The sequence below is a fragment of the Terriglobales bacterium genome, assembly GCA_035764005.1.
In the GTDB taxonomy this organism is placed as follows: Bacteria; Acidobacteriota; Terriglobia; order Terriglobales; family Acidobacteriaceae; genus Gp1-AA112.
This window is the reverse complement of record DASTZZ010000027.1, coordinates 1-57671: the sequence shown is the minus strand read 5'-3', so window position 1 is coordinate 57671 and position 57671 is coordinate 1. Positions and strand designations below refer to the sequence as shown.

Sequence of the window (57671 nt, the reverse complement as noted above, 5' to 3'; positions counted from 1 at the left end):
TCAAGACTGGCCTCCGAATAATCGAGCGCAACGCCGAACTCATGCGCGAGGCGTACGGCATCGGCGGCGTATTGCTCCATCATGTCGGCAATGGTGTTGAGTGGGTGAGTGGACATCGTGAAGAGCGTCTAGTGTACAAGCTGGAAAGCGGAAGCAGAATTGGCGCCGGTGTGGGTGACGTGGAGCCGGCCGCCCTCGGCCGGGTGTCTGGCGGAACCTTCAGAGTGGGTGCTGTTGTGAGATCGTGCTTCTAAATTACGAAATCGCCAAATGACGCCGCCGTCGCTAGGTCGACGAAAACCCGGCCGAGGGCGGCCGGCTCCACGTAACCTACCGGCGCCGGTTCCGTCCAGACGGCCAATGCACTCCCATAGCTTCGGTAATTTGCCGCCGTGCGCAATCCCGGCCACTATGTCCCTATCCCCCCGAGATTTCTGCATTTTGTAGAGCTTTACGGCTCGAAACGGCCCTCCCCCCAAAAAATCTTTGGCCGGTCGTCTCCGCCGAGGTCGCAGAAACGCGTCCTCGCCGGATAACGGAAGTAACCGAGCCAGGTACCCAAAATTCCCAGAACAGTGTGTGAGTCTCTGGGTTTTCAGAAGTGCAGGCCAAAAGACCACGTCTTCTCAAATCGGTAGAAGACGGGTCTTGGAGAGGAGCTGGAGATATGAAAAACCTCCGGCAATTCGTCTTTGCAGCTTTTGTGGCGTTGTTCGCAGCGTCATCGACCGCAGCGTTGTTTGCCGAAGCCGATCCGCCGTCGCGCGTGGCGCGCTTGAAGTACATCAGCGGACAGGTCTCGATGCAGCCCGGCGGGGTAAACGACTGGGCGGAAGCAACGGTCAACCGCCCGATGACGACGGCCGACCGTCTGTGGACCGATAAGGACTCGCGCGCGGAATTGCGCCTTGGCAATGCCGCCATGCGCATGAACAGCGAGACCAGCCTCACGCTGACGAATCTCTCCGACAACGCAGTTCAGCTCGAGCTCGATCAGGGCACGCTGAACCTCGATGTCATGCGTCTGTACAACGGCGAAATCTACGAAGTCGACACGCCCAACATGGCGTTTACGTTGACCAAACCGGGCGCCTATCGCTTCGACGTCGATTCCCAATCTGACACAACGCTCGTCACCGTGTGGAAAGGCAAAGGCATTGCCACCGGCAACGGCGAGGCCGTGAGGATCGATTCACACAAGCAAGTTCGCTTCACCGATGGCATGTCGCTGATGCACGCGATGTATGGAGCGCCTCACCAGGATGGATTTGACCAATGGTGCCAGGTGCGCACCGATCGCGAAGCCAACATCGCCTCCGTACGTTACGTTTCGCCTGATGTCGTGGGTTATGAGGACCTCGACGGCTACGGCACATGGCGCGAATATCCAACGTACGGACGCGTCTGGGTTCCAGTTGTCGCCGCGGGTTGGGCGCCGTACAGCGTCGGTCATTGGGTTTGGATCGCGCCTTGGGGCTGGACCTGGGTAGACGACGCGCCCTGGGGATTTGCTCCGTTCCATTATGGGCGATGGGTACATATCGGCGTAGCATGGGCCTGGGCGCCCGGACCCGCTTATGTGCGTCCTGTTTACGCACCCGCTCTTGTCGCGTGGGTAGGCAGCAGCGGAGCCGGAATCGGATGGTTCCCGCTCGGCTACGGCGAGCCTTATATCCCGTCGTACCACGTGAGCCGCGGATACTTTGAAACCATCAACGTGCGTAATACGCGCATCACGAACATCACGTACGTCACCAACACGTACTACAACGTCACCAACGTTCACATCACGAACATCCATTACGTAAACCAGTCATTTGGCACGACCGTGGTGAATAACGAAGTAATCGTCAATTCGCGGCCGGTGAATCACACTGTGTTCATCGGTCACAACGACGATTGGCGCAATCACCATGATGGTTGGGTCACCGCTGGTCCCGCATGTGCTCCTTCGCACGAGAGCGTCCTTGGCGTGCATGCAGGCGAGCGCGCCAGGATTCCGGAGCGCATTAACCAGCGCCCGGTAGTCGTGAAAATGACGCCGCCTGCGAGGCGCGAGCCGTTTGAGCCTCGACGCGGCGACAACGGACGTCCGTGGAACAACGACGATCACCGAGCGGATGGCCACACGCCGAACCCGCAGCACGGCGATAACGATGCTTCGAATCACGGCTACGGACACGGCAATGATGCCGACCATGATCGCAATGGAAACGATGACGGGCGCCGCGATCCGGTCGCCGATCGTGGACGCGATTTCCCGCATCCTGGCCGTGGTCACGATGATGACCATGGACAGCAGAACGCGAACAACGGCCATGATCAGAATGGCCAGGACCAGAATGCCCATAACGGGAACAATGACAATGATGATCGCGGCCGTCGAGGCCGTCCGGACTGGGCCGGCGTTCCGCATGAAGGCTCTTCGGATTCGCCGCGTTATCCTCGTCCGCCGCGTTCATCGGATGGCGATCATTCGCAGCCGAGTTCCTCTGGCAACAATCAGCCTGGAAACTCCGGCCAGCAGAACGGCAATGGTGGACAGAACCAGAACGCCCAAAACGGCAATGGCAACGGCAATGGAAACGATAACGGCAACAACGGCCGCCGAGGCCGTCCGGATTGGGCCGGCGTGCCACATCAAGGCGCTTCAGGTTCGCCCAACTATCCGCGTCCATCAGGTCCATCGAGTCCAGCTGGTCCATCCAACAATGGCAACTCGCAGCCAAGCTCGGCGAGTAACAACCAGCCCAACCAAGGCCAGGGCTCACAGGCGAGCGACGATCGCGGCAACCGCGGCCATGGCAACGGCAACGGTCCGAATTGGAATAACGGACAGAACGCCAACAACAGCAACGCGAACGGCGGCAATGCCGGCAATGGTGGCCAGCAGGCGCAAAGCCCGGCCTGGAGCCGTCCAAACCAGGACGGAAACTCGGGTAATCGCCAGGTGCCGCGTCCGCCGGCTCAGCCTGCGAACAGTGGGCAGGGCAATGGCATGAATCCCGGAATGGAACGTTCGCCGCAGCCCGTCTACCAGGCTCCGGCAGCTTCGCAGCAGCAGGCCGAGCGCGATGTGCCCAGACCGCGCGAGGGAGTCACGAACCGTCCGCAGCCCATGATGCAGCAGCCGCAGGCGAACAACCAGCGCGATTATCCGATGCCACAGCGGCAGATGCGACAACCGTCGTATTCGTCGCAGAGCGCTCCGGTGCAGCAGCAGGCGCAACGTCCAGTGCAGGCGGATCGCGGAAATTCACGCCCCGCGCCGGTTGTACAACGAGCGTCACAGCCTCAGTCGCGTCCTATGCCCAGCAGAGGTTCAGGTGGAAACGGAAACTCGCACGCCACCTCGAGCTTTCAGGGTGGCGATCACGGAAAGGTGCAGGACCGATAAGCCGAGTGGTTTTTCGCTCGTGCATCGGGACTGTCAACCATCTGCCCGATTCCTACCCCGGTGGAGCCCTCGCCTTTAGGCGAGGGTGAGCGAATGCGTTAGCATTCGCGAATCCAGGAATTGCGAAACACTCGCGCTTTAGCGCAGGCACGCGAGGCCAGCGCTAAAGCGCAATTTCCTTGCGTGTCGTTTAGACGCGGCTTGCAGCCGCGCCTTCGCCTAAAGGCGAGGGCTGTCACCATAACTGCGAACCTCTTCCCAGATCGCCGCATTCACGGGAATACCGCGCTCCATGTTCTCGCGACGAATCTTCAACACCTGCTCTCCCGGATAACGCACCGGCGCGTCGCCAGAAGCGGTTGCCTTGTGCAGATCCTCAATGATCTTGTCTGCGATGTCCTGCGCTCCGCCGACTTTCGAGGGATCGATCGTGATGAACACCTGCGAGAGCGCAGTTTCCCGTTCTGAATCCGCCGGAATCTGATGCGTCGCACTGCCGCCGGCCAACATGGTCGCAATCATATCGAGCATCAACGCCATCCCCGATCCCTTCCAGTAGCCCACGGGCAGCGCGCGCTGCGATTGCTCGATTTCCGCGGGATCGCGTGTCAGCTCGCCTTCAGCATTGAACCCTCCCGGAACGGGGAGCAATTGCTTCTTCAGGCGGTAGGATTCGATGGCTCCATAAGAAAACTGCGACATCGCCATATCCAAAACAACATGCCCGGCTTTGCGTGGGACGGCGATAATGATCGGATTGTTGCCAAGGCGCGGATCGCTCGATCCCCATGGCGGCAGGTTGGGCATTGTGTTCGTCCAGCAGATACCGATCAGGCCGGCGTCTGCTGCCTGCCAGCCGTAGTTGCCGCCGCGCATCCAGTGATTGGTATTGCCCAAACCTACACAGCCGATTCCGTGTTCGCGGCCTAGTTCGATAGCCCGCTGCATGGCCGCATAAGCATTGAGGTTGCCGGGGCCGCGATGTCCGTCCCAGCGCTCCAGCGCCCCAAATCGGGAAGTGGGGGTCGGCATCGCTTTGGGATCGATCAGTCCGCTGCGAATGCCGCGTACGAAGCGCGGGAAACGATTCAGTCCGTGCGAGGCCACGCCGTCGCGGCTGGCATCAGCGAATAAACGTGCCGAGAGCCGCGCGCGATCGTCCGAGAAACCAAGCTCGCGGAGAATCCCGGCGAGCGTGCTCTGCAGCTCGTCATAAGACACTCGCGTTTCGGCAGCCACACTCATTGCGTGTCTCGCATTACGAAACTCTCCAATCGGATGAAGATTTTATTGCCGTGATTCCGTACACTCGTTGGGCACTCAGCTCCGACCTTGGGAGCACGAAAATTTCGGGAGTCGAAACAAATGCAGAATCTTCCCAAAACAGGCATGTTGCTGATAGTGTTCCTCAGCACCATGGCCATGACCCAGACCTCAACCCCGTCCAGCACCGCCCAGGCGAACCCGATGTCCGCTGACTCGGTGAAGTACTACTCCAAAGACGACCTCGCGGCATCGTTCGCCAAAGGCGCTACGTTGGTCACAGAACCGAATTACCGGGTGATGACTGCCCATCGTACCGAATCGGGAAATGTCGAGATCCACCGCAGCTACACCGACGTCTTCTATATCGTACAGGGCAGCACGAATATCGTGACCGGCGGCAAAGTGATCGGTGAGAAGGCAACGAACCCGGAAGAACCGCGCGGCGATTCCATCGAAGGTGGCCAGACGCGGCATCTCTCGGCCGGCGATGCTATGGTGATTCCCGCCGGCGTGCCGCACTGGATGAAGGATGTCGAAGGCACGCTGCTGTACTTCGTGATGAAGGTGAAGACGGCGGAGTAGCTGCCATCGAGTGCTCGACTGGCAAGTTCCAGCGCCACACGCGGCAAAGAGCGCTGTGATTTCAAAATCTACTTGGATGAAGACACCATGCGATCGAGAACCTATAAGCGAGTTTTTCTGTTTCTGTCCGTGCTTGTTGTCGGCGCAACTTTCGCCGCTGCTCAAGGTACAAAGCCGGCGCTGCAAATCTATTCGATTGACGTTGAGGGTGGTCAATCGACATTACTAGTGAGCCCTAGCGGACAATCCATGCTCATCGACACCGGCTGGGCAGGCTCCAACGGCCGCGACGCCGATCGCATCGTCGATGCGATGAAGCTTGCCGGCGTGCAGCGACTCGACTACGTGCTGATCACGCACTATCACGTTGACCACGTCGGCGGGGTGCCCCAGCTTGCCGATAAGGTGAAGATCGGCACCTTCGTAGACCACGGCGAGAATCTTGAAAGTGCGGATAACGTCAGGAAAGATTTCGCCAACTACGAAGCCACGCTCGCCAAGACGGGCGCGAAACGCCTGACGGTAAAGCCCGGCGATCGCATTCCTGTTTCGGGACTGAATATTGAGGTCCTCACCGCCGGACGCAAAGAGATTTCCAGCCCTCTTCTCGGGGCCGGCCAGCCCAACGACGATTGCAGCAGCGAGCCGGCACAAGCCGATGATCCGACCGAGAACTCGGCTTCACTCGGAGTGCTGGTTACTTACGGCAAATTTCGCTTTATTGATCTAGGTGATCTGACTAAGAAAAAAGAAATCGAGCTGGTCTGCCCCAACAACAAGGTCGGCAAAGTGGATTTGTATCTCGTGAGCCATCATGGCTGGGATCCGTCGAATAGCAAATCCCTGCTGAACGCACTGCATCCGCGTGTAGCGATTATGCCGAACGGCGCGCACAAGGGTGGCAGCCCAGGCGCGTGGCAGATCGTGCACGACTCGCCCGGGCTCGAAGGCTTCTGGCAGCTTCATTATGCCGCCGATTCCGACAAGGCACACAATACCCGCGACGACCTTATAGCGAACACCGGTGACGCTGACGGCAATTACATCAAGGTGGTGGCGCATCAGGACGGCTCGTTCGATGTCACCAACTCGCGCAATAAGTTTTCGCAGCACTACGCGCGATTGCGTCGTTGAGCAGGTTCTTTGCACGGACTTTCTACTTACTTTGATGGGCCCTGGATAATAACTGAAACCGCGTGCGTCTTACGTATTGAACTTAAGTAGCCTCTCGATTGTTCTAACCGGATAATGGAGGCTGCGAGATTCGTGATTAGTGATTGAGCGATTTCGCAAGCAAAATCAGCAAATCGCGAGATCGGGAATGGAAGAAAACACCCGGCCGAGGGCGGTCGGTTCCAGGTTTCTTAGGAGTACATCATGAGCACCTTATCCCCCGTCTTAAATGAACCGGTTACCCGCGAAGGAAATGTGTTTCGCAAGACTAACGCGCACAAAGGGCGCAAGGTTTTTATCACTCCATCGAACAGCACGATGAAGCACCTGTGCTATGCGCGAACCATTCTCGATTCGGGAACTCCGAACGTGAAGTTCGAAAATGGGAAGCAGGAAACAGCGCTGATCTGCCTTTCCGGAGAAGTAGAGGTGGCGGTTGGGAGTGAGCGCTTCAAGTTGGGAGAACGCGATTCCGTGTACATTCCGCGCGGCTTTTCAATTCAGCTCCAGACGCGCTCTCATGCCGATATCGCCGAATTTTCCTCCGACGTTGAAAATAAATATCCGCTCCAGCTCGTGCGCTATTCCGACATCAAAGATGATAAGACTCTTCATTTCACCGCCGGTGGCGCAGCGACTACGCGCGATCTGAATATCCTAATCGGCAAGAACGTGCAAGCCGGACGCCTGGTTGCAGGCCTGACCATTTCGGAACCGGGTAACTGGACGAGTTGGCCTCCGCACGAGCATGCCGAGATGCTCGAAGAGATGTACGTGTACACGCACATGCCCCCTCCAGGATTCGGAATTCAGTTTGTCTATACCGATACGAAGGAACCGGAACTCGCAACCATCGTGCGCGACGGCGACGCCGTGCTGATGCCGCGTGGCTACCATCCCAACGTTGCCGCTCCGGGGCATCGCATTGGCTTTCTTTGGGCGATGGCGGCGCATCGCGAAAAGGAAGATCGTCAGTTTGGAGTGGTAAACGTGCAGCCCGAATTCGCGCAGTCGGGATCGGGACTGGAAGCGAGCAGAAAGTAGCCGGGTGATCCTCGATCAGTTCAGGCTCGAGGGCAAGACCGCGCTGGTCACAGGCGCGTCGGCTGGTTTGGGCGCAGCGATGGCGATCGCCCTTGCTCAAGCTGGCGCGGACGTGATTTGCCACGGCAATTCGCGTTCGCCGGAGCAAACGTGCCGTCAGATTGAGAAGCTCGGGCGTAAGGCTGCGACCGTCACCTCTGATTTGTCGAAGCACGGAGCTGCTGAGGAGCTGTTCGCGAAGGCCCAGCAGTTTGCGCCCGTGGACATTCTCGTGAACAATGCGGGAACGATCCGTCGGGCAAAGGCAACTGAATACAGCGACGACGATTGGGGCGCGGTGCTGCAGGTAAATCTCAACTCTGTTTGGAAGCTGTGCCAGGCTGCGGGTCGCGCGTTTCTCTCGAGAAAGACAGGCGGAAAGATCATTAACATTGCCTCCCTGCTTACGTTTCAGGGAGGGATTACTGTTCCGGCGTATGCTGCGTCAAAAGGAGCTGTCGCGCAATTGACGAAGGCGCTGGCCAACGAATGGGCGGCACACGATGTCAACGTGAACGCGATTGCTCCTGGATATATGCGAACGGACAATACCGCCGCATTGCAGCGCGATGACGTTCGCAATCGCCAAATTCTCGATCGAATTCCAGCAGGCCGCTGGGGAGAACCCAACGACATGGCCGGAACGGTAGTTTTCCTCGCATCGCCAGCGAGCAGCTATATTCATGGGCACGTGTTAGTAGTCGATGGTGGTTGGATGGGAAGATAAGACGGGCTACTGGCCGCTGGCTTTTGGCTTCTGGCTAGCGCACTTGAGCATCGGCACTGTTTGGGCCAGCAGCTAGTGGCCAGAAGCCAGCAGCCATTTTAAGGATCCTCGTGCAGCAAACTTCAACTCGAACCGATCAGCCTGGATGCGCTCCCACCCCTGCCGCGATTGACGCCGCAGTCCACGCGCGAGCCGGCGGAAACTTGCGCTGGGTTATCTGCGCACTCCTGTTTTTCGCCACGACCATCAACTACATGGACCGCCAGGTCCTGGGGATACTCGCACCATTTCTGCAAAGGACGATCGGGTGGAACGAGATCCAGTACGGAGACATTGTTTTTGCATTCCAAGCGGCCTACGCCATAGGGCTTCTACTCGTCGGGGGATTAATTGATCGCCTCGGCACCCGCATCGGATATGCCCTCTCCATTGGCATATGGAGCCTTTCGGCAATGGGTCATGCGCTTGCAAATTCCGTACTAGGCTTCGGATTCGCACGCGCCATGTTAGGGCTCGGCGAATCCGGCAACTTTCCTGCAGCGATCAAGACGGTCGCGGAGTGGTTTCCTAAAAAGGAACGCGCTCTAGCTACGGGCATTTTCAATTCGGGAACAAACGTAGGCGCGGTCATCGCGCCGCTCACCGTTCCCTGGATCGCAACTCATTGGGGATGGCGCTGGGCATTCTTGTTCACCGGCTTTTTCAGCGCGACGTGGTTGATTTGTTGGCTGGTCTTATATCGCCGGCCGCAACAGCATCCGAAACTTTCGCCTGAGGAGCTGCGCTACATTCAAAGCGATCCGGTCGAACCGACAACGAAAATTCCGTGGCTTCACCTGCTTCCGCATCGCCAAACATGGGCCTTCGTACTCGGCAAGTTCCTGACGGATCCAATCTGGTGGTTTTATCTTTTCTGGCTTCCGAAATATCTGAACGCGAAGCACGGACTCAGTCTCACCCAGTTGGGGCCGCCACTGGTCGCGATCTATGTAGCTGCCGATATCGGCAGCATTGGCGGGGGCTGGTTGTCGGGGACCCTGATTAAACGCGGATGGAGCGTCAATCGGGCCCGCAAAACGGCAATGCTGGTTTGCGCCCTGTGCGTACTCCCGGTTTTGTTCGTTTCACGTATCGGCGGGTTATGGCCGGTGGTGGGCCTGATCAGTCTTGCGACTGCGGCGCATCAAGGGTGGTCCTGCAACATCTTCACCACGGCTTCAGATATGTTCCCGAAACAGGCCGTCGCGTCTATCGTGGGGCTGGGTGGATTTGGCGGCGCGCTTGGCGGAATGTTCCTTGCATGGTTTACGGGACATCGCCTCGAGGCCACTCACAGCTACCGCACGCTATTCTTCATCGCTGGATCGGCATATCTATTTGCGTTGCTCGTCATTCAACTACTGTCGCCGCGGCTGGAGCCGGCGCACATCGATCTCACTCGGAGTAATTCATGACCAGGGAACAAGTCCGCGCACGCGTGCTTGAAGTTGGAATCGTGCCGGTCGTGCGGGCCACATCGGCCAAACAAGCGATCTCCGCCGCTGTCGCGGTTGCCGCGGGGGGAATCACCATCGTCGAAGTTACCATGACGGTTCCCGGTGCACTCGATGCCATCTCGCAGCTCATTAAAACACTGGGCAGCGAAGTTATAGTGGGGGCCGGTACCGTGCTCGATGCGCAGGCGGCCCGCCAGTGCTTTGATGCAGGCGCGGAGTTCCTGGTGAGTCCTGGTCTCGATTTGGGGACGATCAAGGCAGCGCAGGATGCCGGAAAGCTGATCATGGCGGGCGCGCTCACGCCGACAGAAGTCATCACCGCCTGGAAGGCCGGAGCGGATTTCGTAAAAGTGTTTCCCGCCAGCGCCGTGGGTGGCGCGGCGTACCTGAAAGCGCTGCGTGGACCATTGCCGCAGGTTCCGCTTGTGCCCACCGGCGGAGTGAACCTGAACACGGCAGCCGATTTTCTTCGCGCTGGAGCCTCGGCGCTCGGCATCGGTGGAGAGCTCGTGCTCGCCGCAGCGCTCAAGAGCGGAGAGACGGCGCAGATCACCGCGCTTGCGCGCCAGTACCTCGAGATCGTGCAGCAGGTGCGCGAGGCAGAAGCCAAACCCGCGATGGCTGGGTGACACGAAATACCCGACAAGAGTCCATTTGAGCGAATCGCAAGTGCACCTTTGCGCGAATCATCTAAAGCTTACTGTCATCTCTCGCGCCGCAGCGACACCACTCGTGCTTCGAGAAGTCTGGCTCTTGCGGCGCGCGGGATCTGCTTTTCGGCGGAAATAGCAAAAGCAGGTCCCCCGGGCCGCTTTTGGGTTTCGACTTTAATAGCGGTTTCGTAGCGGCCCGAGGGATGACAGTCTTTATTAAGGTTCCGTCAACAAGCGACAGCGACAATGAAAACTAAATTCGCGGTTATTTGTATCGCGCTGTTCTTTTTTGTTCCACTCTCTTTCGCTCAACCCCATCTGAAATGCGTCAAGCTCGCGGTCACTAATCCTACTGGCCAAAACCGACCGGCCGAGAACATCGTCGTTTCTGTTGCGGAGCTTCGCAAGATTGCTCCGGATTTTTATCCCGGGTCACAGATCGTCACTGCCACAGACGCAAGCACCGTGGCAGAGGACGCTACCATCCTTCACGCGACAGAGCTTCCCTCGCAGGTCGATGATCTTGATGGCGACTTCAAAGCCGACGAACTCGCGTTCCAAATCGATCTCAAGCCGCATCAGACTCGAATCGTGACTATCACCTGGGGACCGCCGGATCGCATTTTTCGGTTGCGCGGCGATTACGAGCCGCAAACGAATGCGATCTTTACCAGGAAGATCGACGGCATGGGATGGGAGTCGAAGCGCAATGCATTTCGGCTCTACTTCGATCCGCGCAATGCGATCGATCTTTACGGCAAGCCGCGGCCGACATTGCAGCTCGATCGCTACGCGACGCCCGGCTACGTTTACCACAACTACTCGCCAGATGGCCGCGACATCTACCTCGTCGCCGACGCGTTGGGAATCGGCGCGCCTGCGGCGTGGGTGAACGGAACCGCGCAGCACATTTCCGACGTTACGAATCGCAGTTGGCGAATCATCTCCACGGGCCCGGTGCGCGCAATCGTCGAGTTCACATATGAAGGCTGGAAGGTTGCGGGCAAGAGCGTGAACGTGAAAGTCCGCGCAACGCAATGGGCGGGCGAACGCGGGTTCACGCAAACACTCACCTCAGAAGAGGCCGGCGATCTCGTCTTTGCCACCGGCCTGACCCAGCAACAGGGAATTCCTGAGCTGCGCTCTGGTAGCGGCGAAGATCCTGCCTGGCTGGCGATGTGGGGAGAGCAGGCGGTTGAAGGCGGGAACAAAGCTGTGTCGCCGATCATGCGCGGTACCAATTTGGGACTCGCGGTGATTATGGGTCCAGGAACTGCGGCGTCCAGCAACAAGGACGCCAAGGACTATCTCTATACCTTCCTGCTCAAGAACGGGACAGCGACCTGGTACTCGCTTGCAGCCTGGGATCACGAAGGAACAAACGATCCCATTCCCGTTCCCGGAGCAAAGGAACCGCGCGAATATGTTGCGCGAGTCGCGGGAATCGACAACATCACCAGCAAAGACAAGCTGATCTCCTATGTCAAAGACGTTGCCGCTCGCATGAAAGCTCCGGCAGGCGTAAAACTGCTCTCGACCGCCGCCGAGGTCCAGAGCGCGCCGCCCGATACGCTGCATCCGATCGGCACGCGCACTTACAAGCAAGCCATCGATCTACTGCAAAAAGAAATCGACCGCACGGCAACAAAATGGGAGCCAATCATCACCGCAGCACAGCCCGGCAGCGTGAATGCCCACGCCGGTGCAGGATTCTTCACCGACGGCGATAACCAAACCGGCGAATGGCAATCGCAAAAAGGCTTCTTCTGGACTGGCGGCTTCTGGACCGGCGAGCTGTGGAAGATGTACTCGCTTACGCGAGACGAGAAATATCGCCGCTGGGCGGAGCTCTGGACTTCGCGCATGACCGGAGCAGAAAACGATCAGAACCACGACACCGGCTTTCTCTACTTCTATTCCTCAGTAGCCGGATACGAGCAGACGCATGACGCCAAGCTGCGCGAGAGCGCGATTCGAGCTGCCGATCATCTGCTGAGCATGTACAACCCTGTCACTCAACTCATTCCCGCGTGGGAGAAGAATGGCGATGACAGCATCATCGACACGATGATGAACCTACAACTGCTGTGGTGGGCGAGCCGCGAGACCGGTGACTCAAAATATCGCGGTGCGGCGCTTAAACATGCGTTGCGCTCCGCCGATTGGTTTGTGCGCAATGACGGATCTGTTATTCAGTCGGTTCACTACAATCCCGGCGACAATCGCCAGGAGTTTCGTCTGCATGGCGGCGCTCCTCGCGGCGACCAGCCATTCCTGTTTCCGAACAATGCAAAACCAGGCGAGCGCGTCTTTTATCACACGCATCAGGGATTCTCCTGGGAAACAAGCTGGTCACGCGGCACGGCCTGGGCGCTGTACGGGCTCGCGACCGCATATCGCGAGACGCACGATTCACGGCTACTGCAGGCGGCACAAAAAGTCGCCGATTTCATTGCCGCCAATCTCCCCGACGACTACGTACCCTGGTATGACTTCAACGACGAAGGCGTGATCTATCGCAATCGCGACACTTCGGCAGCAGCGATTGCGGCTAACGGCTTCTTGCAGTTGTCTGCACTCGAACAGAACGCGCAGAAAGCTCAGTTGTACCGCGCAGAAGCAGAGCGGATCACGCATTCACTGATTGATCGCTATCTCACACCAACATTGCAGGGCGACAATTCGCCAGCTGGCGTCCTGCGCCACGGTAGCGGCACGCGCCCGTCCGACGGCATGCTGATTTACGGCCAGTATTACCTGTTGGAAACATTGATTGCGCTCGATCGAGCGCGATAGCAGAGGACGGTGGGTTGGCCAGTGGAGCCCTAGTACAAGAATCCAGTAGCCCCCCCGTCGTCGAACAGCAGTGCGCCATCCTGACTTCCCGAAGCCGGATTGAATTGCTCTTCGCTGCGGGAATCGGCTGCCAGCGACTTCTCGAGTTCAAGTGGACTGGAAATCAGCGTGGCGTCACGAGCCGGATTGAATCGGCCATTCGCTACATAGCCGACGGCAACACTGCTTGCGACAAATGGATGAAGCAAGAGCAAGGGCACAGCATATTTCTTTGAACGTACTACGGATTCGAGCACGCCGTGCACGGCTTCGCTGCGGGGCATGGCTCCCGGTACTTGAGGAATGATGAATTTTGATAGCTCGAGCTTTGCATGTCGCCGGCTGTAGCGCACCAATGTCTTCGCCATTTGCTTTGGCGTGCTGATGCCGACATCGGCGATCACGTTCCGATGCAGTGCCTTGGGGTAGTAGAAGTTAATAATGTTACGTGAGAAGTCCGCACAATTGTGAAACAGCAGGTTGAATTGGCTTCGATTCGGCCGCGAATTGAGTCGCTCGATGAGTTGAGCGTCCTTTCCGGCAGGAACTTCAATTTGTAAAACGTAGATGCGACGGATGAACGCCGCACCCACCAGTTCCTCCCAGTGCCCGCTCGGTACAGATCCATTGGGGGCGTCAGGGGCAAAGTCGCGCAGATGCGCCCGCCGGTACTCGTCACGCAGGCGCTCGACAGTTGCAGCATCGGCAGAAGCCGGTACCTGGTCCGGCTCCTCAACCGCATATAAATAAGGAATCAGCGGAATCGCAACCCAGTCATAGCCCGCGATGCCGTTATAACGGCTGATGACCACACCTGACTCCCCTGGCAGGCAGGCGCGAAGCTTCACAGGAGTTTCGGCGCAAATGTTCGAGAAATAAACGGCCGCATGGCCAGTGGGATTCATATGGCCGAAGGTGCCATATGGCTCCTCCACAAATAGCGCTACGCTGCCATACAGGCTGGATGTAAGCGCGAGAAACAGCAGAAATAGAAAAGGCTTTAGAAGTCGCATCTCAGGTGCCGGAATACACTTCTACTGCTAGTTCTAAATTGTTAGAACCCAAGCAGAATTCCAGAGTTGCTCGTTACATGGTGTGAATGCCTCCGGTGGACTTAGTGGACTGTGTGGACGCAGCAAATGGACGATTTGCGTGGATTTCAATCCACGAAGTCCACGCAGTCCACTTTGGCGGAGCTGTCGTTGGACGACGGTGTGCCCTCAATTGCAGTAGCATCGAGCGACTGCTAAGGAGAAGCAATGAAGAAACGCAAACTCGGCAAAAGCGGTTTGGAAGTATCGGAAATCGGGCTGGGCTGCATGGGATTGAGCTTTGGTCTCGGTCCGGCTGTGGACAAGCAGCAGGGAATTGCGCTCATTCGCGCAGCTGTAGAACGCGGTGTCACATTCTTTGACACGGCCGAAGTCTACGGCGCATACACGAATGAAGAGTTGGTTGGCGAGGCTCTCGCCCCATTTCGTAAGAACGTCGTCATTGCCACCAAATTTGGTTTCAAGATCGACGCCAATGGGAAGCAGGCTGGCCTGGATAGCCGCCCCGAACACATCAAAGAAGTCGCCGAGGCATCACTGAAGCGCTTGAAGACCGACGTGATCGACCTCCTTTATCAGCATCGGGTCGATCCGAATGTGCCAATTGAAGATGTCGCAGGCGCAGTGAAGGACTTGATCAAGCAAGGCAAGGTCCGGCATTTCGGGCTCTCCGAAGCAGGGGTGAAAACCATTCGTCGTGCACACGCGGTGCAACCGGTGGCTGCGCTGCAAAGCGAGTATTCGCTATGGTGGCGCGAGCCTGAAGCGGAGGTGATCCCGACCCTTGAAGAGCTCGGTATCGGCTTCGTTCCGTTCAGTCCGCTGGGTAAGGGATTCCTCACAGGCAAAATCAGCGAGGACACTAAATTCGACAAGAACGATTTTCGCAACATCGTGCCTCGCTTTACGACCGAGAACCGCAAGGCCAATCAGGCGCTCGTCGATGCAATCGACAGATTTGCTCGACAGAAGAAAGCGACGCCGGCTCAGATCGCACTGGCCTGGTTACTCGCTCAGAAGCCGTGGATGGTTCCCATTCCGGGCACGACCAAGCTGCACCGTCTCGAAGAGAATCTTGGAGCTGTGAACGTCGAGCTTTCACCCGACGATCTTCGCGAACTGGAGAGGGCCGCCGCCAAAATTCCGGTTCAAGGCGCTCGCTACCCAGAAGAGCTGCAGAAGATGGTCGGACGCTGACCAGCAGCTGGAAAGTAGAGCAGCATGAAAATCGGCATTCTCGGTTCAGGGCTAATGGGCGGCAAGTTGGGAACGATCTTCGCGCGAGCAGGGCACGAGGTTGTGTTCAGCTACGCGCGAACCGAAGGCAAACTCAAGAAACTGGCGCGCTCAGCCAAAGGCAATGCACGAGCAGGCACGCCAGAAGAGGCTGCGGAGAATGCTGACGCGCTGTTGCTTGCTGTGCACTGGTCACGCGTCGATGATGTGGCGAAGCAGGCAGGCGATCTTTCGAACAAGGTGATCGTCACCTGCTGCCTACCCATGGACGCCGACAACACGAAGCTAATCGTCGCAAATAATTCATCAGGGGCGGAGGAGCTTGCGAAAAAAGCTCCGAAGTCTCGCATTGTTTGCGCGTTCAACACTGTGCCGAGCGAGGTGCTGTTTGGCGTTTTCGAGTCCAAGCGCAAGAAAAATCGCCCCGGACTCGTGTACTGCGGCGACGACCAGCGTGCAAAAGAAGTCGCGGTGAAGTTGATCACTGATGTAGGTTTTGAGCCAGTGGATTGCGGGCAGCTCCGAATCGCGCGCTACACTGAGCCCTTTGCGCTGCTCGTGGCACAACTCGCATACGAAGGCGAGGGAGGACCAGAGTTAGCCTACCGGTTCGAGCGCTTCAAAAGCTGATCGGCTCTAACAGGCTGCGGAAAAATGCAAAACAGAACCGCCGGCGGTAGCCGGTGGGTCGGAGGTCGCCGAAAGGCGAACTCCGAATGCGACGATACTGCCAGCAATTGCGTAGATACGCAGCCGCAACGCACGCGGCTGCCCTCCGCCTACCGGCGCCGGTTCCGTTACCCTCGTCGCGCCCGCATTTTTCCGCAGCCTTGCTAAGTGGGCTTAAGCGTGAATCTGGGACTGACCTCGGAAACTCTTCTACGCCGCCTCCAGCTTTGACTCCACAGGAAGACCGGCATTGCGCCATGCATCGAAGCCGCCTTTAAGAGCCCAAACCTTCTGAAAGCCACGTTCGCGAAGCTTTTGCGCCAAACTGGCGCTTGAACCTTCGTTTGGTCAAGTGCAATACGCGACAATCGGTTTATTTTTGGGAATTTCGTAAAGGTGGCTTTCAAAATCATCGAGAGGAACGCGGCGCGCATTCGGAACCATTACGTCCGACTCTGCCCATGCCGTCGGGTTGCGAACGTCGAGGATTGTGGAGTCTTCTCCCGCTTTCATTCGTTTTCGCAGGTCATCGATGGAAATTCTTAGATCATCTGACATTCGCAAGACCCCCTGATTGGTTTGCCCGCAGGCTTCGCACGATCAGAGGGTGTGATGTGCGGCGTCATCTCCAAAGATGGCCCTGACCAACGTGACTGGCAGTTGCATTTTGGCGCGAAGCGGCGGTTCTGCGGCGACGTCCATTCATCGCGCTGCCAAGCTGCCTGCATACAACCGCGTCTCCTTGCGAGTTCTCTATATAGCTGGTGATGCTGTAACTAAGACTGTTCCACAATGACATTGTTGGTAAGCATAAGCGTGGTCACGTTCTATCTGTTCTGGATCGTTTTTTCCGGATCGTTTGCCACCCATGAACTCCTCATTGGCACCATCGGAGCCGTGCTCGCGACGGGTGGGATGGCGGTGATCAATCTCCAGTATCCCGCCAGATTTGGGCCCACCGCATCGAACTTGCTCGCGATCTGGCGGCTTCCGTGGTACGTGCTGAGCGGAACGTGGGAGATCGCTGTCGTTGCGGCGAAAGACTTGATCGGCATCAAACCGGCGAAGTCCCTTTTCCGAATTGCGCGTTTCGATGCCGGCGATAAAGACGATCCCCGGGCAAATGCGCGTCGAGTGCTTGCCGCTGGATACACGTGTGCGGCGCCGAATTTCATTGTCCTGGGCATAAACGCAAGCGATCAGACGCTCCTCTTTCATCAGATCGAGCGCAGCTCAGTTCCGAAGATGACGCAAGACTTAGGAGCTTTGCCATGAATGTCTGGGAGCTTGCAGCCCAAGTGATGATCTTCGTTCTGGTGCCTCTCACCTGGCTGGCGAGCAAAGGCGATCCGCGTCAGCGTCTGGTTTCGTTCTATATGGCGGGCGTTGTGATCACGCTACTGATGATGCTGCTGACACTGGCATTCAACCGCATGCCGATGATGGACCTCGCGATCACGCTGGCTTTGATGTCTTTCGGCGGCGGAATCGTCTTCGCGCGTTTCTTTGCGCGACATCTGCGATGAAGGCCATTCTGATCGACGTCTTTCTCGCTGCCGCAGTGCTGATCACGATCATCTCCGTTTTGGGAATGCTGCGGGTCCACGATCCCTATCAGCGCATGCACTACATCGCTCCCCCCGCTTCGCTGAGCTCATTGCTGATCTGCATTGCAATCTTTATTCAAAGAGGACTCAAGCCGGAATCGTTCAAAGCGCTCTTTGTCGTTCTGGTCCTGGTGAGCATGAACACCATTGTGACGCACGCGGCTGCACGCGCATTCCGCATTGCGGAAGTCCCAGATTGGGATCCTGCGGAGGGCGAAGAAGTCCCGATTCTCTCTTCTGACGAAAGAGTAGAAGAGGAGCAAGGCTGATGCGATTGCTGCAATGGGTCATCCTGTTGCTCGTAGCCGGAGTGGCTCCGGCAGTCGTGTTAAGCCGCGATCCGAAATCGCAGGTAGTGACCCTGAGCTTTTATGGCCTGATCTGCGCTCTGATGTTCTTCATATTTCAAGCTCCTGATGTGGCGCTGTCGCAGATCACGATTGGAGCTGTGATGTTGCCGCTGATGATTATGCTGGCGCTCACGAAGATGCGTCGTCAGAATCTCCGGCGTGAGCGCGAAGGGAAGAAATGAGTTCCCGAACGCGGACTGCTTTCTTTTTGTGTTCGGCTGCGGTGCTGGCGTTTGTCTTTGCCTGCGGAATTCGCGATCTTCCGCCTCTCGGCGATTATCGAGGACCCTACGGAAACGCTGTCACGCAGGTCGCGGTGTACGAGCGACATGCAACCGACGTAGTGAACGCCATCAACTATGACTATCGTGCATTCGACACCCTTGGAGAGGAATTCATCTTCTTCGCGTCAGTGCTGGGCGTACTGCTGCTCTTTCGTCCTGCGGGAGACGAGGACAAGAAGGGGAAGCGCGAGACAAAGTCGGAAGACACATTGCCAATCTCAGATACGCTGCGCGTGAGCATGCAGGCGATGGTCGGGATCATGATCGTCTTCGGCGTGTACATGGCGACTCACGGTCAGCTCACGCCAGGAGGCGGATTTCAGGGTGGAGTAATTTTGGCTTCTGCTCCGCTGGTTGTCTATTTGTCGGGCAATGTAAAAACCTTCGAAGCGATTGTTTCCAGTCCACTCGTGAAGCTCGCCGAGTGTGGCGGAGCCGCCGGCTATGCGGCTATCGGAACGGCCGCGCTTCTCTTCGGCGCTCATTTTCTAACCAACATTGTGCCTCTCGGAACTACAGGAGATTTGTTCTCGTCGGGCACGATTGCTGTGATTAGCGCCGTCGTCGGCTTAGAAATCGCCGGCGGTTTCGTGCTGTTGATGCAGAACTACTTGCGCGAAATCATCGAAGAACGCCTGCGGAAGGAGAAATGATGCTGGCTTACCTGCCGTATGCAGTTGCCGCATGGGTCTTCCTTTGGGGACTATATGGAATCGTCACGAGCAAGAACCTTGTGCACCAGGTCGTCTGCGTGGCAATTCTCCAGACCTCAACTTACGTTTTGCTGCTCGCGATTGGATACAAAGTGGGCGGCACCGCTCCCGTGTTTGCGGACATTCCCGTCGGCACGAGCGTAGTCGATCCGCTGGTACAAGCGTTGATGCTCACCGACATTGTGGTTGAAGCCGCAGTGATGGCGCTCCTGCTTTCAATGGTCGTCAAAGCCAATGAACTGGCGGGAACGGTTGATCCTGAGGAACTACGATTCCTGATGGGCTGATGACCACAGCACTGATCCCACTGCCGATTGCAATTCCGCTGATCGTAGCGGCGTTTCTGGCCTTCGCCGGCAAAGGCATTGGACGCCGCGCGTGTGACCTTCTCGCCATTGCGACCGCCGCAGCGAACTTGTGGATGACTGCGATCATTTTGCACGGCACCTGGTCGCAGCCACAGGTGTACTGGTTTGGGAATTGGTGGCCGCGCAGCGGAGGCGTCGCTCTCGGCATCAGCTTCGTGGTGGACACATTCGGCGCGGCGCTGGCTCTACTGGTCGCGGTGCTTACGCTTGCCGGCCTGATCTTCTCCTGGAAGATCTTTGAAGATACAGAAAATCATTTTCAACCGCTGATGTTGATCTTCATGGCCGCCATGTGCGGCTTCAGCTATACCGGCGACCTTTTCAATCTGTTTGTCTTCTTCGAGCTAATGAGCGTCTCCGCTTTCGCGCTCTGCGGACTCAAGACACTCGAACCGGCTCCGCTGCAAGGCGCATTCAATTTCGCCATCGTAAATACCGTCGGCGCATTCATGATCGTGATGGGCATCGGGATGCTTTATGCCCGTACCGGCGCGCTCAATTTTGCGCAGGTCGGACGATCGCTGGGCACGCATGCCGATGCGCTTGTGCTGCTCGCATTTCTGCTGATCGTTGTTGGGTATCTCGCCAAAGCGGCCATCGTTCCTTTTCATTTCTGGCTCGCCGACGCGCATGCTGTCGCGCCAAGTCCTGTGTGCGTGCTCTTCTCTGGAGTGATGGTGGAACTTGGAATCTACGCTGTGGCTCGGATTTACTGGACGATCTTCGCGGGAAGCCTCGCAGGACACGCGCATGAGCTGCGCATGATTTTCACAATCATGGCCTCGATCACCGCAGTTGTCGGTGCGGTGATGTGTTATGCCGAACACCACCTCAAACGGCTGCTAGCGTTTTCGACGATTGCCCATTCCGGACTCATGCTCGTCGGTGTCGGTTTGCTATCACCTGGCGCACTCGCGGGATTCGTTCTCTATGTGCTTTCCCATGGAGTGATCAAAGGTGGGCTGTTCCTATGCGCAGGGATCGTGCTGCATCGCTTTCAGAAGATCGGCGAAGACCATCTTCATGGATGTGGACGTGGCATGTGGTACACCGCCGCACTGTTCATCCTGGGAGCATGGGGCTTGGCAGGCGCGCCGCCATTTGCCACCTTGCTGGGGGAACATTTCGTTTCCCATTCTGCTGAAGCAGTGCATCTGCACTGGCTCGTCTACATCTTTATTTTTGCTGAGGTCCTCACCAGCGCTGCGGTCCTCCGAATGGCCTTCAGAATCTTTTTTGGATGGGGTCAGCCGGCGCCAAGCGACAAATCCTCTCAAATCGAAGAGAAGCCTGAAACGGAACAGAGTCATGAACGAACCCCTGCGGCAATGTTTTTGCCTGCCGCCGCGCTGATATTGCTTGGTATCGTCCTCACGTTTCTGCCGCAAATACAAAGCAGAGCCATCGACTCCGCGCACGGGTTCGCGAATCAGAACGCGTACGCGCAGAGCGTGCTCGAGAACGTGCAGATTACTTCAGCGCACAACGCTGAAACCGAGAATCTCTCATCGTCCATTGTTCATTCGGTGATTGCTTTGCTGCTTGCGGTCTTGCTAGCGCTGAGCACTGTCTTTCGGGATAAGCTCGGTCGCGCAGTGAACTTCACGCGCAGTCTTGAATTGGGAAGTTCATGGCTAAGACGAGCACATAGCGGGCATCCCGGAGACTACGTCGCGTGGATGTCCTTCGGGACAGCGATTGTCGGGCTTGCGTTCCTCTGGTGGCTGCACTAAGCAGTTCCGTACCTACTGCTTCTGAACCCTGATCTGGGCGCGCGCAGCTCCTAACGTCGAATGCGTCGCTTCTATTCGAATATCGCCGCGAGCGTTCGGAACGGTTCGAATCCAGACCGCTCCAACTCCGCCGCTGGCTTCGAGGGAGAATGGGTTATCACCAACAATGACTCCGGGACCAGTAATCTCAAACCTTACGCTTCCGCCGGCAAAGGCCCGCTCCGCTCCATATTTATCGACGACTCCGAAAGCCAGCCTGGTTGCATCGATGCCATCGCCAACCAGTTCAGGGTCGTCCGACTTTAGCCGAAAGCCATCCTGCGAGTGGTCAGAGGAGAATTTGCGCGAGAGCACCATCCGTCCCGCTACGAAGCCATCGATGCGCAGCTCAGGATTTCCAGCTCCGTCGATCTCGAGATCGGCGACAAACGGCGGGTATTTCAGATTGGGAAAGCCTTCCCGATCTGGATACAGAGTCGAGTGCGGTTTTCCGCCGATGGAAAGCTCCAGCCGATCACAATTAGAAAAGATTGCCGCGCGCTTTCCTGGCCCATGCGGAGTCTGCGGCCCAAAATCCCAGTAGAAGCTCGGTTGAATGACGGAACGGATCTTCGGATCGACCTGAGACAAATAAAACGAAGCTCCCAGTTTGGGAATGCGAAACACGTCTGCAACGCCGGGGCACTTCACCGTCTGGTAGGCATTCATAAGACTTCCATAGTCGAATGCACACCACGCAATCACTCCGCAGAAGCGACGGTTGGCCGCGGCTTTGTCGTGAGCTTGCGCGTGCCAGAGGGCTTGCTGCTGCTGCAAGTGCACGTCGCCGGCGCGGCGGTAACGATTGTCAAAACCCTTGCGACGCTCATAGTTGAATTGGCCCACAGCTTCCGCAAGGAAATAGGGAACTGCCTCTACCGGCTCTTCAATGCCGACAGTGCCGTCAGGAGCGGAATGGTAGTCGTCGAAGGCGAATACGTCCTCGTGCCAGCGTTCTTTCCAGTCTTTTCGCGACGAAGGCGTCATCGAGCCGGAAGCTGGCCGCGAATCGTCGAGGCTCTTTGCCGCACTGGTCGTGCGTCCATAGAGTTCGACGTCATTCGCCGACTCGTTCGCGCGCACTCCCCATATCACGATGGAAGGATGATTGCGATCGCGAACGATCATATCTTTCGTATCTCGGACCAACAGGTCCTTCCAAGTATCGTCGCCTATGTACTGCCAGCCGGGAACTTCTTCCCACACCATCAAGCCGAGTTCGTCGCAGCGATCGAGAAATGCTTCTGACTGGGGATAGTGCGAGCAGCGAACGATGTTGCAATTGAAATCTTTGCGCAGGATCTCCGCATCACGGCGCATAACTCGAGCCGGCATGGCAGCGCCGACGTATGGAAACAACTCATGCCGGTTTAAACCGAAGAGTTGCAGACGCCGTCCATTTAGGAAGAATCCATCGAGTTCGAAACGAGCATCGCGGAATCCAATCCGTACTCGATAATCGTGCGCTGGTTTGCCATCGATCCACAACGTGCAAACCACGTCATATAGCTGAGGAGAATCTATGTCCCACAGCGAGATGTTCCCAATGCGGGATAGAACCAGTTTTACCTCAGTTTGCCCAACCTTCTCTATGCTTACCTGCTTTCGCGTCCGCGAGAGCACCTGACCAGCACTGTTCCTCAATTCGATTTGTAGCTCAGCAGAAGCGAGGGCAGCTGCGTCGATCGAGCATGTGACGTCGATGGCTCGAGTCTCGTCGAGCACATGAACAGGCCTTGCAAACACATCGCGGATGAAAATTGCGGGAACCGCGTTTAAGCGCACCGAACCGTGAATGCCGCCCGGCTCCAGATAATCTATTGTCGATGGCCCGCCTGGCGATCCTTCGGGAGGCACATTGCTCCAACGGGAATCCACAACTACGTCGAGCACGTTGTCGGTCGGCGCCAGGAAATCTGTAATTTCATACTGGAACGGCAGGTAGCCTCCGAGGTGCGGCGGGAGTTTGTGATGATTGATCGAGGGCTCAGCGCCGGTCATCACTCGATCGAAATGCAGGAAGACGCGAAGCCCCGACAACTCCGCAGGGAGCTGGAAGCGTTTGCGATAAATCCAGAGATCTTCCCACTGTGCAGGATCCCAGTTTTGCCAAGACAGCGCGCTGACACAATGTGGAAGGCTGATGATTGAAGCAGAGTCATCGAGTTGCTTTGCGGAAGAATTGCCGCGCACCCTTCCACCGAAGATCCAGTCCCGATCTAATAAAAGCGTTCGCTGAGCCGCTCCGGCGATTGGCGGCTTTGTCGCTGCGCCGAAACCCTGCCAGTGCAAGATCGGATTGGCAGCGAGCGCTAAGCTGCCTAGCCCGCAGCTTCGAAGAAATTCCCTCCGCGAAGACCTTGAAATGTTCAATGGCTTTTATCCATAGCTGAAGGAGAGGCGCTCTTCTACACTGGCTTCAACGCTGCGCGACTGCGCTCCTTCAGCAACAGCACTGAAATGACTGAGACCATGCACGCGCCGGCGAGGTACACGGCCGGAGCCATGCTGCTTCCGGTCGCGCGAATGAGGGCGACCGCAATCATCGGCGCGGTGCCGCCGGCGATTCCGATACCAACGTTTAGCACGACAGCATGACCGCTCACGCGATATCCGCGAGGGAATTGCTCGGCGAGCATCGCCGGTGCTGTGCCCATGACGATTGCCAGCAGACAGGCGAGAAGGAGTTGCGCCGTCCACAAGCCTGCCGTGTTCCGATGTAAAACCAGATTGAATAACTCCCAGGCGACAAGTGCCTGCAGGAGGAACGCTCCCCATAACATGGTGCGCCGTCGAATCCAGAGATCTGAAACCCAGCCTGCCAGCGGTACCACAATGAGCGCGACGAATTGTCCTGCCGTGTTGATCCGCAGCGCACTTGCTTCCGGAATGTCGGCAAACTCACGGCCGAAAGTCGGCAGGAAAACCATGATCACATAATTGGAAACTCCGTAACCGCAGGTGAAGAGCGTGGCAACCAGCATGGTGCGCGGCACTTCCCGAAAAGCGCGTAGGGCTGGCCATTGTTGAGTGAGCTTCCCAAACTGGGAAGCCCGTGCAACCACTACGCCAATCGCATCAGCGCCTACTGTTCTAGCCTCGGTTGGCGCGGATGAAGACGCAGACCCAACTTCAGGCTGCTCTGGCGGCAAATGACGTCGCAGCCAATAGCCCGCAAACGCTAACGCGCCGCCGAAGAGAAACGGAATCCTCCATACCTGCGGAAACGAGGATGCATGCGTTTCCGCCAGCGCCGCTGCTGCAGCCGCGACCAGCATGCCGATTGTGGCGCCGATATTCGCCACACTGCCCGCGAGGCCCCGCCGCTGCGCGGGCGCAGTCTCGACCAGATACGTGACAGATCCTACGAACTCTCCGCCAACGGAGAATCCTTGAAATAGACGAATGCCGATCAACAGAACCGGCGCCCAAATGCCGATTGCGTGATATGAGGGCAGGACTCCTATCGCGACGGTTGCCACTCCCATTAAAGCCACGGAGAGGACCAGGACGAACTGACGTCCTTTGCGGTCGCCGACTCGCCCCAGTATCACCGCACCGATCGGTCGAATTGCAAAGCCAACGGCGAAGCCGCCATACACTCCGAGCAGCGCAGCAACCCGATCGTGGGAAGGGAAGAACAATGAGGCGAGCACCGGAGCCAGGAGTCCATACAAGCCGAAGTCGTACCACTCGACGATGTTGCCGATCGCGCCTGCAAGCATCACCCGGGTTCTCGGTGACATGGTCATTCCGGAAAATATGTGCGCGTCATTCTGGTCGGGAATGGTCGACTTCGATTACCTCGTATCGACAGCCAGCCAGTCCTCACTCAACTGGACTTTTCATAACCTGCATGGCAGCGTGCGCGTTAACGTCTTAGTGCCGCCGGTTCGGAGCCTAATTCGTTCTTTCCTGCCGGCGCGACCTGGTCCGCCGTTACAAAGATTGGCTCGATATCAGTGGGAATGTGCGTGAGGCCATCGAGCGCTCGCTTCACCTGCGGACGGATCACGCCGAGCGAATCCAGCATTTGCTTTGCACCGGAATAGTCGCCCACAGCTTCTATCGTTAGTAAATCGTGATCGAGATCACTCACTGACTGCTTGATCTTGCTGAAATCCACAGAAAACGTCCCGTCCGGATTGGCTTTGAATCCACCTTTATCCAACAGGTAATTGAATTGCACGGCCATTCCACGCGCGTGAGCTTCTTTGAGTCCGAAGCGCAGAGTGCGAAACGATGATGCCAAAAACGTCGTGTAGAGTTTGCGTTCTGCATCTTCGCCGTGCGGAACTGTGGGACTGCCGTGGTCCATGAGGAACTGCAACGCAAACAGACCGGTGACGTCAGCCTTTGCTTCTTCCACAGCGCTGTAAAGCTCTTTGAGTTCCTGCCGCGGATTCGTGCTGCGTCCATTCACAGTGATCTGGTGCGGGCCAAGGCCATGCGTCAGTTCATGCGCCAGGATGTGCGTGAAAAAGGAATCGAAATCAAGATATTGACGATCGGCAGGTGCGAGCACCTCGGCGGCGATGGGAGTTAGGATCGTGCGGAACTTGGCTTGCTGCACGTTCTTCAGCATGACGCGCTTGCTGCCTTTTTGCTGGATCACGCGATCGTCATTGGGAAGATTGTAGGCAGCGGTCTGCACGCCATGGCTGCCGTCTCCGGCGGAGAAGACCTGGTTCACCACCCGGATCGGCGAGGCCGCTCCCAATTTGGGATTACGATACCGCGCATCAATCGGCAGGTTGTTCTCAATTTCCTGCAGGTGCTCGGAGAAGGCTGCGAGCTTGGCCGATTCCTCCTCGTCGCGGATGTTTACGTAAGCTTCATAAGCAGCTTTGTATCCGAACAATTCGTCGTTGTAGGTTTCGTAGGGACCGATGGTGATATCGAGCGGCGCGTCAAGGTCCATCCAGGCGAGGTCGCTCTGGTAATAATCATTGGATAGAAACGCTTCCGCCCTAGTCGTAAGGAATTTCTTTAGCGTTTCGTTGTCAGTGAGTGCTGCGGCCTGCTTCAACAAGTCAGCAGCTTTCTGAAGATTGCTGCGATACTCGGTGCTATAAGGAACGATCGTCAGTTTGTGCTGCGTATCGCGACGGATCACAGTGAAAAATCCTTCGGCCTGCTCGCGCTGGGATTGAGGGAGCGTCTTCACCCAAGTTTCGAACTGTTCTTTGCTCATGTCGGCGGGATAGAAGTTCGCTCCCGGCAACTTCTTGGGCGGAACTCCAGGCAAGAAGGCAGAGTGTGCGTCGAGGTCAGACCACGGACTCTTGTTAATCCAGAAGTAATGCAGGCGTTCGCGGCCCAGCGGTGAAGAATCTTTCTCGAGCTTGGCCAATTCGGCGTGATTGCCCGACCAGAGCTGCGTAAGGAAGATGTCGTTGATAACCCGGCTGGCCTCAATCAGCTTTGCCAAAGCCTTTTTGTCGCCGTCGGAAAGCGCGTTTACGTCCACTTCGAGCGGAGTCGGAGCGAAGCGCGCGATCATTTGTTTGAGTTGTGCAGCATCGGGAAAACCATTCCTGCTCGCCTTAGCTGCTGGACTGATCTTCACACTGTTCTTTTCCTGTGCCTGCATTGCGATTCCCACCATGGTGACGCACAAAATAAGGAGGTTTTTCCACATCATTTGCGACGCTCCAGCGAAAGCCCAGATTATCTCGGGGGAGAGCACCCACTATCACACAGCGGTACCAGAGCCGAGCCTCCGTTCCTTCTCTCAGGTTCTCGGATCACTTTATAGCTGCCATATACAGGTTTATGGCAGCGCGATAGCGTTTGGCAGCATGCGGCAACGATACTCATCGAGCCTTGGCTCCAGCGTGAGGCTTGAAAAAGAGTTCCCCCATATCCCAGAGCGCATACGGTTCGAGCACACCGGGATTGAAGTTGCCGATATCGTCTCTGGCGCCGACAAGAACGTTCGGAGTCGCAAGGAAAATCAGAGGCAAATTATCCGCAATCAGTTGCTGTACGCTGTCGTAGAGTTGTTTGCGACGGCGATAGTCCACCGTGATCATTTGCTCATTCATCAGACGATCGATCTCCGCCTGCCAAGCCGTAGCCGGATGCGTCTCGTGCAGGTTCCAAACATGAGTCGGCCCATTCGATAGCCATACATTCATCGCCACATTCGGATCGGCGTCTCCTCCTCCGAGGCCCAGAATGCAAGCCTCGTAATTGTTGCTCTGGAACACGCGATCCACAACGGCGCGGAATTCCAGCGGTATCGGATGCACATTCATGCCGAGCTGCCCCAGATCATCGGCAATGATGGTTGCCATCTTTACACGCTGAGCATTGGATGAGCTGGTGATGATCGTAAACTCTACCGCTTTGCCTTCACGGTCGAGGAGTTTGCCTTCGCTGCTCCAGGAAAACCCTGCTGACTTCAGGAGGTCCCGCGAATGTCCAAGTGATCGGGCCGGGTGCGGCAGAGCTTCGTCTACCCATCTCTTATCGGAGGGAGTTTCATTGCCCCAAAGCGCAGCGCCATGTCCTTGATAGACGAGCCGCACGATGGCATCACGATCAATCGCCAAAGAAACCGCTTGCCGAAACTTCAAATCGCGAAACCATCTTTGTTCGCGCTGGATATCGGGCAGTTGGTCAGATGGAAGATCGTTTAGGTTGAAGACCAGGAAGTTGAATTCCAGACTGGGGCCAAGGTCCTCTACATGGTATCCGCGAGCTTGCTGGTCCTTCGCCAGAATTCTGAAGTTGTCAGTGCCAAATCGATTGATGATCTGACTTTCACCGGTTTGGAAGTGGATGACCTGCGCATCCTCTGTTCCTACGAATGAAAAAACAAGTTCATCGAGATAAGGCAAACGGTTCCGGTTGCGATCCATCTTCCAATAATAAGGATTGCGCTCCAACACGATGCGCTGGCCGGGGACGTACTGCTTGAAGCGAAATGGTCCTAGTCCCGCAATTTCTGTTGGTGCGGTATTGAGCGTCCAGGCTTCTGCAAACTTGCCCTGCTCATAAGCTTTCTCGAGAAGATGGCGCGGAAGAATTGCGAGACTGTCAAAAATTCGTTCCGCTGCAGCATAGGGCCGATCGAGATCGAAGCGAACAGTGTAGGAGTCGAGCTTTGTGACCGAGAGCGGCTTGCCGTTGATCACGAGCAGGTCGCGCTGAGGCGAGTGCACCTTCTCGTCGAGATAAACCTTGAACGTGAACAACACGTCATCGGCGTTAAAAGGCTGGCCGTCGGAGAACCTGACCCCATGCCGCAGCTTCAAAATGAACCTGCGCCCATCGGGAGAAATCTTCCACGAACTTGCCAGTGCTGGCTCTGTTTTTTGCGTGACCCGGTTGATATGAATTAAATCCGCCATCATTCGCCCGAGCACGTCGCGCGACGGCACATCGAACGCCATCACCGGATTGAGCGTCTTTGGTTCCGCGCGCTGCGCTACAACGAGGGTGCCACCTCGAACACCAGTTGACATCGACGCAGTCTGCACTTCCTCCCCTTTTTGAAGCGGTTGCGCAGAAGGAGAATCGGAAGCGCATAAAATGCCACTAACGACAAGCCACACTGTCGCGATCGCGAACGTGCCTTTGCCTTTTCTACACAGCAAGGGAGTGCACCTCTTCTGCAAGGAATTCAGGACTAAGAAATAACTGAATGACACTAACACCAGCACGACGATCGACGTAAACATCCACCAGTATGACGTGATCAAGCAAAAACTCTGCAGTTCCGCCTGAAGATTTCCCCAGCTAGCCAAGGGCTAAAGCTGCGCCCTAACGCGGTGTGGGCTCATGCCCGCTATCTTGCGTGTCGATGATCTTTCATTTTCTTCTTCAGCTCAGACTGCAAACAGCGCGGCACCGTGTTTCAAGCCATTCCAGAGTATCTCTCCTGTTAGAAGTCGTCCGCGGCAACTCAGGAAATGTACTCTTGTGCTCCCATCTTTCAAATGGCCAGAAGTAAGCCAACTTGAGTGCATCCAATTGAAAGGATTACGTATTCGGGAAGACGATTTCAGGTGGATCCGGTTTGGGAATGAAGAAGCCAATCCCAATTAGCTCCAAGCAGAATCGCGGACGCTTTGTGCCTTTAGCAGTCCCGATTCTTGTGTGCTTTGGTGTTACCGCGCTGGTGATGTTCATGTTTCTTCGCACAGTCGATCTAAAACCGAAGGTGGGCGAGAATTTCTTCTTCTCAAAAAACGATCCTCAAGTCCGCGCCGACAATGAGATATCCAGGACTTTTCCCGAAATGACCGAGATTGACTTGACGGTCAGCGGCGACATCGGGTCGCAGTGGTACGTGGACCGCATTCGGGAATTGTCGGATGCAATCGCGAAGGTGCCCGGAGTCACCGATGTCATATCACTGGGCCGGAAGCCGGTGCCGAAGGACCTCAAGGATGCGTTAAAGAGCCGTCTCTGGACGCACGTTCTCATTGGCAAGGATCACAAATCTACTGACGTGATCGCGACGGTAAAAGACAAAGTTGGCCCGCAAACAATCAACGATCTGCAGGCGCTCAAGAAGAGATTCGACCATCGCGGATTCCATGTGGTGATCTCGGGACTGCCCTATGTCACGGAATTGATTTCGCGCACCCTGGAAAGAGATCTGCGGACCTTCAGCCTGGCGGCAGTCGGCGTCTTCGCCGTGATCTTATTCGTGATCTTTCGTTCACCATGGGTTCTGTTGGGCGCGTTCAGCGCCTGTGCTAACTCGAGTGCTGCAACGCTCATCGTTACCCAGGCCATTCATATTCCGATCGGGCCAGTGACGGCGAATCTCTCGACCATGGTGTTTGTCATGACACTTTCACCCATGGTCTTTCTCACCTTTAACTGGAAACGAATTTGTGAGCAGCAGAAATCGACGGGACGGGCTGCCGTTTGGAGTGCAGTGAAGGAGACGGTTGCGCCATCTTTCTGGAGCGCAGTCTGCATGCTGCTGGGCTTCATCAGCCTTCTGTTGGTCTCATCAACACCGATGAAGCATCTCGGCACCGGCGGCGCGGTTGGCGCGGCGATGGCATTTGCCGCTGCATATGCGGTGTATCCATGGTTTCTGGCTCTGGCCTCCCCGCCGCACGCAAAGCTGCGCTGGACGGAGGCCTTCGCGTCGCGAGTGCGATCGTTCTTTTCCGAGCGCCACCGACTGGTTGCGATTGGAGTGATGGTCGTCGGCGCGGTTGCTGCGATTGGCGTATTCCGTCTGAATACCGATCCACCGTTGTTCGCGTATTTCAAAAAGGGAAGTGACATTCGGCAAGGACTCGAGGCTGTCGATCGCTCCGGTGGCAGCAGCCCGCTGAAACTCATGGTCGAAGAGAGGAGCGGCGCTGCGCTCGATAACACTGACGGTTATAACCACCTCTGGGATCTTCAGAACGCGCTGGAAAAAGATCCCGCCGTCGGCAAAGTCATGTCGCTGCCGGTCGTGCTCAGCGAAGTCAGGCGCCACTGGTACACGATGTTCTTAACTACAGGGAAGGAGATCAGCATCCTGGAGGACCCGAAACACGGAGCGGTCGCCCGCCAGTTTCTAACGGCTGATCACAAAAGGGCGCTGTTCCTCTTGCGAATGCGCGAGACGGTGCGAAGCGCGCCGCGCGCAGACGTCATCCATCGCGTAGAGAGGACGGCTGAACACGAAGGCTTTCGTGTGTTGTTGGTCGGTGGTGAGTACAGCCTGCTGAGTCAGATGGGCCGGCTCATCAACTCCAGCATCATCACTGGCGTGGGCATCTTGATCGGCATTTTCACCGTCATGGGCTATCTCTTCTCCCGATCGCTCCGGGTTGCCTTTGCGATGCTGCTCACGCTGCTGGTAATTCCCGTTGTGGTACGCGGATATATTGCCTTTTTGGGAATGCCTCTGGATTTCATCACTTCGTCCGCAGCCAATCTCGATTTGGGCATGGGCGTGGACGCAATGATCTATCTCACGATGTTCGCCAAGCGGGCGAGTACGGAGCGCAAGTCCTCGGGCCGCAACTCGTGGGGACCATGGTCACGGGCATGCTCGCATCTGTGGCGTCCGATTGGGACAAACCTGTTAGTGATCTGCTGCGGGTTTGGTATCTTCCTGCTGTCGAATTTTCCGCCCACTCAGCGATTTGGATTGTTTGTGATGTTCGGTTCCGCTACCGCAGCAACCGCCGCTCTGTTCATGTTTCCATGGCTCGCAAGCATCTCATTTGGCCGCAAGAAGTCCGATCTCGATCGGGAACGCTTACAAGCGGCTTAGGCAACTCAATGAGCCGCACGCACAAAACTCCATGCCACACTCTGCGGGATCACTGGATGCCACTGACGTAAGAACTCTGCATCCACCCATTCTGTCAGGTGCTCTCGGTCGCGAGAGCTCATATGCGTGAAGGTTAATCCCGCTTTACCGTTCGCCGCTGACCAAATTACCCGGCCTTCAAACTTGCACACCTCCAAACTGTGCGGAAGTGTGAGTTGAAGCTGCACAACCGCACCGGCAGGCAACGAAAGTTCGCATTCCAAGGCGATCCCAGTCTGGCTAATGTTCGTGGTTCGAGCTAGACACTTCCGGCCGGTGGCGTCAGAAAGAATCGCTTCGCAACGAAGATTGTGACGCGAGTAGCGGCGCCGTTCTTTCAACATCATTCCGTATGCGGCACGCAGAACGCGTGCAACTTCCATTTTTGTGAGCGGCTTTGTGATCACGAAATCAGCAGCACGACACGCGCGAATGCCGTCGCTCGTGCCCGGTACGATGGCAAAGCCAACCGCGCCCCGTCCTGACGACGAACGCCGCATACGTTCCAGCACCGACAATTCAGCATCCAGCTCCTGATCGACGAAGAAAGCGTCGATCTTTTGCTTCTGCAGAAGGCCAATCGCCGATTCACAATCGGGATGACATATTCCTGCAATCCCGAGTTCGCTAAGGCACGTTGAAATCGCACCAAGAACTGCCGTGTCGTACGAGACCACTACGGCCTGAAGTTCAGAAAAGTTATTCATAGCTCTATTTCTCTCGCTTCCGACGGATTTCATTTTGGAACAATCGTCAAAGTTTGCAGAATTGCCGGCTGCTGCCTTCCCCCGTGTTTGTTCTCGGCGGGAGAAAACGTACGAACGTCATAGCTTCCGTTCAACGCCGGTTTCGCGAACGTGAACGTAATCGAAGAATCCTCTCGCTTCGGCGCGGCCTCAGGACGCGCGTGAAGAACTGGGACTACAAACACCGTCAAATGCAGCGCAGCGGAGGCGCTTCGCGGCGTGCTCTGCGTGATGCGGTTTGCTTCGGCGCAACTCGCAACCGCGCACAAGCTCACAGTAATTGCACACAGCGCGAATGCTTTTGTCGCAATAACCGATTTGCTGATGGGGAAGTGCATTGCCGTTTTGTTAAACGCTTCCGAATATGCGATGCAACCCCGCTACCACGATGGTGGGATGTGAGCCCGCCCTTTGCTTTTCAAAGGTTTGTGCCAAAACAGGGTTGAATTTGACTAGATCGAGTGTCTGAATTTTGGAAGCGTGTTCAGAATTTGCACACTCGGCAATCTGGCAGTGCTACTTCAGTTACTGAGGGACACTGTCCTGGAGTCACCATCTGCTGCAGCATGTGAATCTCCCCACTAAAAAAACTTGGGCTTGGAGCATCCGTGTTGAGACTTTGCTGTGGAGTTAAGGCGAAAGTCTAAGGAGAAAGGCTCAATTGCGGTAATCATTTCTCTCATTTGTTTGCAATGGCCCATTAGTTGTAGATAGCCTCAGGAGGAGAAATTTTCATGGGGCGAGAAGCAACAAACGATGAGATCAACGAAATCCTGCCCTGGCTTGGACGTGATGCCACAGATCGCATTCAGTCGAAGGCAGGGCGCCTGATCCATTCCCTGCAGGCTCGCGCACTTTGTGACGCTCGCGCACTTGCAGCCGAGTTGACAAGGGATCTTGATCTGTTTGGCACGAGTGACACGCGATCGGCGATCTCGGCAGTCTGTGATCTGCTCCGGTCTGACGCCGTATTCAGTAATTGCGACCGGCTTTCGTATCTGCTGCTCGAACTCGAGCAAAAGCTCGGCGTGAGTGCTTCGTCGGCTTCCGAGGTCGAGATTTCGCACAAACCAGCCCAGAGCTTGCAGAGCGCGGCTGTCACGCATTTGCAGGTCCAGCGGGCTCACGAGGGCTGAATGCGTTCAACAATGGTACATTTACGTCTCCGAACTCGGCAGGCTCGAAAAGGTCTCAATGGTCCTTGTCTTTGAGTCGCAGGAACTCTTCACGGTGCTGGTGGTCGACGATGAGGAGCATGTCGTCGACGTCATGCCGGAAATCTTCGCGGACATGCCGGTCAAAATCCTTGTCGCCCAGGACGAGGAGGCCGGATGGGCTCTCTTCCGGCAACATCGCCCGCGTCTCGTCTTCCTGGATCTAAAGCTACGCGGCGCTAACGGAATGGAACTCCTCGCGCGCCTCGCCGCTTTCGATCAAGGTGTCGAAGTGATTCTTTTGTCGGGCGAATATTCGCCTTCGCTGGCTATCGAAGCGATTCAAAAAGGCGCTGCGGAATTCTTAGTCAAACCGGTGGATGTTTCCGAGCTTCGCGCCAGGGTGGCGCGCGCGCTCAAGGCCGCGGACAAAAAGCGGAAAACCGGCGAATTGGACGCCCAACTGCGAGCCTCGTTTAGTTTTCAGGGAATGGTCGGGCGAAGTCCGCGCATGCTCGACGTCTTTAACAAGGTCACTCGCATCGCGCCGCACTTCACCACGGTATTGCTCACGGGATCTTCGGGAACGGGCAAGGAACTGGTGGCCCGCGCCCTTCACGATCTTTCTCCGTTAAATCAGGGGCCCTTTATTGCGTGCAACTGTGCTGCACTTCCTGAGTCGCTCGCCGAAAGTCAGTTTTTCGGGTTTCGCAAAGGAACGTTCACCGGCGCCTTTCAAGACACACCGGGGCTGTTCGAACGCGCCGATCAGGGCACGATTTTTCTCGACGAAATCAGCGAGATGTCGGTGGCCATGCAGGCGAAGCTTCTGCGCGTGCTGCAGACTCACGAAGTTCAGCGCCTCGGATCGGGTGATGGGCGCAAACTGAACATTCGCGTTATCGCTGCCAGCAATCGCGACTTGACCGCCGAAGTAGCCGAAGGCCGCTTCCGTGAAGACTTGTTTTACCGTCTTTCTGCCGTCCAGTTGCGGCTTCCCGCACTCGCGGAAAGAAAAGAGGATTTGCCTCTGCTGGAGCGGCATTTTCTCGAGAAATACGCCAAGCAATACGGGCGGATCTTCACGGGCATAAGCCGCCGCGCGCAAGAGATGCTCGCCCGCTACGATTGGCCCGGCAATATTCGCGAACTCGAAAACGTGATCGCCGGAGCGTGCATCCTGAGTGAAGGTCCGGTGCTCGACCTGGAAGATTTTCCCGCAACCCTGATTGCTTCGCCTGTGAGCATAACCTGCTCAAAGTTCGTCTCACTGCGGGAACTGGAAAGGAAGTACGCGCGCGAAGTGTTGGAAGCTTTCGGGGGAAGCAAGCAGAAGGCTGCAGAGGTTCTCGGCATCAGCCGATCGACGCTTTACAACATACTCTCCGACGATCCCGCAGTGAGCACCAGCGAAGCGCGATAGGGGAAGCTTTGCAACCTAATTCCCGAACCAGGAAAATTTAGTTGTTAGCTTTCCCTTTTAGGATTAGAAGGTCAGAGCGCCAGATCGGCTAGTTGAAGATACCGGCTCTCCACAACAGGAGAGCCGTCGTGAATGACGATTGACGTGCGGTTCGGACGTTTTCGCAGCAGATTGTAATCGCTCTAAAGACCCAGTTCGCGGTCCTTGTCCGGACTCTCGATGGAGCGCTTCGCTCTTGCCCAGGCTCCTGGAACGTTCTTCTTCGGCATGGCGTGCACTTGGGGAAACAGCGGTTCTGAACAGCAGGAGTGTAACACAGGTGTGTCACTCTGCTGTTATATTTCGAGGCGTTGTTCCAGGCGGGGGTAGCCGAAAGCCCTGGCGCTCCTCGGAAGTCATTTCCCGATCGTGGGTGGAACGAAACACCTTCTCCATCGCGCGGATGACGATTCGAGAACGGCCGTTGGAGCCGTTTTTGTGTGAACGCTCCTCTTGCTTCTACCAGCTCTCCTCACTGGCTACTCCTTAAATTTATGGGCAGCACTCTCCAGAGCACGGCGGAATGCCGAGAAAGTTGCGATCCTCCTCCGTCATTTCCGTTCCGTGGGTCGTGCGGAAGACCAATTTCATGCGCTCGATCAGAGCTTCTGGAACGGCTCCCTGAGTCTTGATGTTCCCACACTTTTCCTGCGCGGCATGCGGTTCATGCATGATCGCGAATACCTCCTTGTTTCCAATCTGTGAGGGCCTTACTGATTGCGATGTCCGTTCAATAGTGCCCGGTTGGATGACAGGAAACTGCCGTTCCAGCTCCCCGATTCAGGAACCGCTCCTGCGCTTCAGTGTTTTATGTAGCCTCCCTGGTATCGGATCTCAGGCTGCGAGGTTACGCTGCGACTTTCAGCAACGCTCCCGATTTGAGCCCGTGTCTTTGATAGAGCCACTCTGCAACCCGCGTTTTCAGCATCAAGTGCATGAGCACATCTCCATCTGACAGCGTTCGCCATTTGCCGGCTTTGTCCTCGGTGATGCATCGAAACCGCAGCCTTCCTGCGTCGATGCGATAGTGATTGAGAATGCCGTCGTAGCCGCAAATGACGAGATGATCCCGGGCTTCCACGAGTGCCTCTCCTGCTCTGAACTTGTTCGTGTAAAAACTACGATGCGCCAAAGTCGGCCAAGTGTTCCCAAACCGGTCGAAAAAATCGAGCCTCTCTGGATTTGTTGGTCGCGCCGCGCTCGATTCGGGTTCGTCTTTCGTTTGGCCTATGGGAGCGGCTAGCGGGCCCTGCAGCGATCCAAATGCACAGGTGCACTGAGTCCTAGTATGGAAATCGTTCCGTGCTTGAACGCTTTAGTTCCCGGTTCGTACCGCCACCTTTAATAATTCCCACTGCGGCAGAGTAGTTTCCGACAGCCTGCAGGTGCTCGCGACTGCTGCCGTTGACAGTCATTACAAGGCCGATCCGAGCCTTCAACCTTATGGCGCGCGCGGACGAGCGAGGTGTCTCGAGGAATGCGGAATTCCACCTGGAATTTCTGCTTTCTTCCTTGCCGGGAAATCAATCCGGCAGTTCGTTGATTATTGTGGGTGGTTACGGTGGGACGTATTTCCCGAAATGGAATGCACCTCCAGGGATTCCACTGGCGTGCGACAGACGAGACGTTCTTGATTCGTCGCTCTCCTGTTTTCAGAGGGTCTCTTTTTCAGATGGCGGCTGACTGCGGCTTTTCCAGGCGCGCGTTTGATAGGTCGCCGTTCGCTCGCGAACGGGCTAAGCACAAATGCACGAGGCTACAATGTTCGCGCCCGGTGCATCGCAATACTCGTCATCCTTTGCCGATGAGCCCGAAGGCGTCACAACGTCCATGCTCTTACCGGAAGTACGATGACGACCCTCTCTGCCGATTGGCAGGCTTCTACCTTCTGGAACTCGTATCCCGCCAGGGACCCCGCACGCAGGTGATCGTCTGCAAAGAACACGTGCATAAGGCTTGGGAGTTTGGGCAGCGGATGCTGATCAAGCGATTCCCGAATCGAAACTTGCGCCTGGCCGCGATTCGCCTGATGCCTATTCTGGAGGCGACCAGATGCCGGGCGATGGCTGCGGGAGCCGAATAAAATTTCGACGAGCCACGCTCCTTACTTCTTTTTTTGTGCGCGCCTGGCTCTTTCTTCGGTGATCGTGTTTTGCTTCAGCTGGAGGAATTTCCGAATGACGTTATCGATCTCCCCGATCTTCTTCAGTCGATCTTCGACCTCGTGACGCAGTTTTTCCCGCTCTTGACGGAGATCTTCCAGCTTGGAACGCAGGAGCGTCTGCTTTTCTACACTCATTGATAACAGCTGTGTTAGTGAGATGAGGCGAACATCATAGCAGCGTTGTGTGCTTCGGCGCGGGGAATCTAAAACCTGCAAACATGCACAATCTCAGGCACGAGATAGCATCACGACCTTCGTTGATCTCCGAACAGGATGCCGGAGGCATTAATCAAGTACTGTTCGTCGCTGAGCCTCTCAACCAATTCGTCAGGGAATCGACAGATTTCGTTCTGCAGGTATTCGGCGAGCTCACGATAGATTTCCCGCCGCGCATAGGAAGCTAGTTGGTTGCGACGGCGTAGCGCATCCTGGATCAGACTGGCCAGTTGCGGCGTTGCTGCTCGGCGTAGATGCACCGCGATTGTCGGATATTCCATGAAGGAGTTGTACTTCTGGCGAGTCCAGGACTCCTCCCACGGTATGGTCAGCGGCGTTTGGCGTACAACCAGCGTCCCCCCCACTTGATCGCCGAAGCGTTGCATCAGAGGGCTACTCAATACGGAAATTCCTCCGACTAGATATGCGAACGGTAGCGCATCAACAACGCGCATCAGATTCCGTATCCATGCCTGTTCGATGCGCAGCGGAAATCCGGTCTGGTCAATTACGCGCAAATGAAAGAGGCGTTTTCCAATCGTTTGTCCGTTCCAAAGACCCTCCAGCACCGCGCTATAGGCAAACCCAATTGCGAGCTCCGCCAGCGTAGTAGCCATCACGCCAAATCCCGGCGCTTTCGCGAAGATCCAGTAAACGAGCAACCCGATTCCGTTTACTGTTCCCAGCACAATCACGGTATCGAGCAAAACGGCATAGAGCCGGGAGGCGGGACCGGCCAGTGGCAACCGAAAAAGCACGCCTTCGGGCGTAGCAATGGTCAGTTGTACCGCCGTGGACGCGTTAGCGGAGCGAATATCCGTCACTTGTTCTCCGAAGGAATGGCAGAGCCCATCTTGGTCGCGGTCCCTGTTCGTCCAATCAGCAGCAGATACATGGTGAGCAGCAATAATTCTGCTAGAGCAATCCCAACCTTGAATCCATACGGCAGAACTGGCGCGTGATGTTGTGAAAAAAAGGCCTCCATGATTCCGGCCCATACCAGCATCATCGCCAGGCCGGCGACCAGCACTAACCATTCGCGCATCGATTGACGAACATTGCGGTTCTCGCGCCGATGCAGCAGTAAGCGCGCCAAGTAAAACCCCGCTTGTCCGGCGATCAAAATCGATGGGATCTCAAACACGCCGTGTGGCAGTAGCCACGCCGTCATGAACAGTCCAAAGCCTTGCTTCGTATAGTGAACGGCTACGGCGCCGAGCAGTACTCCGTTCTCGAAAAGAAGGAGTGCCGTCCCAATGCCAAACGTTACGCCGAGTGCGGCTGCGAGCAGCGCGACCTCGATGTTGTGCCTGATGAGTTGCCCTGAGAACGCGGCTTCCGTCTGTGCGGACTTCTCGTGTGCCGCTCCTTGCTCCTCTTCGTGCACACGCTCGGCCGGATTACGCAGGTAATTCGCCGGCAGCAGCACGTCCACCGAGGCGGGATCATAGCGCACCGCGAGTCCGCCCAGGGTACAACCCAAGACCGTGACCAGCACAGCCAGAGCAAAATAGCGGGACTGCCGCCGTACCGTTTCGGGAAATGTCACAAAAATTCTTAACCAGCGGCGCGGCTGCCAGATTTGGGAGCGCGTGGGCGGCGCATAGTATAGCTCGGCATAAGCTCGCGCGACCAATCGCTCAAGGTACTGTGTTAGTTCGGGCGCGAGGGCGCCGTGAGTAACGCGATTCAAATCCGTGGAAGCCTGGGCGTAAAGCTCTTGCAGTTGTTGCGCTTCATCTGGATTCAACCGGCGCTCCGGTCGGCTCTCGAGCACGCCCAGCAGTGATTCGAGGTTCTTCCAGCGCGGCCGCGCCTGTGCCTGAAATCGTTCGAGATTCAAAATCACAGTCGCTGCTCCCGTTTGCTTTCCAGATATCCTTCAACAGCGGTTCGCAGGAACATCTGCGCAGGGATATAGCGCACATGGACGTTCATTTTGCGCATTTGCCGGGCGAAGGCGCCGAGACGCTGGTTTTCTTTTTCACTCGCGAGCGCCGCGTACACATCCTCTTCGGTTTGCAACTCTTCACCGGCCGAAAATGCGGACCGTGCGTGTGTCGGCAGGATGCTAGTCATTAACAGCGCATGTGACGTTCCGACCAGGCCAACTCCGCGACGCAGAGAATCGGAAACCGAGCGCTCCGCCAAGTCTGCCAGCAACAGCAGGTAGGCGCGCCGCCGCAGACGGACCCGTATTTCGCCAAATAACGCTTCATAATCCGCGGTTGTCGGCAAAGGTTCAATGTGCAGCAGGCGCTCACGGAATTGATGAAACTGTGATTGACCGCTTCCTGCGCGTAACCAGGACTTCGGCTCATCCGCGTAGGTGACCAGCCCGAACTCATCGCCAAGTTCAAGCGCGACGCTGGCGCCGACCAATGCCGTCTCCACAATCAAATCCAAAAGTCGCCGCGGCGCTCGTTGTGGTGAGAGATCACTCTCGGAAGCTGTGGCTGGATGGAGTGCAAGCGCCGACGCCCGCGATTGGTCGATTACGAAATATACTTCCTGCTTCTGCTCCCACTGAAAAAGCCGTGTGACCGGGCTGAGGCGACGCGCCGTCGACTTCCACGCGATCTCTGAGAAGTTATCCCCAGGCTGGTATTCCCGCAGGCGCTCGAAATCGCGCCCGTGGCCGATCCACGGCGTCTGTTGAGAAGCTACAAAGGATCGATAAACCGGGCTGCGCAGAATCTCCCGCCGCGCGGATCGCAAATCGGCTTCGATTCGCAAGGGCTCCGGCAAATCAAACCACTGCCGCAAGCGCCAGATTTTCAGGTGCGAAGTTCGCTCGATTCCGATGCGCGGCCCAGGCCACAACCCTCGCCGAAGTAAAGCGATCTCCGGCATCCAGCACCACAGCTGAGTAGGCTGCGTTTTTGGATTGGTCGATTGTTTTTCCGCCGAATTCGACTGCTCCACGCTTAACCGCTGAGGTTCCCTTTGCACTCGAAAAGCAGTGTCGCTCTCTTGTGTTGCCGGCATGATTGCTACCCGGAATTCCCGAAACGGTAGGCGTGAGCTCGAGCCGGTAAGCGCCAGCGGAACCTGGATCGTCTGTCCTTCACGTCCGCGAAGACCTTTTTCTGAACACAGCAGGACTGGTGCGCCTTCTTGTCGAGTGAGCCACAGAGCGAGCGCATCACCGCACACCAGCAGCATCACGGTTGCGCCGACCAGTCCGAAAAACTGCCAACCGTGGCGCGGCCAGGGTGCAATGCAGGCTCCGAGAGCCAGCAATCCCAGCACCCAAGCGAACCAGATCTCTGGACTGAACTGAGTTCCTACTGGGCGAAGCGGGATCCGTCGCGCAAATTCCTTCTTCTTTATGAGCGGGTGAGAATGCGTCGGCATAGCCGTAGCTTCGGCTTCGGCCACGATAACCGCGCCTCGCGTACCAACCTCCGCCTGCATCGCATCTCCCGCTCTCAATTTCGGTGCCCTCCTTCGGAGCGCTCACCAGCAAGGCGGCTCACCGCGGTACTTCTACTGTTTCCAGCACCGCATTGATGACCTCGCGAACCTCGACGCCTTCCATCTCGAAATCAGGCCGCAACAGCATGCGATGTTCCAGCACGGGTATGGCTAGCATCTTTACGTCCTCGGGAAGTACAAAATCGCGGTCCTCAAGCGCTGCAAGCGCGCGTGATGCCGATAACAACGCGAGTGTCCCGCGCGGCCCAGCACCAACCCAAACTGCCGCGTGTTGGCGTGTTTGACGAACTATATTCACGATGTAGCTGCTTACTGCCTCGCTGACGCGCACACGCTCCGTGGCTGCCCGCAATTGCTCGATTTCATCAGGCTGCAAAACCGGCACCTGTAATTCTTCGGCCAATCGGCGCTCCGGCGCTTCACCGTCAGCTACCATTCGCGCCAGTTCGTTTTCTTCTTCTGCCACCGGATACCCCATGCGAATTTTTACGAGAAAGCGGTCCTTCTGAGCTTCTGGAAGAGGATATGTTCCCTGGTGCTCGATCGGGTTTTGCGTTGCGAAAACAACAAAGACAGCAGGCAGCGCGCACGTTGCGCGATCAATTGTTACCTGTCGCTCTTGCATCGCTTCGAGCAAGGCAGACTGTGTTTTGGCGGGCGCACGGTTGATTTCATCCGCCAGGAGAAAATTGCTGAAAATCGGCCCCCGCACCAACCTGAATTCTTGCGTCTTCAGGTCGAAAATGCTGGTGCCGGTAATGTCGGCAGGCATCAAGTCCGGAGTAAATTGAATCCGCTGAAATTCGCCCGCGACCGCCCGCGCCAGCGCCTTCACGAGCAGAGTTTTTCCCACTCCGGGAACGCCTTCAATGAGCGCATGTCCGCCGGCGAGCAGGGTGACGAGCGCGAGATCGATGGCTTCGTTCTGGCCGACGATCACGCGGCCCAGCGCTTCTCGAAGCCGGCCCGCTGCACTCGTAACGATCGCGGACGCGGCCGACGCCGTTTCTGTGGACGCCGCTTCTGTTTGCGCATTCGGACCCACTAACGATTTCTCGTTCATGCGAACCGTGCCTCCTCGATACCCTTCTTCGGTGAAGATGTGGAATTGTCATGCGTATCTCGCGCAGGTCGAGCCGAACCTGTTGCGGCTAGGCGCCGCTCCTCGATAAGCCGACTCAATTCCCTGTAGCCGGCCAGGGGAGGCTGCGCCAGTGCGGTGCGCAGCCGCATGCTGGTCTGTGGATCTGCTGAAATCGCCTGCGCATCTTGCGGTGAGCGACGGCGGAACTCTTCCCAACACTCCGCAACGACCTGTTCTGCCGCGATGCTGCGCTGGAGCAGGCGTCGCGCAGCCACTCCGGCGCCTTCGCTATGACGCACGATCTCCGCGTTCTGCTCGCGGGCCGGGTGTCGCCACAAATCACCGCTCATGCTCCAAAGCAGCGCCAGCAAAGTCGCCCAGAAAAGCAGCAGCGCGCCATCGAGCCGGTAGCGCTGCAGCAGCCAGAGCACGCCTTGATTCTGGTGAAGTCCGTGCAATGTTTCATCCACCCAAACGACGGGCCGGCCGCCGGCGAGAAAATCCAGCAGCGCCGGATTTGGACTCCTCTCGATGGCTTCGTTCAACAAGAACGATTCCTGGCTTGCGGCGATAAGTTCGCCATTTCCGACTCTCCGCATTGCCATATAAACATGCACCGGTGAGTCAGCCTCTGCTTTGGCCTCAACGGAACTTGAATAAAGGATGGTCCAGGCCGGGTCGGTCTTGAGCCACGGGGCATCGGCGGAGAGAAACATTTTCTCGCTGTCTGCCGACATTGCGCCCGGATCGGGAGCGATCCAGATTGGTCCGGCATGTGGAGCTTTGCTCCACTGGTTTTCGACTTCCCAATCCTGAGACTTGGATTTCAATCCCCAACTGGGAGCGACCAGCACGACGCGCCCGCCACGCACAAGAAAATCTTCCAAGCGCCCGCGAAGCTTCTCCCCGACCTGGAATTTTCCGCCTTCCATTTTCCAGTCATTCGAGGGGAAGCCGCCGATAAAGAATGCTGTTGTCCGCGACGCGTTCTCATCTGAGAGGGTGTCCTCGTCCTGGCTGCGCTTCACTTGATAACCAGCGCGCGCATAAGAATCGAACAACAGGCTGGTGCCGTAGGGATCCTCGCGCAGGCTGGATCCCATATCGCTCGTATTCGACTCGTTCTGGTGCGCCATGAGGAGCAGGATCGCGAACACTGCCGCAAAAATTCCGGCGGCCATCAGCGGACCTCGCCAATTGAGCGCCATGCCTTGGCTGAAGCGATGGTTAAACACAGTTGAGGAACTCCCGCTGATCGTGGCGATACGCACTGACTGCCTCCGGCGTTACCATATGCCGCCCGTACCACACACGATCGAATTGCCGCAGACTGCCGCGCAGTCTCTCAGGAATTTCCGCCCGCTCTTCGACCACTGCTTGCGGCCGCCGACGCCATCGGCGGGAAAACTCACTGAGATACTCGCGATTCGTGCGATCACGACGAATCGTCAGCCATTCGCGGTGCTCCAGTCCCGCGAGCAAACCAAAGTATGCGGCGCGGAGAGCGAACCGCAGTTCGCCTTCCAACTCTAACCGCCTTGCCATCGCGAACCATTCCTCTTCAGAGCGTTCGCCCGCCACCGCACTGTCGTTCAGATCGGCATGCGGCGCAAGGCTCAGTGGAATGGAAACCTGTTCCGTTTTGGGCCGCCGTCGCAGCCAGAAGAACACTACTCCCACCGCGAGAGTCAAAATCCCGACAAGTGTCAGCCACAAGCGAGCGTTCTTCAGTTGCCAGGCGCCGTGGTTTTCCGTTCCGAGCGTCAGGCGCAAGCCGGGCAGCAGTTTGCGAAGAAACTCCCAAAACTTATTCCAAGCGTATTCGATTTTGACGCCGATCTTTTCCAACAGCCTGTCGAGCCATGTGGGCGGGCTCGGATGCTCGGCATCGTGCCAGCGGTAAATCGCACGCTGTGACTCGTGATCCACAGCTTGACGCAATTTTTGAACCCTCGCCTCGCGAGCGGAGTCGCTAGGCACCTCGGTGGTGCTTCCAGCGCGCGGGACTTGGGATGCGCGTGCGCTTGCAGTCAAGGAAACGCCAGCCAGAATCGTGGCCAAGAGGAACAGTCCGACGGTCACGCCTTTGCCGGTCGTCCTGGATGTCATCATCTGTTCCTTCTTCTGCTGCTCGCGCGGCAGGCTCGCCATTAACGCGCGCAGGTCATCTCCTTCACGCCTCGATCGCAAATGCTGATAAACCACAACGAACGTACACTTCACGATGGCATCAAGCGCCAACCATGCGCCCGCAAACAACGAAAGCCAGAATGCCGAACTCTGCGTCAGCGCGGACATTCCCATTCGTGTAGACAGCAGTGTGTTCACGCCAAATATCGAATGGAGAAGCTGCGGGACAATCATGGCCAGCAGAAGGCTGTTCAGCCACACGGCGATCCAGAGAGGAAAGAGCATCAGGAAGAGAAGCAACCCTCCGCCGAACCATTGACTCCCGAGCGCCAGACAGCCGGCAAAAGAATGCTTCTCGCCGCCATCTTTCTGCACTTCAAAGCTGGCAAACTGGCACGCGTTGTAGAACCATGATGCTCCGGCGACAGTCGCCAATGTGATCAGCGCGCCGGCGGTCAGCACGATCTTCCACGCAACGAGACGTCCTACAGCCGCCATTTTCGCGCCTATGCCTTCAACTTTCGACGTAGGCGTGTTGAACGCCAGCTCGCGAACATGGCGCATGTAGCTGCCGACCATCCAGATGCGGAAAAGATACGCACCGGCGAGCAGCGCGGATTCCAGCAGTAAAGTTCCATTCGATAAGCGAATCTGCCCGTTGATCACCCACATCGGAATGAAACAAACAACCAGCGGCGCGGTGCCGATGTAGTAGCGCCAAGCCTCGCGTCCGAATGTTGACCGAAACAGCGCAAATCCGCGTTCCAGTGCTTCCAGCGGGCTTAACCGGTTTCGGCGCGCGCGCGCAGACGCCAGGTGCGCGCGTTGTGGTAACGACGGAACCTGTGCAGCTTCACTCATGGCGTTGCCGAGGCACCTCGGTCTTCGGCGGCGGGTCCAAACTTCAAATGTTCTTCTGGTCGATTCGTTCGCCAACTCAGCAGAGCAAAGAAAAGCGCGGTGAGACAGACGATGGCGGCGAATCCAGCAAGCAGATCCCACAATAAACGCCGCAGCGATGCCTTCGGTGCGAGCGGACGCGCTAACCGACGCAGACAGGGCGGGCAGGCAAGCTTTCCCTCCTCATCGGTTACGCATTCGCGGCAGAATGTTCCTCCACAGTGCGGGCATCTTGCCGCCGCCTCCCGCAACGGATGAAACAAACACCGAGCATGGCTCAATCCGGTCGCGGGAGATTTGCGGAAAATATCGGCTGGTTTCTCAGGAGCCATTCGTCTGCGTCACAACCGCGATGGAAGCAGTCGCGGATGCTTCGGACCTCGTTTCAGCGTGAGGTTCCGCCGGTGAGGTAGTCGTTCGCGCATCGGGTGCGTGTTCGATAAACGTGCGAGTCGGGCGAACCGCGGCATCAATTTTGGCAAGTACCTTCTGCGCGTTACGAGTTCGCTTCACCAGCGGCAAGTCGACCGTTGCTCCCGTAATGCGAATGCGCGACCTGGCGGTCGGCCCGAGCGCCAGTTCCAATGCCATCCACGCCAGAGCCAGGCCGACGAAAATCTCGCCGGCGGTGGAATTCACAAACTCCCACAAATAGGCGCCGAGAAATGCAAACAGTATCCCTGGAATGAAGCGGAGCCGCCAGCGAGGGCTGGGCCACACAATGACGGATTCCAGGTCGCGCAGATAAAACCGCCGATACTCGACCGCATACATGGTGCGCTTCGCGGCAAGCAAACAGTCGTGGCTTAGATACCACTTCGTGCCGCCAGTTAGGCTGCTGACGCGCGATATTCTGCGGAATGCACTGCTCAATCAGCGCGCTCCCGCCATCCAACGTCCCAACGTCGCGCCGGCAAACAAAAGTGGCAGCCAGGCCAGGCCGACATACGCCACCCAGAAACGCCACCCAGACCGCGGAATCAAATAAGAACGTGGCGCCTTGCGGTACTTCACGTGCAAGACGATCACTGCCGGAATCGCCGCTACAATGACTGGCCAAAAGAGAATCCAACCCCATCCTATTGCCACCGCGATGGAATCATAGAGCACATCGCGATACCGCCATTCCGCTTTGCCGGCTTCAGCGCCAGATTGGTCGCGCCCCCGCTCAAAGCACGCCGGACAAACGTGTTCGGCTCCTAATTGCAAATCGCACAACCGGCAGACGAACCGGCCGCACCGTTCACAGCAAGCCTGAAACGCCTTATCGGGATGAAAAAAGCAGGTCGCTTGAGCGGAAAGAGCCGTAGCGGGCGTTGTGTTCTGCCGGACAACGGGCCAGAGACAGATCTGCAGTCGGCTGGTGCAGAACGCGCAGGACTGCCATCCTCCGTCAGTCTCAATCGGTACCACGTCCCCTCCGCAAATGGGACATGAGACTGCTGTGGTTCCCATACCCGACGATGGCAACTGATCGCTTGAGGAAGAGCGCGTCGCATCGGCTGTGAACGGATTGATACTAAGGTTCACAGCATGCCCTATTTGTAGATCACCCTCGTGTCACATACCCGGTCATGCAAGGCTCGCTTCTCATCATCCACGCCCAACATGATCGAGCTAATCAACATGAGGACGGTATTTACATAGGGAATGCCGCTGGTGACAACATTCCACATGAAAAAACGCCCAAAGCATACGCCCCAACCCAGGCTGCGGCCGTCAGATCGGACCACTTTTAGTCCGCACGCCATCTTTCCAAGAGTCGCACTGCGGTACTTCAGGAACAGGATCTCGTAGCAAGCTGCCAGGAGGTAAAAAGCAACGAAAAAAGTGATCATCCCGTACCCGAACACGGCCGGATTGGGTGCGCCGGCCGCATTTCTCGCTTGGTTCCCCGCACGCAACAGGTTTGGGATAAGCACAGCCGCGAAGATCAGGATCGGGACCACGAATACCAAGCTGTCAATGATGCGTGCACCGAAACGAACCCAAAATCCGCCGTACTGCCAGGCCAGTGGCGAAGCGCCGGCAGCGCCGCTCGCCATCAGCCGACTCAGGAATGCCGGCTTGCACTCGGCGCACAACCAGTTTCCGGCGATCTGGACCAAGTCGGAGTGAGCGAGTGGCCGTCGGCATTGGGAACACTCTAAGACTGTTTCGATCGGAGTTTGCTGGCCCATTATGGATATCCTCCAGTTTTGTGAAAAGTCCGACTAAGCCTACCGTAAGTGGTTCGCGCCGCCAAGTACATATCTATTCCCAAAGGCCATGACCTGTGATCATGTATGCACTAGTGATCAATAAGACAAACTGTCGCCTCAACCATTCACAGCAACACAAATCGCAGCAGCTATGAAACTGTGGTAAGGAAATCTTGGACTTGCGCCACAAAATCAGATGGCCAATACTGCTGCGTTTACCAACGTCACTCCTGTTTCATCGCCTGCTTTAATGTGAAGACTCGCAGACCAGGAGGGCATGCGATGGGATCAAGTCTCTGAGGCTCGCGCTTATTGGTGGCGTACAAATGATAAGGAAGAAGAACGTCAGCACCGCTCTGATCCGTATTCCGCTTTCGTACGCCTCTTCGCGTCTACGCGAATGGATCGCTCGTCCTAGATGTCGGTGCGTCCACCCAACTCTTCCATCATCTTCAGTAGTTCCCCTGGATCGTGTGTGCTGACGGTTTTGTCTGCCCACGAGCATCTCGCGCTTATGCGTGGGTCGAGGCAGACTATGCGGATGCTGTCGCTTTCGGCTCTCACGTGTTCGGCGAGCTGTTTGGCGCCTTTCAACTCGCTGTCGATTACAACCGCGTCCACTTTGGGAAAGCGTTTCAGCATCTCAAGACCTTCTTCTGCGGAGTAAGCGGTGATTACGGTGTGCTTCGCGGATTCGAGCAATAGCTTGCGGGTGGAGACGGGATGACCTTCCTCGGCTTCCACCGCCAGAAAGCTGAGCCGAGTGCCGTTCTTCTTCATGGAAAGTCGGATGCGATTTTGTAACGGGCAGGTTAGCGTCAGTCAAGCGACAATCTTGAAGGGCCTCAGATGGCGTGCACGGCCGGGACGGCGATTGCGGCGAAAATGGGGAGCGTATGCAATGCCAATCTCTCCTGGGGAGGGGTCGCAGCCATTGGCATCTATCTTTTTGGGGCCTTCCTTCTAAGTTCTCTTTCGTTCGATTAGATCAAGCTCTGCGGCAAAAAGGCCGCCCGAAGCAAACAACCGAAAACCGACTACTGAGCATCTACTCTGGCTGCAGCCACCTGGCATGCTGGCGGACTCGCCCCGCTGCATTGCGCTTGTTGGGCTTCAGGAGCGCTCATTTTATGTCTCCCGCCCAAGTCGTTCTGACCGTAAATGCTTCCATTGCCATCGAAAAAGATGGCAACAGCCGCAATCCGCTGGAGATCTTGTTTGACAGTACGGCGCAACCGCTGCCCGCGGGTGCGCGAAGTTCATTCGTCAGTGATCGCCAGGTCCTCTACAGAATCGGTTCGGTTTACGTCGATATGGAGTTCGAGCGACAAGGCAGTTCGCAGCGTTGGCGAGTAGTTGGCCAGATGCTGGACAGTGCAAGACCTGGACATCCTTTAACCGGTGTTCCCGTTTGCTTGATCGAGCGCGGACGCAATGTTGTTAGGACATTAAGCAACGACAATGGCGAATTCCGGTTTGAGTTTGATGCAAGCAACGAACTTAAGCTTGAGCTGTGTATCGATCGTCGACATCCCGTTCATTTGCCCATCATGGTTACGCAGCTCCAGGTAGACACTCAGGCATTCGGAAAGAAGCGCAAGGCGAGTGCCGGGATGGGCGAGTGCTCAACAACGGAACCTGCATAGCTTCTGAATGCCTCGAGCCAGATTGCTTGCAACTCAAATCGCCCTGTTCCCCATGGGAGATGATATGAAAGCGACAGATCGAAATTGGTGTCCCTGCTGGGCGAAAGTTGCTGTTTGCGCATTTTCGTTGTGCTTTGTGGTGCTAACACCTCAGCCGTCTGCGGGAAGACCGATGCCGTCCATCGCGTTGGACGCGCAGTTGGGCGGTAATGTCTCTTCTCCCGCACGCTTTATCGTCCGCGACACGCTGGGATTGCCTGCGCTGAAGCTCACCTGTTTCCTTCTTGGATGCCAGGTTGTCCAAGCCATCGGCGACCCCAACGGGCAACTCTTCGTAATTCAGACCTCAGGACTGCTCAACGCTCAGGCATTCCTGACGCGATTACTGGCATCGTTTGGAATAGCTGATGCCGAACCAGACCTGACTGGGAATACACCCCCACCCCCGACGGACACGATGCCTTGGTACGCATACGATCAGGTCCCAATCTCTTACTACGGCGCCACTGTATGGGAAGGCTATGTGGTTCAAACGCCCAACCAAATCGTTCGCACCTCGTCCACGCAGTCTTCATTCAACGTTGCTGGCGGGGGGACAATAGTTGCGTTGATCGACACGGGCGTCGATCCGAATAATTCCATTCTTGCTCCGCATCTTGTGGGTGGTTACGACTTCACCCGCAACATGCAGGGTGGATCGGAGATGGGCGATGTCACTCAATCCACGGCGGGTGTCATAGACGGCTCAGGACAAACTGTTGGGACGAGCGGCTCCTCAGGTGTCGTGAACCAATCAACTGCTGGAGTCATCGACGGGTCGCAGTATTCCGCATTTGGACATGGAACCATGACTGCCGGCATCGTTCACCTTGTGGCCCCAAATGCATCGCTGATGCCGTTGAAATCGTTCAATGCTGACGGTACAGGTTATGTATCTGATGTTTTGCGCGCGATTTACTATGCGGTAAATCACAATGCAAAAGTAATTAACATGAGTTTTGAGTTCACTACCCCGTCCGTCGAGCTCGCGACCGCCATTACTTATGCCACTAGTAAAAGCGTGATCTGTGTGGCCTCGGCCGGGAACGATGCATCGATAACGATCGTTTATCCCTCGGGTTTGCCGAATGTGATTGATGTGGCCTCGACCTCGAACAACAATACTCCATCCTGGTTCTCGAACTATGGCACTCCTCCGGTCTGGATTTCAGCGCCCGGAGAGGCGGTACTTACTACCTACCCTTACGGAACCTACGCAGTGGGATGGGGTACTTCGTTTAGCGCGCCTTTCGTCTCTGGAACCGTAGCTCTGATGGCGAGCTTGGATTCGACAAATGCTGGCCTGCTGAACCAAGCAACCGCAGCCCAGGCCCTCTCTCATGCGCAACCGATTCCGCAGACACAATATGGCTTCGGCGTTCTGGACACTTATCAGGCACTACAAGCGTGGCAGAATTTTCTAAGTGTGAACGTCGCAATCTCTTGTTCTTCTCTGTCTTGCCAGGCTACTGTTCAGTGAAGTTGCGGTCGCCAATAAAAAAGCCAGCCCTTGAAGGCTGGCTTTTATGTTTTCGTATTAGCAGGGTGCAGCATTAACAGATGACGATATTCTCCGCTGCAATCCCGTGCGTCGCGTTGCGCGTGTCTATCACCAACTTAGCTCGTTGGACGATGTCCCGGTAGTCATAGTTTGAGTGGTCTGTGGCGATGAGCACGCAATCAAATTCTTCTATCTGTGTCAGCGGCGTACTTTGCATCTGCAGATCGTATTTTCTCCCGCGCCCCACAAAAGGAAAGAAAGGATCGTTGTAAGCGACGATGGCGCCCTCTTTTTGCAACAGCTCGATAATCGTGAGTGAAGGTGATTCACGCAGATCATCGATGTCTTTCTTGAAAGCGACGCCGAGCACCAGGACTTTGGATCCGTTCAGCGTTTGCTTGCGCTTATTCAGCGCCTCCGCCACGCTTGCCACCACGTGGTACGGCATGTGCAAATTCACTTCACCGGCCAATTCGATGAACTTCGTCCTGAAATCGAATTCCTTCGCTTTCCACGAAAGATAAAACGGGTCGATGGGAATACAGTGTCCACCCAATCCGGGGCCTGGGTAGAAGGGTTGGAATCCGAACGGCTTGGTCGCGGCTGCGCGAATCACCTCAAAGATGTCGATGCCCATCCGTAGACACAGCAGCTTCAGCTCATTGACCAGCGCGATGTTCACGCAACGGTAGATGTTCTCGAGCAGCTTTGTCATCTCTGCGGCGGCGGGAGAAGATACAGGAACTACTCGGCGAAAGACCGTGTTGTAGAGAGCCCCGGCATATTCCGTAGCGTAGGCATCAACTCCGCCAATTACTTTCGGGATATCTCTACGAGCAACCTCAGTATTTCCCGGGTCCTCACGCTCCGGCGAGAAGCTGACGAAGAAGACGTCACGATCCGCGGCGCCCACGCGAGCAGCCTTCAACTGACATTTGTTTTCTCGCTCGAGAATGGGCACAAGAACCTCCTCGGTTGTTCCGGGATAGGTTGTGCTTTCGAGGACGATCAACTGCCCTGCACGCAGATTCGGGGCGATCGCATGTGCCGTGCTCTCGATGTAGCTGAGATCGGGTTCATGATGTTCGTTGAGCGGAGTGGGGACGCAAATGATGATCGCGTCCATGCGGGAAAGCTGGGCAAAATCTGTCGTCGCACAAAAACCGGAAGACCTGGCCGTTGCGAGCTCTTCTCTCGGAATGCGGTAGATGTATGAACCGCCGCTTTCAAGGATCTCGACTTTTTTTTGGTCGATATCGAAGCCGGTGACGCGGAACTTCTCTTCGCTGAACAGCAGAGCGAGCGGCAGTCCTACGTACCCGAGTCCGATAATCCCAACACGAGCCTGGCGCGTTCTGATTTTTTCGATGAAAGTCTGCTCCTGCAAATCAGAGCAATGAATTGTCGTAGGCATAGGGACGAGCCTCCGTTGAGTGTTGAAATTTGAGTCTTAATTTCTAGAGGACGACAGGACCAGAGCGCTGTCGGTTATGGCTGAACTTGGATCAGATACACATCGGTGCACTGCCCGGGCACATGCATGTTAGTTGGGCAGCCGTTTGGATATGCCATGTTGCTGGTGAATACTATGTATTTACCGTCGCGGCTGATTGCCGCGCGTGGTTCAGGCCAGTAACCTGCGCTGCTGCGGGAACGAGCATGTGCCAGGCGATACACGGCACTGCCGTCGATCTTAGCCAGCATGATCTCGTCCTCATACAGTTCCCATCTACTGGCTGTTGGTGGAACTTGGTAATTAGGATCACTGGTATAAAACTCTGGTCCTTGTGGTCGCGCATCGAAGAAAGAAATTGCCGCCCAAGGCTGAGTTGCGGATCCACGATAACTCACGTGCCAATATTGTGGGCGATCGAGTAAACATATCGTTCCCGGACCGGTTGCCTGTCCGGCAATGATGTCCTGAAACGGTCTCACATCCATTCCCCATCCAGTCGGGCAAGGATTCAGGAGATTCGATAAAGTAACCCAGTTGTTCATCGCAATGAAAATTGAGTTACCGTTCATGTCGAATCCGGTGTCGTAGTGATCAGTGTTGTCTTGCAGATGGATCAGCGAACTGCCGGTCCACAGTCGAATCCCGTCTTCTGAAGCGGTGCCGTTATACGTGAACTCCATCGTCAGCTGATTGTCTGCTGTTAGCTGCAGCTTGTGCAGGCAGCCTGGTTGAGCAGCGCTGGCCACGCTTCCATTGATCGTGCAACTCGTTCTGTACACCGACGTTTTGGCCTGTTGACTGAGAGACCACACGAAGACATCCATCGTGTTATCGGCGTTTTGCCCAACTAGCGCGAGGTGATCGCCGTCCTGAGACAGATCCGCTGAATCCGGCGAAACGATACCGCTGTATTCGCTGAATGTGTGCAGAGGAGTGCTTTGAATCTTATTCCCGGAAACCGTGCCACTGAAGAGAGTGTTGTATGAGGCGTAGTAGAAAACATTTGCGTTTGTCGCATCCCACACCGGATGTCCGCCAAAAATTGGCGTATTTGCTGTGGGAACAACAACGTTTCCGTTCAGATCTTTAATCCTCCACATTCCATCGCTGGAAATGATGAACACCATCGTGTCGGTCGCATTTATCGGCGTGAATGTGGAGTAGTAGTGCATGAAGCCTAGATATTTCCCATCCCAGGCCGTCTCGTCAGTGGCGCTGTTCGTTAACCGCTTTACCGGACATCCGAAAACTGGATCAACGTAACTTTGGCCCGTTCCAGGAGGGCTGAACGAGTCCCAATTTGGAGCTAGGTACACAAGTCCATCGTTCAGCTTTCCGCAAAGGATCGCACTCTGGGCACTAGCCGGAAGAGCCGCGAAACCAAACAGAAGAAGTGCTGAATAGAGGAATCGATATCGCATGATGCCTCCTAACATTGGTTTAGCAATTTTGTTAAAGACATGAGGTTGCCCAGTTCCGTACAGGGCCTGGGTTACGAAAGTCTCATCCGCGTGCGACTGTCAAAAAGTGTGACTGCAGCAACGGACGGAATCGCAAGCACATGCAACCCGTTACCGCGCGACTAGTCCAGTCGTAATCTACTGACCCTCGGCCTCCACCTTTACAGTTCGTGCCAGTGATCAGTTCTTACCCTGACTGAATCCCTGTTCGGCGCGACTTGGGGTAGCACGCAGTTCGCTAGGAGGCCAGATGTCGGGTTATTCGCGCCTGGTACGCCCGCTCGTTCTTCTCGCTGCTTCGTTCTCGATCATAGCCATAACAGGTTGTGGAACTACTGGCGCCTACCCTTCTGGCAGCAGCGGCTCCGGCAGCAGTCAATTGACAGCGGGCAGCAGCACGCTCGATTTCGGCAATACTGTTCTAGGAACCCCATCCAGCAAGTCTTTGACGTTGACCGCAAGCGGTACTGCAAGCGTGACTATCAGCCAGATCAACGTGAGCGGGGCCGCTTTTAGCCTTTCCAGCATTTCGCTTCCGGTGACCATTGCGGCCGGTGCGAACACGACTCTTACGGTCACGGCGAATCCCCAGAGCACCGGCACGAGTTCGGGCACCCTGAGCATCGTCAGCAATGCCGCAAACTCTCCGACATCGGTGGTTTTGACGACCGTCGCATCTGCTCAGCCCGCGCCGGTGCTTTCGCTTAATCCAGCGTCTGTGAGCTTCGGAAACGTGACCGTCGGCAGTTCGTCTAGCAAATCAGTTGCGATTACCAACACCGGAAGTGCGAGCCTGACAATTTCGCAGATTAGTGCGACTGGCGCAGGTTATAGCGTCAGCGGACTTTCACTGCCAACCACTCTTGCGGCGGGAGCGAGTACATCGTTTTCAGTGAGTTTTGCCCCTTCAGCGACAGGCAGCGTAGCCGGTAATGTGTCGCTGGTAAGCAACGCGCCGAATTCCCCGGCCAGCATGCCGCTGAGCGGCGCGGGTGTGGCGGCGCCGACGCCTCAATTAAGCGTGAGTCCTACGAGTCTCAGCTTCGGCAGCGTGACGATGGGAAGTTCCAGCACGAAAGCAGTCACGATCAGCAATACCGGTAATGCCAATCTCACGATCACGCAGATATCTACCTCGGGAGCAGGTTTCAGCGGAACTGGAATTACGCTGCCGCTGACGTTGACGCCCGGGCAGACAGCCAACTACTCAGTCCAGTTTGCTCCCGCCGCAACGGGCAGCGCCTCCGGACAGATCTCGTTCGCCAGCAACTCGCCGACCAATCCTGGCGTTTCCCTATCTGGTACAGGCGCAACTGCGACAGTGCTTCAGCTGTCAGTGAGCCAGAGTAGTCTGGCATTTGGCAGTGTCACTGTAGGAAACAGCAGTTCGCAAACCGTTGTGCTCACGAATAGCGGCAACGCAAACGTATCGATCTCTCAAATTACCGTTACAGGAGGCGAATTCAGCGGGAGTGGTATTACCGCTCCGCTCACGCTTACGCCAGGACAAAACGCAACTTACACCGCCCAATTTGCTCCGACCGCTACGGGCAGCGCCTCCGGACAGGTCACCTTTACCAGCAACGCGTCGAATAGCCCGACAGTCGTTTCTCTATCCGGAACGGGCGCCGCTGCGACGGTTCTGCAGCTCACTGCGAATCCGATCAGCATTAATTTTGGAAACGTAAATATCGGCAGCACAGCGACGCAATCGATCGCGGTGACCAACACAGGTAATGCGAATGTGACGATCTCCCAAATCACGCCGTCCGGCAGCGGCTTCAGCGGAACCGGCATCACGGTGCCGCTCACACTCGCTGCAGGACAAAGCGTGAACTACACCGCGCAATTTGCGCCGGCAGCAACGGGCAGCGTCACCGGGCAGGTTTCGTTTGTGAGCAATGCGGCCAACTCGCCGACCACAGTCTCTCTCTCGGGCGCGGGCACGACCGCCAGCTCAGGACCGATCTGCGGCAAGTTGAATGATGGATTAGTTCACCTGCCGCCAAACTATGACACCTTTACACCGCCAGCCGCCGGACAGAGCTACGTCGATCCTGTATTCGGCTGTACTGTGCAGCGAGTGACCAATGGCAGCGCAGAAACTCTCGGTGACGGAACGCATCCCGGCTTGATGAACTTTTACTCGACGCTGACCGCACTCAATGCTGCCGACAACATGCTGTTTGTCGTAGCGACGGATGGAAACTGGAGCATTCGCGGCACCAGCGGCAACGTTGTGATCGCCACCAGCAAAATGCCGAACTTCAGTGGACATCCGGTGTGGGACGCTACCAACGGAAATGTCTTCTACTACGCGCTGAATAATAGCGTGTTCAGCGGAACCATCAGCGGTACTTCGCTCACTTCGACCAATCTTCATACCTTCACCGAGTACAGCGCGGTCACGTCGATGGATATGGCCGACCTCTCGCAGGACGGCGATCACATGGCGCTCATCGGACAGAACAGCAACAGCACCATGGACATCTTCGTGTGGTCCTTCAGCCAGAAAGCGAAGACCTCGGTTTACACAACGAGTTGCACTGGCACCGTCGCCGGAGCAGGACAACCCGGATGTTTGCACAAGCTGCAACTTACTCCGGACAATCGTTTGACGATTCAATTCACGAACGAAGGAACGGGAGCTGAGCAGGGAGTCAGACTCTGGACCGGCAGCACCTTAGTCCACATGCAAGACGTCAATACCAACCACTATGACACCGGCTCTGATCTGAACGGCAATCCAATCTACGCCAGTGTTGTGAACTCGACGGTTCTTTCCAGCGCCACGAGTCCATGCGCCAGCGGATGGGGATTAGACGTCCGACAGTTGAACAACATCAAGTCAGCCATCTGCCTGCTAGACAATCAGCCATACTGGCACATCAGTTATCGCGGCAGTGCATCTCAACCATGGTTCGCGATTTCGTTCTTCGATTCCCGAACGCCCAGTCCCGAGTTCTTCTTCACCGACAGCAATTACCAAACCGCGTCGACGGCGAACTGGCAGCTCTATGAGGACGAGATCATCCTGGAGAAAGTAGATGCTTCACAGGTCTATCGTCTCGCGCATGCGCGCTCGCGCAGCATGGAAAGCTATTGGGCACAGCCTCATGCTGCTATCAGCCGCGACGGCAAGTACGTCATCTTCACCAGCGATATGGCTCATCCCAACGGCTGTCCCGCGAACATGCATGTGGCCAACGATTGCTCCGACGTGTACATGATCAAGGTGCAGTAGGCGGTGCGAAGAGGAATATTAGCTTTCGCTGCTAACAGCGAAATTAACAGCGAAAAGTTTCGGCGAATTCGGCAGAATGCGCGTGAATCCAGCGATTTCGTCAACTCTCTGCGCGGGAACAGGGAAATAACAGCGAATAAGCCTACTCATCTTCCTAACTCACAGTTGGCATCGAGTTATCTATTTCCAGCTCGGATCTTGCGAGAATAACAGCGTATTAACAGCGAAAAATTCCAATTCCGAAACTCTCGTACATCCTAGTGATCTCTAAGTTCCTCAGAGACTCTGGCGAGTGTCTAACATCCAGCACTCGGACCATTATAGAACAAAACTGAGAATTAGCATATCAATGCATAGAGTTAGCACTGTACTCGCACCAGCCGACCACTAAATTCTCTGCTGTAGCACCATTTCCTTCATTACACCGCTCCCCTGGTATTCCCAATAAACCACCGAGCTTCTTATGCTTATCGCATTACGTAATTAAGAGAGACATTACTCGCCGAGCGGCTTGGCGTTGCACGTGCTCGCTTGTAGTCCCAAACCTCAGGCCGACAACTCCAAAGACAGGTAAATACAACGACATGTCGCGAATGCGTGTTGCCGCAATTCTCGTAGCTACTTCTGCGTTTTTATCAATCAGCACAAATTCAGCAATGGCTCAGGGAGGCCAGATCACCCCTCTTATTGCTTTCGGCACCGTGAACGCAGGGTCGAGCAGCACCATCGGCATGACCCTGACCAATAGCGGCAGCACCAACACCACCATCAGCCAGGTCAGCGTGAGCAACCCAGCTTTCACGACCACCGGCATCACAACGCCATTCACACTTGCTGCAGGAGGTACAGTAACCCTCAGCATCACATTCGCGCCTCAGACAGCCACAAGCTACTCCGGCACCGTGAGTGTCACCTCCGATTCAACAAACTCACCTCTGAACATCGCGCTCTCCGGAACGGGAAATCAATCTCCTGAAGCTCAACTCTCCGCGAATCCGGCCACTGAAAACTTTGGCAACACAAACGTTGGAACGACGGCAACCCAGACGATCACGTTGACGAACAAAGGAAACACGAGCGCGACGATCAATCAGGTAAGCGCCACTGGAACCGAATTCTCGGTGAGCGGCCTATCGACTCCCTATACATTAGCCGCGGGCGGTACGACATCATTAAAGGTGAGCTTCTCGCCCACTTCCGCAGGAAGCTATAGCGGAACAGCTTCGATTGTCAGCAGCGCAGTCAATTCTCCAACCACCATCGCGCTCTCCGGCACAGGAGCGAC

General features: G+C 56.3%; 49 protein-coding genes (1 of these 49 running past the window's edge). 24 read left to right on the top strand and 25 right to left on the bottom strand.

Going from position 1 to position 57671, the window contains the following annotated elements; translation table 11 throughout:
• A protein-coding gene (locus tag VFU50_05095; GenBank protein ID HEU5232215.1) for a hypothetical protein crosses the window boundary here: on the bottom strand, window positions 1-116 show its beginning. 334 nt of this gene lie to the left of the window's left edge; only the first 116 of its 450 coding nucleotides appear in the window; the start codon lies at window positions 114-116; its stop codon lies off the left edge, out of view.
• 551 nt (window positions 117-667) lie between these two features.
• Here VFU50_05095 and VFU50_05090 point away from each other — a divergent pair.
• On the top strand, window positions 668-3397 hold the full coding sequence (locus tag VFU50_05090) for a DUF6600 domain-containing protein (GenBank protein ID HEU5232214.1): 2730 nt from the start codon (window positions 668-670) through the stop codon (window positions 3395-3397).
• A 219-nt stretch (window positions 3398-3616) separates the two neighbouring features.
• Here VFU50_05090 and yiaK read toward each other — a convergent pair whose 3' ends face one another.
• The gene (gene yiaK, locus VFU50_05085) at window positions 3617-4642 is read right to left on the bottom strand and encodes a 3-dehydro-L-gulonate 2-dehydrogenase (GenBank protein ID HEU5232213.1); all 1026 of its coding nucleotides are present in this window, start codon (window positions 4640-4642) and stop codon (window positions 3617-3619) included.
• 120 nt (window positions 4643-4762) lie between these two features.
• Between yiaK and VFU50_05080 the strand changes: the two genes are divergently transcribed.
• From VFU50_05080 to VFU50_05050, 7 genes are all read left to right on the top strand, one after another.
• Complete coding sequence (locus VFU50_05080; protein ID HEU5232212.1) at window positions 4763-5245, top strand: cupin domain-containing protein; 483 nt, start codon at window positions 4763-4765, stop codon at window positions 5243-5245.
• An 87-nt stretch (window positions 5246-5332) separates the two neighbouring features.
• Window positions 5333-6379 (top strand): MBL fold metallo-hydrolase, encoded by a 1047-nt coding sequence (locus VFU50_05075; protein ID HEU5232211.1) that lies wholly within the window; start codon window positions 5333-5335, stop codon window positions 6377-6379.
• 243 nt (window positions 6380-6622) lie between these two features.
• On the top strand, window positions 6623-7462 hold the full coding sequence (locus VFU50_05070; protein HEU5232210.1) for a 5-deoxy-glucuronate isomerase: 840 nt from the start codon (window positions 6623-6625) through the stop codon (window positions 7460-7462).
• Between the two features lie 4 nt (window positions 7463-7466).
• On the top strand, window positions 7467-8228 hold the full coding sequence (gene kduD, locus VFU50_05065; protein ID HEU5232209.1) for a 2-dehydro-3-deoxy-D-gluconate 5-dehydrogenase KduD: 762 nt from the start codon (window positions 7467-7469) through the stop codon (window positions 8226-8228).
• A 110-nt stretch (window positions 8229-8338) separates the two neighbouring features.
• On the top strand, window positions 8339-9682 hold the full coding sequence (locus VFU50_05060) for an MFS transporter (protein ID HEU5232208.1): 1344 nt from the start codon (window positions 8339-8341) through the stop codon (window positions 9680-9682).
• The gene (locus VFU50_05055) at window positions 9679-10353 is read left to right on the top strand and encodes a bifunctional 4-hydroxy-2-oxoglutarate aldolase/2-dehydro-3-deoxy-phosphogluconate aldolase (GenBank protein HEU5232207.1); all 675 of its coding nucleotides are present in this window, start codon (window positions 9679-9681) and stop codon (window positions 10351-10353) included. Before VFU50_05060 ends, VFU50_05055 begins: the two co-directional genes overlap by 4 nt.
• Before the next feature lie 270 nt (window positions 10354-10623).
• The gene (locus VFU50_05050) at window positions 10624-13173 is read left to right on the top strand and encodes a DUF4861 family protein (protein HEU5232206.1); all 2550 of its coding nucleotides are present in this window, start codon (window positions 10624-10626) and stop codon (window positions 13171-13173) included.
• A 29-nt stretch (window positions 13174-13202) separates the two neighbouring features.
• Here VFU50_05050 and VFU50_05045 read toward each other — a convergent pair whose 3' ends face one another.
• Complete coding sequence (locus VFU50_05045; GenBank protein ID HEU5232205.1) at window positions 13203-14225, bottom strand: hypothetical protein; 1023 nt, start codon at window positions 14223-14225, stop codon at window positions 13203-13205.
• Window positions 14226-14471: 246 nt separating this feature from the next.
• On the opposite strand from VFU50_05045, the gene VFU50_05040 reads away from it, so the two are divergent.
• Window positions 14472-15461 (top strand): aldo/keto reductase, encoded by a 990-nt coding sequence (locus VFU50_05040; protein ID HEU5232204.1) that lies wholly within the window; start codon window positions 14472-14474, stop codon window positions 15459-15461.
• Between the two features lie 24 nt (window positions 15462-15485).
• The gene (locus tag VFU50_05035) at window positions 15486-16130 is read left to right on the top strand and encodes an NADPH-dependent F420 reductase (protein ID HEU5232203.1); all 645 of its coding nucleotides are present in this window, start codon (window positions 15486-15488) and stop codon (window positions 16128-16130) included.
• A gap of 249 nt (window positions 16131-16379) precedes the next feature.
• On the opposite strand, the gene VFU50_05030 is transcribed toward VFU50_05035, so the two are convergent.
• Window positions 16380-16727 (bottom strand): thiosulfate sulfurtransferase GlpE, encoded by a 348-nt coding sequence (locus tag VFU50_05030; GenBank protein ID HEU5232202.1) that lies wholly within the window; start codon window positions 16725-16727, stop codon window positions 16380-16382.
• A gap of 234 nt (window positions 16728-16961) precedes the next feature.
• Between VFU50_05030 and VFU50_05025 the strand changes: the two genes are divergently transcribed.
• Genes VFU50_05025 through VFU50_04995 form a run of 7 tightly spaced genes read left to right on the top strand, consistent with a single transcriptional unit; the run spans window position 16962 to window position 21224 of the window.
• Complete coding sequence (locus VFU50_05025; GenBank protein ID HEU5232201.1) at window positions 16962-17444, top strand: hypothetical protein; 483 nt, start codon at window positions 16962-16964, stop codon at window positions 17442-17444.
• On the top strand, window positions 17441-17695 hold the full coding sequence (locus tag VFU50_05020) for a monovalent cation/H+ antiporter complex subunit F (protein ID HEU5232200.1): 255 nt from the start codon (window positions 17441-17443) through the stop codon (window positions 17693-17695). The genes VFU50_05025 and VFU50_05020 overlap by 4 nt, the downstream gene beginning before the upstream one ends.
• A complete protein-coding gene (locus VFU50_05015) occupies window positions 17692-18045 on the top strand; it encodes a monovalent cation/H(+) antiporter subunit G (GenBank protein ID HEU5232199.1) in 354 nt (117 codons plus the stop codon). The genes VFU50_05020 and VFU50_05015 overlap by 4 nt, the downstream gene beginning before the upstream one ends.
• Window positions 18045-18308 carry a DUF4040 domain-containing protein gene (locus tag VFU50_05010; protein ID HEU5232198.1) on the top strand — a complete coding sequence of 88 codons (264 nt, stop codon included), beginning with the start codon at window positions 18045-18047 and terminating at the stop codon, window positions 18306-18308. Before VFU50_05015 ends, VFU50_05010 begins: the two co-directional genes overlap by 1 nt.
• On the top strand, window positions 18305-19063 hold the full coding sequence (locus VFU50_05005) for an MnhB domain-containing protein (GenBank protein ID HEU5232197.1): 759 nt from the start codon (window positions 18305-18307) through the stop codon (window positions 19061-19063). Before VFU50_05010 ends, VFU50_05005 begins: the two co-directional genes overlap by 4 nt.
• Window positions 19060-19410 (top strand): cation:proton antiporter subunit C, encoded by a 351-nt coding sequence (locus tag VFU50_05000; GenBank protein HEU5232196.1) that lies wholly within the window; start codon window positions 19060-19062, stop codon window positions 19408-19410. Before VFU50_05005 ends, VFU50_05000 begins: the two co-directional genes overlap by 4 nt.
• The gene (locus VFU50_04995) at window positions 19410-21224 is read left to right on the top strand and encodes a proton-conducting transporter membrane subunit (GenBank protein ID HEU5232195.1); all 1815 of its coding nucleotides are present in this window, start codon (window positions 19410-19412) and stop codon (window positions 21222-21224) included. The genes VFU50_05000 and VFU50_04995 overlap by 1 nt, the downstream gene beginning before the upstream one ends.
• A gap of 12 nt (window positions 21225-21236) precedes the next feature.
• Here VFU50_04995 and VFU50_04990 read toward each other — a convergent pair whose 3' ends face one another.
• The 4 genes from VFU50_04990 to VFU50_04975 form a co-directional block, all read right to left on the bottom strand.
• Window positions 21237-23456, bottom strand: a complete 2220-nt coding sequence (locus VFU50_04990) for a glycoside hydrolase family 2 TIM barrel-domain containing protein (protein ID HEU5232194.1) — start codon at window positions 23454-23456, stop codon at window positions 21237-21239.
• 215 nt (window positions 23457-23671) lie between these two features.
• On the bottom strand, window positions 23672-25009 hold the full coding sequence (locus VFU50_04985; GenBank protein ID HEU5232193.1) for an MFS transporter: 1338 nt from the start codon (window positions 25007-25009) through the stop codon (window positions 23672-23674).
• Between the two features lie 125 nt (window positions 25010-25134).
• Window positions 25135-26907 (bottom strand): hypothetical protein, encoded by a 1773-nt coding sequence (locus VFU50_04980; GenBank protein HEU5232192.1) that lies wholly within the window; start codon window positions 26905-26907, stop codon window positions 25135-25137.
• A gap of 172 nt (window positions 26908-27079) precedes the next feature.
• Window positions 27080-28735, bottom strand: a complete 1656-nt coding sequence (locus VFU50_04975) for an ABC transporter substrate-binding protein (protein HEU5232191.1) — start codon at window positions 28733-28735, stop codon at window positions 27080-27082.
• Between the two features lie 560 nt (window positions 28736-29295).
• Between VFU50_04975 and VFU50_04970 the strand changes: the two genes are divergently transcribed.
• Window positions 29296-31506 carry an MMPL family transporter gene (locus VFU50_04970; protein HEU5232190.1) on the top strand — a complete coding sequence of 737 codons (2211 nt, stop codon included), beginning with the start codon at window positions 29296-29298 and terminating at the stop codon, window positions 31504-31506.
• Window positions 31507-31511: 5 nt separating this feature from the next.
• On the opposite strand, the gene VFU50_04965 is transcribed toward VFU50_04970, so the two are convergent.
• Both VFU50_04965 and VFU50_04960 read right to left on the bottom strand, forming a co-directional pair.
• On the bottom strand, window positions 31512-32252 hold the full coding sequence (locus tag VFU50_04965) for a PilZ domain-containing protein (protein HEU5232189.1): 741 nt from the start codon (window positions 32250-32252) through the stop codon (window positions 31512-31514).
• A 29-nt stretch (window positions 32253-32281) separates the two neighbouring features.
• The gene (locus VFU50_04960; GenBank protein HEU5232188.1) at window positions 32282-32629 is read right to left on the bottom strand and encodes a hypothetical protein; all 348 of its coding nucleotides are present in this window, start codon (window positions 32627-32629) and stop codon (window positions 32282-32284) included.
• Between the two features lie 396 nt (window positions 32630-33025).
• Between VFU50_04960 and VFU50_04955 the strand changes: the two genes are divergently transcribed.
• Together VFU50_04955 and VFU50_04950 are read left to right on the top strand one after the other, a co-directional pair.
• Window positions 33026-33427, top strand: coding sequence for a hypothetical protein (locus VFU50_04955; GenBank protein ID HEU5232187.1), 402 nt, complete (start codon window positions 33026-33028; stop codon window positions 33425-33427).
• 58 nt (window positions 33428-33485) lie between these two features.
• A complete protein-coding gene (locus tag VFU50_04950; protein HEU5232186.1) occupies window positions 33486-34868 on the top strand; it encodes a sigma-54 dependent transcriptional regulator in 1383 nt (460 codons plus the stop codon).
• 531 nt (window positions 34869-35399) lie between these two features.
• Here the strand turns inward: VFU50_04950 and VFU50_04945 are convergent.
• The 13 genes from VFU50_04945 to VFU50_04885 form a co-directional block, all read right to left on the bottom strand.
• Window positions 35400-35579 (bottom strand): hypothetical protein, encoded by a 180-nt coding sequence (locus VFU50_04945; GenBank protein ID HEU5232185.1) that lies wholly within the window; start codon window positions 35577-35579, stop codon window positions 35400-35402.
• Between the two features lie 175 nt (window positions 35580-35754).
• Window positions 35755-35988 carry a hypothetical protein gene (locus VFU50_04940; protein HEU5232184.1) on the bottom strand — a complete coding sequence of 78 codons (234 nt, stop codon included), beginning with the start codon at window positions 35986-35988 and terminating at the stop codon, window positions 35755-35757.
• A 1023-nt stretch (window positions 35989-37011) separates the two neighbouring features.
• Complete coding sequence (locus VFU50_04935) at window positions 37012-37206, bottom strand: hypothetical protein (protein HEU5232183.1); 195 nt, start codon at window positions 37204-37206, stop codon at window positions 37012-37014.
• A 110-nt stretch (window positions 37207-37316) separates the two neighbouring features.
• A complete protein-coding gene (locus VFU50_04930) occupies window positions 37317-38111 on the bottom strand; it encodes an RDD family protein (GenBank protein ID HEU5232182.1) in 795 nt (264 codons plus the stop codon).
• Entirely contained in the window at window positions 38108-39130 is a 1023-nt protein-coding gene (locus VFU50_04925) for a stage II sporulation protein M (GenBank protein ID HEU5232181.1), read from the bottom strand. The genes VFU50_04930 and VFU50_04925 overlap by 4 nt, the downstream gene beginning before the upstream one ends.
• A gap of 2 nt (window positions 39131-39132) precedes the next feature.
• Window positions 39133-40704 (bottom strand): DUF58 domain-containing protein, encoded by a 1572-nt coding sequence (locus VFU50_04920; GenBank protein ID HEU5232180.1) that lies wholly within the window; start codon window positions 40702-40704, stop codon window positions 39133-39135.
• 58 nt (window positions 40705-40762) lie between these two features.
• Complete coding sequence (locus tag VFU50_04915; protein ID HEU5232179.1) at window positions 40763-41788, bottom strand: MoxR family ATPase; 1026 nt, start codon at window positions 41786-41788, stop codon at window positions 40763-40765.
• Window positions 41785-43044 carry a DUF4350 domain-containing protein gene (locus VFU50_04910; protein ID HEU5232178.1) on the bottom strand — a complete coding sequence of 420 codons (1260 nt, stop codon included), beginning with the start codon at window positions 43042-43044 and terminating at the stop codon, window positions 41785-41787. Before VFU50_04910 ends, VFU50_04915 begins: the two co-directional genes overlap by 4 nt.
• Window positions 43037-44800, bottom strand: a complete 1764-nt coding sequence (locus VFU50_04905; protein HEU5232177.1) for a DUF4129 domain-containing protein — start codon at window positions 44798-44800, stop codon at window positions 43037-43039. Before VFU50_04905 ends, VFU50_04910 begins: the two co-directional genes overlap by 8 nt.
• Window positions 44801-45160: 360 nt before the next feature.
• Window positions 45161-45712 carry a hypothetical protein gene (locus VFU50_04900; protein HEU5232176.1) on the bottom strand — a complete coding sequence of 184 codons (552 nt, stop codon included), beginning with the start codon at window positions 45710-45712 and terminating at the stop codon, window positions 45161-45163.
• A complete protein-coding gene (locus VFU50_04895; protein ID HEU5232175.1) occupies window positions 45713-46369 on the bottom strand; it encodes a hypothetical protein in 657 nt (218 codons plus the stop codon). It abuts the gene before it with no gap.
• A gap of 8 nt (window positions 46370-46377) precedes the next feature.
• The gene (locus VFU50_04890) at window positions 46378-47019 is read right to left on the bottom strand and encodes an RDD family protein (GenBank protein ID HEU5232174.1); all 642 of its coding nucleotides are present in this window, start codon (window positions 47017-47019) and stop codon (window positions 46378-46380) included.
• A gap of 435 nt (window positions 47020-47454) precedes the next feature.
• Complete coding sequence (locus VFU50_04885; GenBank protein ID HEU5232173.1) at window positions 47455-47820, bottom strand: hypothetical protein; 366 nt, start codon at window positions 47818-47820, stop codon at window positions 47455-47457.
• A gap of 350 nt (window positions 47821-48170) precedes the next feature.
• Between VFU50_04885 and VFU50_04880 the strand changes: the two genes are divergently transcribed.
• On the top strand, window positions 48171-48686 hold the full coding sequence (locus VFU50_04880) for a hypothetical protein (protein HEU5232172.1): 516 nt from the start codon (window positions 48171-48173) through the stop codon (window positions 48684-48686).
• Between the two features lie 172 nt (window positions 48687-48858).
• Complete coding sequence (locus VFU50_04875; protein HEU5232171.1) at window positions 48859-50205, top strand: S8 family serine peptidase; 1347 nt, start codon at window positions 48859-48861, stop codon at window positions 50203-50205.
• A gap of 73 nt (window positions 50206-50278) precedes the next feature.
• Here the strand turns inward: VFU50_04875 and VFU50_04870 are convergent, their stop codons facing one another.
• On the bottom strand, window positions 50279-51640 hold the full coding sequence (locus VFU50_04870; protein ID HEU5232170.1) for a nucleotide sugar dehydrogenase: 1362 nt from the start codon (window positions 51638-51640) through the stop codon (window positions 50279-50281).
• 74 nt (window positions 51641-51714) lie between these two features.
• Window positions 51715-53103: a hypothetical protein gene (locus VFU50_04865; protein ID HEU5232169.1), complete on the bottom strand. Its 1389-nt coding sequence runs from the start codon at window positions 53101-53103 to the stop codon at window positions 51715-51717.
• Between the two features lie 289 nt (window positions 53104-53392).
• Here VFU50_04865 and VFU50_04860 point away from each other — a divergent pair, with 289 nt between their 5' ends.
• The gene (locus VFU50_04860) at window positions 53393-56386 is read left to right on the top strand and encodes a choice-of-anchor D domain-containing protein (protein HEU5232168.1); all 2994 of its coding nucleotides are present in this window, start codon (window positions 53393-53395) and stop codon (window positions 56384-56386) included.
• A gap of 584 nt (window positions 56387-56970) precedes the next feature.
• On the top strand, window positions 56971-57671 hold a 701-nt coding region (locus VFU50_04855), incomplete at its 3' end, for a choice-of-anchor D domain-containing protein (GenBank protein HEU5232167.1).

Bases quoted from the DNA above. Each gene is read 5' to 3' on its own strand.
- VFU50_05090 (HEU5232214.1), top strand. From the start codon at position 668: ATGAAAAACCTCCGGCAATTCGTCTTTGCAGCTTTTGTGGCGTTGTTC.
- yiaK (HEU5232213.1), bottom strand. From the start codon at position 4,642: ATGAGTGTGGCTGCCGAAACGCGAGTGTCTTATGACGAGCTGCAGAGC.
- VFU50_05080 (HEU5232212.1), top strand. From the start codon at position 4,763: ATGCAGAATCTTCCCAAAACAGGCATGTTGCTGATAGTGTTCCTCAGC.
- VFU50_05075 (HEU5232211.1), top strand. From the start codon at position 5,333: ATGCGATCGAGAACCTATAAGCGAGTTTTTCTGTTTCTGTCCGTGCTT.
- VFU50_05070 (HEU5232210.1), top strand. From the start codon at position 6,623: ATGAGCACCTTATCCCCCGTCTTAAATGAACCGGTTACCCGCGAAGGA.
- VFU50_05055 (HEU5232207.1), top strand. From the start codon at position 9,679: ATGACCAGGGAACAAGTCCGCGCACGCGTGCTTGAAGTTGGAATCGTG.
- VFU50_05050 (HEU5232206.1), top strand. From the start codon at position 10,624: ATGAAAACTAAATTCGCGGTTATTTGTATCGCGCTGTTCTTTTTTGTT.
- VFU50_05045 (HEU5232205.1), bottom strand. From the start codon at position 14,225: ATGCGACTTCTAAAGCCTTTTCTATTTCTGCTGTTTCTCGCGCTTACA.
- VFU50_05040 (HEU5232204.1), top strand. From the start codon at position 14,472: ATGAAGAAACGCAAACTCGGCAAAAGCGGTTTGGAAGTATCGGAAATC.
- VFU50_05035 (HEU5232203.1), top strand. From the start codon at position 15,486: ATGAAAATCGGCATTCTCGGTTCAGGGCTAATGGGCGGCAAGTTGGGA.
- VFU50_05025 (HEU5232201.1), top strand. From the start codon at position 16,962: ATGACATTGTTGGTAAGCATAAGCGTGGTCACGTTCTATCTGTTCTGG.
- VFU50_05020 (HEU5232200.1), top strand. From the start codon at position 17,441: ATGAATGTCTGGGAGCTTGCAGCCCAAGTGATGATCTTCGTTCTGGTG.
- VFU50_05015 (HEU5232199.1), top strand. From the start codon at position 17,692: ATGAAGGCCATTCTGATCGACGTCTTTCTCGCTGCCGCAGTGCTGATC.
- VFU50_05010 (HEU5232198.1), top strand. From the start codon at position 18,045: ATGCGATTGCTGCAATGGGTCATCCTGTTGCTCGTAGCCGGAGTGGCT.
- VFU50_05005 (HEU5232197.1), top strand. From the start codon at position 18,305: ATGAGTTCCCGAACGCGGACTGCTTTCTTTTTGTGTTCGGCTGCGGTG.
- VFU50_05000 (HEU5232196.1), top strand. From the start codon at position 19,060: ATGATGCTGGCTTACCTGCCGTATGCAGTTGCCGCATGGGTCTTCCTT.
- VFU50_04995 (HEU5232195.1), top strand. From the start codon at position 19,410: ATGACCACAGCACTGATCCCACTGCCGATTGCAATTCCGCTGATCGTA.
- VFU50_04985 (HEU5232193.1), bottom strand. From the start codon at position 25,009: ATGTCACCGAGAACCCGGGTGATGCTTGCAGGCGCGATCGGCAACATC.
- VFU50_04980 (HEU5232192.1), bottom strand. From the start codon at position 26,907: ATGATGTGGAAAAACCTCCTTATTTTGTGCGTCACCATGGTGGGAATC.
- VFU50_04975 (HEU5232191.1), bottom strand. From the start codon at position 28,735: ATGTCAACTGGTGTTCGAGGTGGCACCCTCGTTGTAGCGCAGCGCGCG.
- VFU50_04970 (HEU5232190.1), top strand. From the start codon at position 29,296: ATGAAGAAGCCAATCCCAATTAGCTCCAAGCAGAATCGCGGACGCTTT.
- VFU50_04965 (HEU5232189.1), bottom strand. From the start codon at position 32,252: ATGAATAACTTTTCTGAACTTCAGGCCGTAGTGGTCTCGTACGACACG.
- VFU50_04960 (HEU5232188.1), bottom strand. From the start codon at position 32,629: ATGCACTTCCCCATCAGCAAATCGGTTATTGCGACAAAAGCATTCGCG.
- VFU50_04955 (HEU5232187.1), top strand. From the start codon at position 33,026: ATGGGGCGAGAAGCAACAAACGATGAGATCAACGAAATCCTGCCCTGG.
- VFU50_04950 (HEU5232186.1), top strand. From the start codon at position 33,486: ATGGTCCTTGTCTTTGAGTCGCAGGAACTCTTCACGGTGCTGGTGGTC.
- VFU50_04945 (HEU5232185.1), bottom strand. From the start codon at position 35,579: ATGCATGAACCGCATGCCGCGCAGGAAAAGTGTGGGAACATCAAGACT.
- VFU50_04935 (HEU5232183.1), bottom strand. From the start codon at position 37,206: ATGAGTGTAGAAAAGCAGACGCTCCTGCGTTCCAAGCTGGAAGATCTC.
- VFU50_04920 (HEU5232180.1), bottom strand. From the start codon at position 40,704: ATGCAGGCGGAGGTTGGTACGCGAGGCGCGGTTATCGTGGCCGAAGCC.
- VFU50_04915 (HEU5232179.1), bottom strand. From the start codon at position 41,788: ATGAACGAGAAATCGTTAGTGGGTCCGAATGCGCAAACAGAAGCGGCG.
- VFU50_04905 (HEU5232177.1), bottom strand. From the start codon at position 44,800: ATGAGTGAAGCTGCACAGGTTCCGTCGTTACCACAACGCGCGCACCTG.
- VFU50_04890 (HEU5232174.1), bottom strand. From the start codon at position 47,019: ATGGGCCAGCAAACTCCGATCGAAACAGTCTTAGAGTGTTCCCAATGC.
- VFU50_04885 (HEU5232173.1), bottom strand. From the start codon at position 47,820: ATGAAGAAGAACGGCACTCGGCTCAGCTTTCTGGCGGTGGAAGCCGAG.
- VFU50_04880 (HEU5232172.1), top strand. From the start codon at position 48,171: ATGTCTCCCGCCCAAGTCGTTCTGACCGTAAATGCTTCCATTGCCATC.
- VFU50_04875 (HEU5232171.1), top strand. From the start codon at position 48,859: ATGCCGTCCATCGCGTTGGACGCGCAGTTGGGCGGTAATGTCTCTTCT.
- VFU50_04870 (HEU5232170.1), bottom strand. From the start codon at position 51,640: ATGCCTACGACAATTCATTGCTCTGATTTGCAGGAGCAGACTTTCATC.
- VFU50_04865 (HEU5232169.1), bottom strand. From the start codon at position 53,103: ATGCGATATCGATTCCTCTATTCAGCACTTCTTCTGTTTGGTTTCGCG.
- VFU50_04860 (HEU5232168.1), top strand. From the start codon at position 53,393: ATGTCGGGTTATTCGCGCCTGGTACGCCCGCTCGTTCTTCTCGCTGCT.